Source organism: Streptomyces macrosporus, from assembly GCF_039533145.1.
Taxonomy (GTDB): Bacteria; Actinomycetota; Actinomycetes; order Streptomycetales; family Streptomycetaceae; genus Streptomyces; species Streptomyces macrosporus.
Genome location: NZ_BAAASZ010000034.1, coordinates 1 through 56945 on the forward strand (window position 1 = coordinate 1; position 56945 = coordinate 56945).

General features: G+C 73.3%; 53 protein-coding genes and 3 tRNA genes. 37 read left to right on the plus strand and 19 right to left on the minus strand.

The window, feature by feature from the left end; all coding sequences use genetic code 11:
* Positions 1-65: 65 nt before the first annotated feature.
* The 4 genes from grpE to ABD335_RS24195 all read left to right on the plus strand — a co-directional run bounded on the left by grpE (position 66) and on the right by ABD335_RS24195 (position 3471).
* Positions 66-794 carry a nucleotide exchange factor GrpE gene (gene grpE / locus ABD335_RS24180; RefSeq protein WP_344327189.1) on the plus strand — a complete coding sequence of 243 codons (729 nt, stop codon included), beginning with the start codon at positions 66-68 and terminating at the stop codon, positions 792-794.
* Positions 795-827: 33 nt separating this feature from the next.
* Positions 828-1997, plus strand: a complete 1170-nt coding sequence (gene dnaJ / locus ABD335_RS24185; protein WP_344327191.1) for a molecular chaperone DnaJ — start codon at positions 828-830, stop codon at positions 1995-1997.
* Between the two features lie 6 nt (positions 1998-2003).
* A complete protein-coding gene (locus ABD335_RS24190; protein WP_344327193.1) occupies positions 2004-2480 on the plus strand; it encodes a heat shock protein transcriptional repressor HspR in 477 nt (158 codons plus the stop codon).
* A 151-nt stretch (positions 2481-2631) separates the two neighbouring features.
* Positions 2632-3471 (plus strand): trypsin-like serine peptidase, encoded by an 840-nt coding sequence (locus ABD335_RS24195; RefSeq protein WP_344327195.1) that lies wholly within the window; start codon positions 2632-2634, stop codon positions 3469-3471.
* A gap of 131 nt (positions 3472-3602) precedes the next feature.
* Here the strand turns inward: ABD335_RS24195 and ABD335_RS24200 are convergent, their stop codons facing one another.
* Positions 3603-4025, minus strand: coding sequence for a pyridoxamine 5'-phosphate oxidase family protein (locus ABD335_RS24200; protein ID WP_344327198.1), 423 nt, complete (start codon positions 4023-4025; stop codon positions 3603-3605).
* A 115-nt stretch (positions 4026-4140) separates the two neighbouring features.
* Between ABD335_RS24200 and clpB the strand changes: the two genes are divergently transcribed.
* Positions 4141-6735 (plus strand): ATP-dependent chaperone ClpB, encoded by a 2595-nt coding sequence (gene clpB / locus ABD335_RS24205; protein WP_344327200.1) that lies wholly within the window; start codon positions 4141-4143, stop codon positions 6733-6735.
* 188 nt (positions 6736-6923) lie between these two features.
* Positions 6924-7448 (plus strand): type III secretion system chaperone family protein, encoded by a 525-nt coding sequence (locus ABD335_RS24210; protein ID WP_344327202.1) that lies wholly within the window; start codon positions 6924-6926, stop codon positions 7446-7448.
* 128 nt (positions 7449-7576) lie between these two features.
* Here the strand turns inward: ABD335_RS24210 and ABD335_RS24215 are convergent, their stop codons facing one another.
* Positions 7577-8764, minus strand: a complete 1188-nt coding sequence (locus ABD335_RS24215) for a pyridoxal phosphate-dependent aminotransferase (RefSeq protein WP_344327205.1) — start codon at positions 8762-8764, stop codon at positions 7577-7579.
* A 531-nt stretch (positions 8765-9295) separates the two neighbouring features.
* Between ABD335_RS24215 and ABD335_RS24220 the strand changes: the two genes are divergently transcribed.
* The 14 genes from ABD335_RS24220 to ABD335_RS24285 all read left to right on the plus strand — a co-directional run bounded on the left by ABD335_RS24220 (position 9296) and on the right by ABD335_RS24285 (position 23649).
* Positions 9296-9517: a hypothetical protein gene (locus ABD335_RS24220; protein ID WP_344327207.1), complete on the plus strand. Its 222-nt coding sequence runs from the start codon at positions 9296-9298 to the stop codon at positions 9515-9517.
* Positions 9518-9770: 253 nt separating this feature from the next.
* Positions 9771-10304, plus strand: coding sequence for a DUF2617 family protein (locus ABD335_RS24225; RefSeq protein WP_344327210.1), 534 nt, complete (start codon positions 9771-9773; stop codon positions 10302-10304).
* A 126-nt stretch (positions 10305-10430) separates the two neighbouring features.
* Positions 10431-12086 carry a polyamine aminopropyltransferase gene (locus tag ABD335_RS24230; RefSeq protein ID WP_344327212.1) on the plus strand — a complete coding sequence of 552 codons (1656 nt, stop codon included), beginning with the start codon at positions 10431-10433 and terminating at the stop codon, positions 12084-12086.
* A gap of 126 nt (positions 12087-12212) precedes the next feature.
* Positions 12213-13319: an SRPBCC family protein gene (locus ABD335_RS24235; protein ID WP_344327214.1), complete on the plus strand. Its 1107-nt coding sequence runs from the start codon at positions 12213-12215 to the stop codon at positions 13317-13319.
* A gap of 30 nt (positions 13320-13349) precedes the next feature.
* Complete coding sequence (locus ABD335_RS24240) at positions 13350-14159, plus strand: aldose epimerase family protein (RefSeq protein ID WP_425583731.1); 810 nt, start codon at positions 13350-13352, stop codon at positions 14157-14159.
* Between the two features lie 32 nt (positions 14160-14191).
* Positions 14192-14731 (plus strand): orotate phosphoribosyltransferase, encoded by a 540-nt coding sequence (gene pyrE, locus ABD335_RS24245; RefSeq protein ID WP_344327218.1) that lies wholly within the window; start codon positions 14192-14194, stop codon positions 14729-14731.
* A 267-nt stretch (positions 14732-14998) separates the two neighbouring features.
* Positions 14999-16021 (plus strand): class II fructose-bisphosphate aldolase, encoded by a 1023-nt coding sequence (gene fbaA, locus ABD335_RS24250; protein ID WP_344327220.1) that lies wholly within the window; start codon positions 14999-15001, stop codon positions 16019-16021.
* 103 nt (positions 16022-16124) lie between these two features.
* Positions 16125-16538 (plus strand): DUF3151 domain-containing protein, encoded by a 414-nt coding sequence (locus ABD335_RS24255; RefSeq protein WP_344327223.1) that lies wholly within the window; start codon positions 16125-16127, stop codon positions 16536-16538.
* 138 nt (positions 16539-16676) lie between these two features.
* Positions 16677-17525, plus strand: a complete 849-nt coding sequence (locus tag ABD335_RS24260; protein WP_344327225.1) for a tryptophan 2,3-dioxygenase family protein — start codon at positions 16677-16679, stop codon at positions 17523-17525.
* Positions 17518-18756, plus strand: coding sequence for a kynureninase (gene kynU, locus ABD335_RS24265; RefSeq protein WP_344327227.1), 1239 nt, complete (start codon positions 17518-17520; stop codon positions 18754-18756). Before ABD335_RS24260 ends, kynU begins: the two co-directional genes overlap by 8 nt.
* Positions 18757-18758: 2 nt before the next feature.
* Entirely contained in the window at positions 18759-19529 is a 771-nt protein-coding gene (locus tag ABD335_RS24270; protein WP_344327229.1) for an alpha/beta hydrolase family protein, read from the plus strand.
* Positions 19530-19603: 74 nt separating this feature from the next.
* The gene (locus tag ABD335_RS24275; RefSeq protein ID WP_344327231.1) at positions 19604-20971 is read left to right on the plus strand and encodes a sensor histidine kinase; all 1368 of its coding nucleotides are present in this window, start codon (positions 19604-19606) and stop codon (positions 20969-20971) included.
* A gap of 56 nt (positions 20972-21027) precedes the next feature.
* Positions 21028-21663, plus strand: a complete 636-nt coding sequence (locus tag ABD335_RS24280) for a response regulator (protein WP_425583732.1) — start codon at positions 21028-21030, stop codon at positions 21661-21663.
* Positions 21664-21804: 141 nt separating this feature from the next.
* Complete coding sequence (locus ABD335_RS24285) at positions 21805-23649, plus strand: protein kinase domain-containing protein (protein WP_344327236.1); 1845 nt, start codon at positions 21805-21807, stop codon at positions 23647-23649.
* A gap of 63 nt (positions 23650-23712) precedes the next feature.
* On the opposite strand, the gene ABD335_RS24290 is transcribed toward ABD335_RS24285, so the two are convergent.
* The 3 genes from ABD335_RS24290 to ABD335_RS24300 all read right to left on the minus strand — a co-directional run bounded on the left by ABD335_RS24290 (position 23713) and on the right by ABD335_RS24300 (position 27032).
* Positions 23713-24285: a hypothetical protein gene (locus tag ABD335_RS24290; protein ID WP_344327238.1), complete on the minus strand. Its 573-nt coding sequence runs from the start codon at positions 24283-24285 to the stop codon at positions 23713-23715.
* Positions 24286-24459: 174 nt separating this feature from the next.
* Entirely contained in the window at positions 24460-26097 is a 1638-nt protein-coding gene (locus ABD335_RS24295) for an ABC transporter permease (RefSeq protein ID WP_344327240.1), read from the minus strand.
* Positions 26094-27032, minus strand: a complete 939-nt coding sequence (locus tag ABD335_RS24300) for an ABC transporter ATP-binding protein (RefSeq protein WP_344327242.1) — start codon at positions 27030-27032, stop codon at positions 26094-26096. The genes ABD335_RS24295 and ABD335_RS24300 overlap by 4 nt, the downstream gene beginning before the upstream one ends.
* Positions 27033-27128: 96 nt before the next feature.
* Between ABD335_RS24300 and ABD335_RS24305 the strand changes: the two genes are divergently transcribed.
* Positions 27129-27671, plus strand: coding sequence for a GbsR/MarR family transcriptional regulator (locus ABD335_RS24305; RefSeq protein WP_425583727.1), 543 nt, complete (start codon positions 27129-27131; stop codon positions 27669-27671).
* Positions 27672-27689: 18 nt separating this feature from the next.
* Here ABD335_RS24305 and ABD335_RS24310 read toward each other — a convergent pair whose 3' ends face one another.
* Positions 27690-28517 (minus strand): diacylglycerol kinase family protein, encoded by an 828-nt coding sequence (locus ABD335_RS24310; protein WP_344327244.1) that lies wholly within the window; start codon positions 28515-28517, stop codon positions 27690-27692.
* A gap of 308 nt (positions 28518-28825) precedes the next feature.
* On the opposite strand from ABD335_RS24310, the gene ABD335_RS24315 reads away from it, so the two are divergent.
* Positions 28826-30109 carry an adenylosuccinate synthase gene (locus ABD335_RS24315; RefSeq protein WP_344327247.1) on the plus strand — a complete coding sequence of 428 codons (1284 nt, stop codon included), beginning with the start codon at positions 28826-28828 and terminating at the stop codon, positions 30107-30109.
* 101 nt (positions 30110-30210) lie between these two features.
* On the opposite strand, the gene ABD335_RS24320 is transcribed toward ABD335_RS24315, so the two are convergent.
* Positions 30211-30669, minus strand: a complete 459-nt coding sequence (locus ABD335_RS24320) for a MarR family winged helix-turn-helix transcriptional regulator (protein ID WP_344327250.1) — start codon at positions 30667-30669, stop codon at positions 30211-30213.
* Complete coding sequence (locus ABD335_RS24325) at positions 30666-31325, minus strand: DJ-1/PfpI family protein (RefSeq protein ID WP_344327254.1); 660 nt, start codon at positions 31323-31325, stop codon at positions 30666-30668. Before ABD335_RS24325 ends, ABD335_RS24320 begins: the two co-directional genes overlap by 4 nt.
* 161 nt (positions 31326-31486) lie before the next feature.
* Here ABD335_RS24325 and ABD335_RS24330 point away from each other — a divergent pair, with 161 nt between their 5' ends.
* Positions 31487-32140 (plus strand): GntR family transcriptional regulator, encoded by a 654-nt coding sequence (locus tag ABD335_RS24330; protein WP_344327257.1) that lies wholly within the window; start codon positions 31487-31489, stop codon positions 32138-32140.
* A 61-nt stretch (positions 32141-32201) separates the two neighbouring features.
* Positions 32202-32852: a hypothetical protein gene (locus ABD335_RS24335; protein WP_344327259.1), complete on the plus strand. Its 651-nt coding sequence runs from the start codon at positions 32202-32204 to the stop codon at positions 32850-32852.
* A 27-nt stretch (positions 32853-32879) separates the two neighbouring features.
* Here ABD335_RS24335 and ABD335_RS24340 read toward each other — a convergent pair whose 3' ends face one another.
* Positions 32880-33626 carry an SLATT domain-containing protein gene (locus ABD335_RS24340; protein ID WP_425583728.1) on the minus strand — a complete coding sequence of 249 codons (747 nt, stop codon included), beginning with the start codon at positions 33624-33626 and terminating at the stop codon, positions 32880-32882.
* Positions 33627-33860: 234 nt separating this feature from the next.
* Between ABD335_RS24340 and purD the strand changes: the two genes are divergently transcribed.
* The 4 genes from purD (at position 33861) to ABD335_RS24360 (ending at position 39852) form a co-directional block, all read left to right on the plus strand.
* Positions 33861-35135, plus strand: coding sequence for a phosphoribosylamine--glycine ligase (gene purD, locus ABD335_RS24345; protein ID WP_344327261.1), 1275 nt, complete (start codon positions 33861-33863; stop codon positions 35133-35135).
* A 206-nt stretch (positions 35136-35341) separates the two neighbouring features.
* Complete coding sequence (locus ABD335_RS24350) at positions 35342-36997, plus strand: M48 family metalloprotease (protein WP_425583729.1); 1656 nt, start codon at positions 35342-35344, stop codon at positions 36995-36997.
* Between the two features lie 299 nt (positions 36998-37296).
* Positions 37297-38775 (plus strand): N,N-dimethylformamidase beta subunit family domain-containing protein, encoded by a 1479-nt coding sequence (locus ABD335_RS24355; RefSeq protein ID WP_344327266.1) that lies wholly within the window; start codon positions 37297-37299, stop codon positions 38773-38775.
* 162 nt (positions 38776-38937) lie between these two features.
* Positions 38938-39852, plus strand: coding sequence for a phosphoribosylaminoimidazolesuccinocarboxamide synthase (locus tag ABD335_RS24360; RefSeq protein WP_344327268.1), 915 nt, complete (start codon positions 38938-38940; stop codon positions 39850-39852).
* Between the two features lie 156 nt (positions 39853-40008).
* On the opposite strand, the gene ABD335_RS24365 is transcribed toward ABD335_RS24360, so the two are convergent.
* The 8 genes from ABD335_RS24365 to ABD335_RS24400 all read right to left on the minus strand — a co-directional run bounded on the left by ABD335_RS24365 (position 40009) and on the right by ABD335_RS24400 (position 44705).
* A tRNA-Gly gene (locus ABD335_RS24365) sits at positions 40009-40081 on the minus strand.
* Positions 40082-40138: 57 nt separating this feature from the next.
* Positions 40139-40780, minus strand: coding sequence for a response regulator (locus ABD335_RS24370; RefSeq protein WP_344327270.1), 642 nt, complete (start codon positions 40778-40780; stop codon positions 40139-40141).
* Positions 40777-42078 (minus strand): sensor histidine kinase, encoded by a 1302-nt coding sequence (locus ABD335_RS24375; protein ID WP_344327272.1) that lies wholly within the window; start codon positions 42076-42078, stop codon positions 40777-40779. Before ABD335_RS24375 ends, ABD335_RS24370 begins: the two co-directional genes overlap by 4 nt.
* Positions 42079-42096: 18 nt before the next feature.
* On the minus strand, positions 42097-42933 hold the full coding sequence (locus ABD335_RS24380) for an ABC transporter permease (RefSeq protein WP_425583730.1): 837 nt from the start codon (positions 42931-42933) through the stop codon (positions 42097-42099).
* Positions 42930-43922, minus strand: a complete 993-nt coding sequence (locus tag ABD335_RS24385) for an ABC transporter ATP-binding protein (RefSeq protein ID WP_344327274.1) — start codon at positions 43920-43922, stop codon at positions 42930-42932. The genes ABD335_RS24380 and ABD335_RS24385 overlap by 4 nt, the downstream gene beginning before the upstream one ends.
* Before the next feature lie 147 nt (positions 43923-44069).
* Positions 44070-44142 (minus strand) — tRNA-Gly (locus ABD335_RS24390).
* A gap of 71 nt (positions 44143-44213) precedes the next feature.
* Positions 44214-44288: transfer RNA gene (locus ABD335_RS24395), tRNA-Gly, on the minus strand.
* 99 nt (positions 44289-44387) lie between these two features.
* Positions 44388-44705: a histone-like nucleoid-structuring protein Lsr2 gene (locus tag ABD335_RS24400; protein ID WP_344327276.1), complete on the minus strand. Its 318-nt coding sequence runs from the start codon at positions 44703-44705 to the stop codon at positions 44388-44390.
* 332 nt (positions 44706-45037) lie between these two features.
* On the opposite strand from ABD335_RS24400, the gene purS reads away from it, so the two are divergent.
* The 7 genes from purS to purM all read left to right on the plus strand — a co-directional run bounded on the left by purS (position 45038) and on the right by purM (position 53289).
* Entirely contained in the window at positions 45038-45322 is a 285-nt protein-coding gene (gene purS, locus ABD335_RS24405; protein WP_344327278.1) for a phosphoribosylformylglycinamidine synthase subunit PurS, read from the plus strand.
* The gene (purQ, locus tag ABD335_RS24410; protein ID WP_344327281.1) at positions 45319-45996 is read left to right on the plus strand and encodes a phosphoribosylformylglycinamidine synthase subunit PurQ; all 678 of its coding nucleotides are present in this window, start codon (positions 45319-45321) and stop codon (positions 45994-45996) included. The genes purS and purQ overlap by 4 nt, the downstream gene beginning before the upstream one ends.
* A 1-nt stretch (position 45997) precedes the next feature.
* Positions 45998-48259: a phosphoribosylformylglycinamidine synthase subunit PurL gene (gene purL / locus ABD335_RS24415; protein WP_344327283.1), complete on the plus strand. Its 2262-nt coding sequence runs from the start codon at positions 45998-46000 to the stop codon at positions 48257-48259.
* Positions 48260-48377: 118 nt separating this feature from the next.
* On the plus strand, positions 48378-49646 hold the full coding sequence (locus tag ABD335_RS24420; protein ID WP_344327285.1) for a hypothetical protein: 1269 nt from the start codon (positions 48378-48380) through the stop codon (positions 49644-49646).
* 59 nt (positions 49647-49705) lie between these two features.
* Positions 49706-50509: a maleylpyruvate isomerase family mycothiol-dependent enzyme gene (locus ABD335_RS24425; RefSeq protein WP_344327287.1), complete on the plus strand. Its 804-nt coding sequence runs from the start codon at positions 49706-49708 to the stop codon at positions 50507-50509.
* 74 nt (positions 50510-50583) lie between these two features.
* On the plus strand, positions 50584-52143 hold the full coding sequence (gene purF, locus ABD335_RS24430; RefSeq protein WP_344327289.1) for an amidophosphoribosyltransferase: 1560 nt from the start codon (positions 50584-50586) through the stop codon (positions 52141-52143).
* Positions 52144-52203: 60 nt separating this feature from the next.
* Positions 52204-53289: a phosphoribosylformylglycinamidine cyclo-ligase gene (purM, locus tag ABD335_RS24435; RefSeq protein ID WP_344327291.1), complete on the plus strand. Its 1086-nt coding sequence runs from the start codon at positions 52204-52206 to the stop codon at positions 53287-53289.
* A 103-nt stretch (positions 53290-53392) separates the two neighbouring features.
* Here the strand turns inward: purM and ABD335_RS24440 are convergent, their stop codons facing one another.
* On the minus strand, positions 53393-53671 hold the full coding sequence (locus ABD335_RS24440) for a DUF3073 domain-containing protein (protein ID WP_344327294.1): 279 nt from the start codon (positions 53669-53671) through the stop codon (positions 53393-53395).
* Between the two features lie 322 nt (positions 53672-53993).
* Positions 53994-55127, minus strand: coding sequence for a Leu/Phe/Val dehydrogenase (locus ABD335_RS24445; protein ID WP_344327297.1), 1134 nt, complete (start codon positions 55125-55127; stop codon positions 53994-53996).
* A 200-nt stretch (positions 55128-55327) separates the two neighbouring features.
* Between ABD335_RS24445 and ABD335_RS24450 the strand changes: the two genes are divergently transcribed.
* Positions 55328-56191 (plus strand): DUF8083 family protein, encoded by an 864-nt coding sequence (locus ABD335_RS24450; RefSeq protein WP_344327299.1) that lies wholly within the window; start codon positions 55328-55330, stop codon positions 56189-56191.
* Positions 56192-56691: 500 nt separating this feature from the next.
* Positions 56692-56898, plus strand: coding sequence for a developmental transcriptional regulator BldC (gene bldC, locus ABD335_RS24455; protein WP_020869672.1), 207 nt, complete (start codon positions 56692-56694; stop codon positions 56896-56898).
* Positions 56899-56945 lie beyond the last annotated feature (47 nt).

A 56945-nucleotide genomic window follows, 5' to 3' on the forward strand; every position in this document is an offset into this window, starting at 1 on the left:
GGCGACGACGACGTGGTGGACGCCGAGATCGTCGACGACGACAAGTCGAACAAGGGTGATGCAGCGTGACGGAGGAGACCCCGGGTTTCGAGCAGGAACCCGACGTCCCCACCGACCCGGCCGCCCGCCCCCAGGGGCAGCACGACCCGAGCGGTCAGGGCGAGCAGCAGCCCGCCGACGCCGCGGCGCAGCCCTCCGGACCCGCCGAGGAGGCGGGTCCGGAGGACCAGCCCGGTGACGGCGGCGCGGTGGCGGCCCTGACGGCCCAGCTCGACCAGGCCCGCAGCGCCCTCAACGAGCGCACCCAGGACCTCCAGCGGCTCCAGGCGGAGTTCTCCAACTACCGCCGTCGGGTCGAACGGGACCGGGTGGCGGTCAAGGAGGTCGCGGTCGCCAACGTGCTGACCGAGTTGCTGCCGGTGCTCGACGACATCGGCCGCGCCCGGGACCACGGCGAACTGGTCGGCGGCTTCAAGTCGGTGGCCGAGTCGCTGGAGATGGTGGTGGCGAAGATGGGCCTGCAGCAGTTCGGCAAGGAGGGCGAGCCCTTCGACCCGACGGTGCACGAGGCCCTGATGCACTCGTATTCTCCGGATGTCACCGAGACGACGTGCGTGCAGATCCTCCAGCCCGGGTATCGCATCGGCGAACGCACCATCCGCCCGGCGCGGGTGGGCGTCGCCGAGCCGCAGCCGGGCGCACAGCCGTCGTCCCAGTCGTCGGCGGCGCCGGTCGAGTCACAGCAGGCGGAAGCGGCACCTGATGAGGAGAGCGGTGGCCCCGAGCAGGGCTGACGCGAGGAGAGACCGAGAGGAGGGACGCCGGGGATGAGTACCAAGGACTTCGTGGAGAAGGACTACTACAAGGTCCTCGGCGTCCCGAAGGACGCCACCGAGGCGGAGATCAAGAAGGCGTACCGGAAGCTCGCCCGCGAGTACCACCCGGACGCCAACAAGGGCGACCGCCAGGCGGAGGAGCGCTTCAAGGAGATCTCCGAGGCGCACGACGTCCTGGGCGACCCCAAGCGTCGCAAGGAGTACGACGAGGCACGCGCGCTCTTCGGCGCCGGTGGGTTCCGCACCGGCCCGGGAGCGGCCGGCGGCTTCAACTTCGACCTGGGCGACCTCTTCGGGGGCGCCCCGGGCGGCGCCGGGGCCGGCGGCTTCGGCGGCGGCCTGGGGGACGTCTTCGGCGGTCTGTTCGGGCGGGGCGGCGCCGGAACGCGCACGCAGCCGCGCCGCGGCCAGGACATCGAGTCCGAGGTGACGCTCAGCTTCACCGAGGCGGTGGACGGGGCCACGGTGCCGTTGCGGATGTCCAGCTCCGCGGCGTGCAAGGCCTGTTCGGGCACCGGCGACAGGAACGGCACCCCCCGGGTGTGCCCGACCTGCGTCGGCACCGGGCAGGTCAGCCGCGGCGGCGGGGGCGGCTTCTCGCTCACCGACCCGTGCATGGACTGCAAGGGCCGCGGGCTGATCGCCGAGAACCCGTGCGAGGTCTGCAAGGGCAGCGGCCGGGCGACCAGCTCGCGCACGATGCAGGTCCGCATCCCCGCCGGGGTCTCGGACGGCCAGCGGATCAGGCTGCGGGGCAAGGGAGCGCCGGGCGAGCGCGGCGGACCGAACGGAGACCTCTACGTCGTGGTGCACGTCGAACCGCACCCGGTGTTCGGCCGCAAGGGCGACAACCTGACGGTCACCGTGCCCGTCACCTTCCCGGAGGCGGCGCTCGGCGGCGAGATCAAGGTGCCCACCCTGGGCGGCCCGCCGGTCACCCTGCGGCTGCCGCCCGGTACGCCGAGCGGCCGGACCATGCGCGCCCGCGGCAAGGGAGCGGTGCGCAAGGATGGAACTCGGGGCGACCTGTTGGTCACCATAGAAGTGACGGTTCCGAAGGACCTGAGCGACAAGGCACGGGACCTGCTGGAGTCCTACCGTGACGCGACCGCGGGCGAGGACCCGCGGGCGGCGCTGTTCAAGGCCGCGAAGGGAGACTGACGAAAGATGGACGGGCACGGCCGCGGACGACAGGGTCAGGGACGGGCACGCAACAACCCTTACGAGCTGACGGACGACTCGCCGGTCTACGTCATCTCGGTCGCGGCCCAGCTCTCCGGGCTCCACCCGCAGACGCTGCGCCAGTACGACCGTCTCGGGCTCGTCTCCCCCGACCGCACCGCCGGGCGCGGTCGGCGCTACTCGGCCCGCGACATCCAGCTGCTGCGGCAGGTGCAGCGGCTGTCGCAGGACGAGGGCATCAACCTCGCGGGCATCAAGCGCATCATCGAACTGGAGAACCAGGTCGCCGCCCTCCAGGCCCAGGTGGCCGAGCTCCAGCAGGCCCTGGAGGGCGCGGCACTGGCCATGCGCCAGCGCGAGGCGCAGGTGCACGCGTCCTACCGCCGCGACCTGGTCCCCTACCAGGACGTGCAGCAGTCCAGCGCGCTGGTGGTCTGGCGCCCCCAGCGGGCCGTGGACTGACCGGAGGCCGTCGGAGCGGCACGACCGCCGGCCCGTCCGGGTCGGGTCGTCCGGCGGCGGCCGTCCGAATCGCCCGGACGGCCGCCTCCCGGTCACCCGACCGGCGGTGTGCGGATGGCCATATGGCCCAATCGGGGCGCAGCGTGAAGGCATGGACAAGATACGCGCCGTCATCGCCGCAGTCGTCACCGTCGCCACCTCCGCCGCGCTCCTGGGAGCCGCGCCCCTCACCCCGCCCGCGCCCGCCCCCACGGCGGAGCGCACGGCCGGCACGGTGCAGGCGCCCTGGCCCCACGGCACCGTCAGGACCGTCGGAAAGCTCGTGGGGACCTACGCGGACGGGCAGCTGCTCACCTGCTCCGGAGCCGTCGTGGACGCCCCCAACGGAAGCGTCGTCGTCACCGCCGCGCACTGTGTCCACAACCCCGGCGAGCCCCGCTGGGAAGAAGCCTGGTTCGTCCCCGGATACGACCACCACGGCACCGCGAACGTCGCGCGGGTCGGCTGGCGGGTGACGTCCGCGCACGTCGAGTCCGCCTGGAAGCGCGGTCGTCTCCCCGAGGCCCTGCCGTACGACTACGCGTTCCTGACCGTCGAGGAGAAGAACGGCCGGACGATCGAGGAGCAGGTGGGGGGCAACCGGATCGACTTCGAGCCCGTCGACCCCGCCAAGCGGACCGTCGCCCTCGGCTACCCGGCCGCGGCGCCGTACGACGGCGAGGCGCTCGGCCACTGCGCGGGCACGCCCACCCTGCTGACCGACCGGGACACCCAGAAGCCCAACGTGGGCGGGCTGCTGCTGGAGTCCTGCGACCTCACCCAGGGGTCCAGCGGCGGTCCGTGGCTCCAGGACTACGACGCGAAGAGCCAGTCCGGGACGATCGTGGCCGTGATGTCCGTCGGTGACGACCGGGGCCGGGTGCTCGGCCGTCCCCTCCCCGAGGAGGCGCGGAAGCTGCTCCAGGCCGCGGGCGGGACCGCCGTCCGCTGAGGCCCCGCCCCCGGGCCCGCGCGCCCGTCGGGCCGCTCGCGCAGCCGCACCGCCGGTGTCGAACGCCGGCGGTGCGGTGGTGTGTCGGGGGCGTGTGCGGTGGTGTGTCGGGGCGGAGCCCGCCGTACGGGTCAGACGGTGCCCATCGCCCGGTCCACGGCGATCTCGATCAGCACCCGCTCCGGGTTGGGGCGCGGGGTGCGCTGGTAGCGCTCGGCGTACCGGGCGACCGCGTCGGCGATCGCGTCGGGGTCGGTGCGCACGGTCGCGGTGCCCTCCAGGGTGGCCCAGCGTCCCCGGTCCACCTGACAGACGGCGACCCGGGCGCCCTCCGGGCGCTCGGACGCGGCCAGGACGTTGGCGACCTTGGCGCTGCCGCGCCGGGTGATGACCCGGGCCAGGCCCGCCTCGGGGTCGTAGGTGACGCCGACCGGGACCACGTGGGGCGTCCCGTCGGGCCGCAGGGTGGTCAGGGTGCACAGGTGGCGTTCGCGCCAGAAGGCGAGGTAGGCGTCCTCCGGGTGTCGGGGGTCCCGCCGTGATTCGGTGGCCATGATCCGGAAACTATCCCGTTTTCCCCTCCCACCCGCGCCTTGAGTGGAATAGACTCAACTTACTGCATGCTCTTGAGTGCAGAGTTGGCGACAGCAGGAGGAGGAGCACGCACCCGTGGACGCCGAGCTGACGAACAGGAGCCGGGACGCGATCAGCGCGGCCGACAACCGCGCCCTCACCGGGGGCCACCCGGACATCACCCCGGCGCATCTGCTGCTGGCCCTTCTGGAGGGCCGGGACAACGAGAACATCCAGGACCTGCTCGCGGCCGTCGACGCCGACCAGGCCGCCCTGCGGTCCGGCGCCGAACGCCTGCTGGCCGCACTGCCCAGCGTGCAGGGCTCCACCGTGGCCCGGCCGCAGCCCGACCGCGAGCTGCTGTCGGTCATCGCCGACGCCACCCAGCGCGCCAAGGAACTGGGCGACGCCTACGTCTCCACCGAGCACCTGCTCATCGGCCTGGCCGCCAAGGGCGGACAGGCCGCCACGCTCCTGGAGCGGCAGGGCGCCACCGCCGCCAGGCTGCTCGACGCCTTCGAGCGCGGCCGCGGCGGGCAGCGCGTCACCACGCCCGACCCCGAGGGCACCTACAAGGCCCTGGAGAAGTTCGGCACCGACCTCACCGCCGCCGCGCGCGAGGGCCGGCTCGACCCCGTCATCGGCCGCGACCAGGAGATCCGCCGCGTGGTGCAGGTCCTCTCGCGGCGCACCAAGAACAACCCGGTGCTCATCGGCGAGCCCGGCGTCGGCAAGACCGCCGTCGTGGAGGGCCTGGCGCAGCGCATCGTCAAGGGCGACGTCCCCGAGTCGTTGAAGAACAAGCGCCTGGTCGCCCTCGACCTGGGCGCGATGGTCGCCGGCGCGAAGTACCGCGGCGAGTTCGAGGAGCGGCTCAAGGCCGTCCTGGCGGAGATCAAGTCCAGCGAGGGGCGGATCATCACCTTCATCGACGAGCTGCACACGGTCGTCGGCGCGGGCGCCGGCGGCGACTCGGCGATGGACGCGGGCAACATGCTCAAGCCGATGCTGGCCCGCGGCGAGCTGCGCATGGTCGGCGCCACCACGCTGGACGAGTACCGCGAGCGGATCGAGAAGGACCCGGCCCTGGAGCGCCGCTTCCAGCAGGTGCTGGTCGCCGAGCCCACCGTCGAGGACACCGTCGCGATCCTGCGCGGTCTCAAGGGGCGCTACGAGGCGCACCACAAGGTGCAGATCTCCGACGGCGCGCTGGTGGCCGCCGCCGCCCTCTCCGACCGCTACATCACCTCCCGCTTCCTGCCGGACAAGGCCATCGACCTGGTGGACGAGGCCGCCTCCCGGCTGCGGATGGAGATCGACTCCTCGCCCGTGGAGATCGACGAGCTCCAGCGCGCCGTGGACCGGCTGAAGATGGAGGAGCTGGCCCTGGCCAACGAGAGCGACGCCGCCTCCCGCGAGCGGCTGGAGCGGCTGCGCCGGGAGCTGGCCGACCGCGAGGAGGAGCTGCGCGGCCTCACCGCCCGCTGGGAGAAGGAGAAGCGGGGCCTCAACCGCGTCGGCGAGCTGAAGGAGAAGCTCGACGAGCTGCACGGCCAGGCCGAGCGCGCCCAGCGCGACGGCGACTTCGAGACCGCCTCGAAGCTGCTGTACGGCGAGATCCCGGCCCTGGAGCGCGAGCTGGAGGAGGCGTCCGTCGCCGAGCAGGAGGCCAGCGGCAAGGACACCATGGTCAAGGAGGAGGTCGGCTCGGACGACATCGCCGACGTCGTCGCCTCCTGGACCGGCATCCCCGCCGGGCGGCTGCTGGAGGGCGAGACGAGGAAGCTGCTGCGGATGGAGGAGGAGCTGGGCAAGCGGCTGATCGGCCAGACCGAGGCCGTCCGCGCCGTCTCCGACGCCGTCCGCCGCTCCCGCGCGGGCGTCTCCGACCCCGACCGGCCGACGGGATCGTTCCTGTTCCTCGGCCCCACCGGCGTCGGAAAGACGGAGCTGGCCAAGGCGCTCGCCGACTTCCTCTTCGACGACGAGCGGGCCATGGTCCGCATCGACATGAGCGAGTACGGCGAGAAGCACTCGGTCGCCCGACTGGTCGGCGCGCCCCCCGGCTACGTCGGCTACGAGGAGGGCGGCCAGCTCACCGAGGCGGTGCGGCGACGCCCGTACAGCGTGGTGCTGCTGGACGAGGTGGAGAAGGCCCACCACGAGGTCTTCGACATCCTGCTCCAGGTGCTCGACGACGGGCGGCTGACCGACGGCCAGGGCCGGACGGTGGACTTCCGCAACACCATCCTCATCCTGACCTCCAACCTCGGCAGCCAGTTCCTGATGGACCCCCTCGCCAAGGAGGAGGAGAAGCGGGAGAAGGTCATGGCGACCGTCCGCTCCGCCTTCCGCCCGGAGTTCCTCAACCGGCTGGACGACCTGGTGATCTTCTCCGCGCTCAGCGGCGAGGAGCTGCGCCGCATCGCCCGGCTCCAGATCGACGCCCTCGCCCGACGCCTGGCCGACCGGCGGCTCACCCTCGACGTCTCCGAGGCCGCGCTGGACTGGCTGGCGGTGGAGGGCAACGACCCGGCCTACGGCGCCCGGCCGCTGCGCCGCCTGGTCCAGACGGCGATCGGCGACCAGCTCGCCCGGGAGATCCTGGCGGGCGAGGTCCGCGACGGCGACACCGTCCGCGTCGACGTGGACCTGGAGAAGGAGGGCCTGGCCATCGGCGCGGTGCGCTGACGGCGCGGCGCCGCCGCACGCGCCCGGGGCCACGGGGGCGGTCCGCCCCCGTGGCCCCTTCGCGTCTCCGCACCCTCCCCGCATCGGACGATCCCGCCAGTCCGATGGACGAGGCCGGAAGGCCGGGCTTGCCATCACCGGGCCGGGGTAGGGGAGGATGACAGGAATCGTATGAAGGGAAATCCACGGTGAGCATCGACCCGTCCTCGATTCCGAACTTCGGGGGCCAAGAGCCCGAGAAGCAGCCGACGGGGCCTGCCGGTCCCATCGTCCCCGACCAGGACCTGGTCAAGCAGCTCCTCGACCAGATGGAGCTGAAGTACGTCGTCGACGACGAGGGTGACCTCGCGGCGCCGTGGGAGGAGTTCCGCACCTACTTCATGTTCCGGGGGGAGAACGAGCAGCAGATCTTCTCCGTCCGGACGTTCTACGACCGCCCGCACTCCATCGAGGACAAGCCCCGTCTGCTGGAGCTGATCGACGACTGGAACCGCCGCACGCTCTGGCCGAAGGTCTACAGCCACACGCACGACGACGGCACGGTCCGCCTGATCGGCGAGGCCCAGATGCTGATCGGCATCGGCGTCTCGCTGGAGCACTTCGTGTCCAGCACGGTGAGCTGGGTGCGCGCGTCGGTCGAGTTCGACCGGTGGCTCGTGGAGCAGCTCGGCCTGGCCAAGGACGTGGAGTCCGGCGACGACGACGAGGACTGACCCGGCCCCCCACGGGGTTCCGAGGCTTCCACACGGCCCCGGACGCGCTGCCCGTGCGTCCGGGGCCCCGTCGTGTCCGGAGGTGTCCGGAGGGCCCCGCTCACCTCCGCCCGCTCACCTTCGCCCGCTCACGGGCGGGCGGCCGGGCGCCGCAGCCGGGACACCGCCTCGCGCAGGACGTCCTCGCGCTTGCAGAACGCGAAGCGGACCTGGGTGCGGCCGGCGTCCGGGTCGTCGTAGAAGACCGCGTTGGGGACGGCGACCACGCCGCACCGCTCCGGCAGGCTCCGGCAGAAGGCGAGGCCGTCCTTCTCGCCGAGCGGGGCGATGTCGGTGGTGACGAAGTACGTGCCCTGCGGCCGGAAGACCTCGAAGCCCGCCTCGGCGAGCCCGTCGGCGAGGAGGTCGCGCTTGGCGCGCAGGTCCTCGCGGAAGGCGGTGAAGTACGCGTCCGGCAGGCGCAGCGCCTCGGCGACGGCGTACTGGAACGGGCCCGCGCTCACGTAGGTGAGGTACTGCTTCGCCGTCCGCACGGCCGTGACCAGGGGGGCGGAGGCCGTGACCCAGCCGACCTTCCAGCCCGTGAAGGAGAAGGTCTTCCCGGCGGAGGAGATGGAGACCGTGCGGTCGCGCATGCCGGGCAGGGAGATCAGCGGCACGTGCTCGCCGTCGAAGACCAGGTGCTCGTAGACCTCGTCGGTCACCACCAGCAGGTCGCGCTCCACCGCCAGTTCGGCGATCGCGGCCAGCTCCTCGCGGGTGAGGACCGTGCCGGTCGGATTGTGCGGGGAGTTCAGCAGGAGCAGCCGGGTGCGGGGCGTGATCGCGTCCCGCAGGGCGTCGAGGTCGGGGCGGAAGTCGGGCGCGCGGAGGGTGAGGGGGACGCGCACGGCGCCGGCCATGGCGACGCAGGCGGCGTAGGAGTCGTAGTACGGCTCGAACGCGATCACCTCGTCGCCCGGCTCCAGGAGGGCCAGCAGCGTGGCGGCGATGGCCTCGGTGGCGCCGGCGGTGACCAGGACCTCGGTGTCGGGGTCGAAGGTCAGGCCGTGGAAGCGCCGCTGGTGGTCGGCGATCGCGGCGCGCAGTTCGGGGACGCCGGGGCCGGGCGGGTACTGGTTGCCGCGGCCGTCGCGCAGGGCGCGGACGGCGGCCTCCCGCACCTCCTCCGGGCCGTCGGTGTCGGGGAAGCCCTGGCCCAGGTTGATCGCCCCCGTGCGGACGGCCAGCGCCGACATCTCGGCGAAGACCGTCGTGCCGAATGCGGCCAGGCGGCGGTTGAGCAGTGGTCGTCCGGAGGCGGTCATGCCGGACATCCTCCGCCGAACCTCCGGTCTTCCTCAACCCCGCCGCGCCCGGACGGCCGGCGCGCCGACCGGCGGCCGCCGCGGGCGTTCCCGGCGAACCTCTGGACTTCCTCAACTCCGTTTCCCGCAGGTCGGCGCCGGGGCATCGTGTCCGCAAGCCCCGCACGGGGGACGTGCGGAAGGAAGGGGGGCACCGTGGAGATGGTGATTCTGTGCCTGGTCGTCGGAGTGGGCGCCCTGGCCGCGGTGGGAGGCAGGCGGAAGCGGCGGCGTCGCCGCGGCGGCGGTGGCGGTGCGTCCGACAGCGGCTCCGTCGGCACGTGGTGGGGAGGCGACGACGGCGGTGGTTCGTCCCACGGCTGCGGCGGCGGGGGCGGTGGCTGTGGTGGCGGAGGTGGCGGCTGCGGCGGAAGCTGACGGTCGTTCCGGACGCCCTCGGTCCGTTCCTCTGGAGTTCCTCAACTCCGCTTTGCCGCGGCCGACCGCGGGGCATCGTGTCCCCAGGTCCCACCCGGGGGACGTGTGGACAAGGGGGGCGTCATGAGGATCTTCCTGCTCGGTCTCGCGCTGGTGCTCGTGGCCGGCGGGCTCGCGCTCGCGCGGCGCGGCCGCCGCCGCGTGGCCGCCGGCGGTTCTTCCGACACCTGGTGGCTCCGGTCCGGTGCGTCGGGGAGGAACGGCTCGACGCACCGCGGCGGTTGTGGCGGTGGCGGTGGCGGTTGTGGTGGTGGCGGCTGCGGCGGCGGTTGCGGCGGTGGCTGATGTTCGTTCACCCGTACGGCGGTTGCGGAACGGCGGGGAGAACATCTGACCTGGCAGACCCCCGCTGGTATGGAAAACCGACGAAACTGTGTGAAAAGTCTGTGGGAGTCGCGCGTTCCGTGATTCGGTGACTGCTGTAGCCCCGGACTGAACGTGGGCACGGACCGGCGGACAGATGCCCCCTCGGGCTCCTTCCGGGCCTCCGCGGGGGGCGGGCCGGCCCACTCTCACTGCGTGCTTGCGGAGCCGTTCCATGCTCACCACCCTCAAGACCCCGTACACCGACACCCGCGCCGGTGACCTCGCCTGGGCGCTCGGCCGCGAGCCCCTGCCCGCGCTGGCGAAGCTGGACCTCGAACTGTCCGGCGCCCGCGTGCAGTTGAGGCTGCTCGGCGCCTCCCACCAAGTGCTGCTCCAAGAGGCGGACGGCACCTCCTGCTCGGAGACCGTGGCCTGCATACCCGGGAGCAGGACACCGTTGCCGCTGGGCGTGTCCAAGCGGATCGACGACTGGGAGTACGCGTTCGCGGCGCGTGTCGAGAAGCTCTCCGGCGGCTCCTTCGCGGGGCGCGCGCAGGAACTCCTCGCGCTCGTCGCGGACCACCCGCACGGTCTGGCCGGCACCTTCCCCGGCAGTCCCCACGCCTTCACCGCCCTGCTGGCGCAGCGCCTCGGCGGCCAGGTGCACTGGCGGACCTGGCACGCCTACCCGCAGGAGAGCAGGCTCGTCGTGACGCACACCCGCGTGGGGATGCGGGTGCGGGAGCCGGAGCCGGTGGGCCTGTGAGTCCGGCGCGTGTCGGACGGACGGGACGCGGAGCCGATCGCGAGACGCCGGCGCGGTCATCTGTACGAGCCATTGCACCCTTGTGGGTGACAGGTTGCGCGTTTGGGGTCACGTAGCGTTCCCGACATGATCGAAACGCCCGCTTCCGCACCGGCGGGGTCGACCGAGCCCGCGCCGCGCCGCGCCCCGGTCCGGCTGCCCGTGCCGGCCGGGGTCGGCCGCTTCCTCGTCCTCACCGCGGTCTTCGTCTGCGCCGCCTGCGGGCTGGTCTACGAACTCGTCCTCGTCGCCATGGGCTCCTACCTGACCGGCGGCTCCGTCACCAACACCTCCGTCGTGCTGTCGGTGATGGTCTTCGCCATGGGCCTGGGGTCGCTGTTCGCCAAGCGGCTGCGCACCCGCGCGGCGGCCGGCTTCGGGGCGGTCGAGGCGCTGCTGGCGCTGGTCGGGGGCTGCTCGGCGATGGTGCTGTACGGGTACTTCGCCTGGTTCGGCGGGTCCCGGCTGCTGCTGATCGGCTTCTCGCTGGTCATCGGGGTGCTCATCGGCGCCGAGATGCCGCTGTTGATGACGCTCATCCAGCGGATCCGGAAGCAGGACCCGGGCGGGGCGGTCGCGGACCTGTTCGCCGCGGACTACGTGGGGGCCCTCGTCGGCGGGCTCGCCTTCCCCTTCCTGCTGCTGCCGCTGCTGGGCCAGCTCTCGGGAGCCCTGGTGGTCGGGGCGGTCAACGCCGCCGTGGGCTGCGCGATGGTGCTGGGGCTGTTCCGGCAGGACCTGTCCCGGCGCGCACGCCGCGTCCTGCTCGCGACCAACGCCCTGATCACCGCGCTGCTGATCGCCGGCACCACCGTCGTCGGTCCCTTCGAGAACGCCACGCGCCGGGCGGTGTACGACGGCGAGGTGCGGGCGGCGGTGACCACCGGCGCCCGGCGGATCGTGCTCGTCGAAGGCGGGCCCCACACCGACCGGGCCGGACGGCGGGGGATCGGCCTGTTCCTCGACGGCCGGCTGTGGGTGAGCTCCCTGGACGAGCGGCGCTACCACGAGGCGCTGGTCCACCCGGCGATGGCGGCGGGTCCGCGGGGCAGGGTGCTGGTCCTGGGCGACGGCGACGGGCTCGCGCTCCGCGAGGTGCTGCGCTACCCCGACGTCCACGCGGTGACCCTGGTGGAACCCGACTCCGGGATGGTGGAGTTGGCCCGCACCGACCCCCTCCTCGAAGACCTCAACCACCGGTCGTTCGACGACCCCCGGGTGCGGGTCGAGACCGACGACGTCTTCGACTGGCTGCGCGCCTGGCCGGGCTCCGGGCGCCCGCCGTACGACGTGGTCGTCGCCGACCTGCCCGGCCCCGCCTTCTCGGCGGACGCCCGGCCGTACTCCCAGGAGTTCTTCGGCCTGGCGGGCCGGTCCCTCGCCGAACGGGGACGTCTGGTGGTGCACGCCGGACCGCCCGAACTCCCGCGCGCGTACTGGACGGTGGAGGCCACGGTGCGGTCCGCGGGCCTGGGCACGACCCCCTACGCGGTGGACGGACGGCGCTTCGGCTTCCGGACCGGGCCCGGGTGCGTGCGGCTGTCGGAGTCCGAGCGGCCCGCCCACTGGGGGTTCGTCCTGGCGGCCCGCGGCACCGGCCCGCCCCTCGCCCTCGCCCCGGACGGCCCGCGCCCGCGCGCCGTCGACCGGGCGGACCTGCGCCGCGCCGCCGCGCGCGCGGAGGACGGCCGCGTCACCGGGCTGCCCGCCTCCACCCTGATGCACCCGCGCTACCAGGGGTGAGCCCCGGAGACGGGACGGCGGCGGGAGCGGCGGCGGGGGTCGCGATGGGGCGGTGGTGGGACGTGCGGCGTGCCGGTGTCCGCGGACCGGGCACTGGGCGGGGAGGTACTGGGTAGGCTCCGCGGCATGGAGCATGAGGTGTACGTTCCGTTCACTGTCGGGGCCGTACGGACGGCGCTCGCCGACCCCGAGCGCGTCGCGCGCTGTGTCCCGGGACTCCGGCCCGACGCGGCGGAGGCGGTGGCCGGGGACGGCGTGTCCCTGCGAGGGCGGCTGCGGGTGCGGATCGGCGGCTCCAGCATCACCTACCGCGGCGGCCTGCGCCTGACGCACGGCCTGACGCGCGCGGCACACGAGACGTCCGGGACCGACGGGTCGGACGGGCCGGCCGGGTCGGACGGTGGGAGCGGGGACGAGCGGTACACGGTCGACGGCGAGGGCACCGAGGCGCGGGGCGCCGGCGCGGTGGAGCTGACCCTGACGGTCGTGCCGCGCCCGACCGACGACGGCGAGGGCACGACGCTCGCCTGCACCGCCGAACTGCGCGGCACGGGTCGGATCACGGAGTTCGAGGAGAAGCAGCGGGAGGCCGCCGGCCGCCGGCTGCTGGACCGTTTCGGCGGTGAGCTGGCCGCGAGCCTGGCGGCCGACCCGGTCGCCCCGGTGGACGCCTCCGGCACGGTCGCCGCCTCCGGCGGCATCGGCGAACCCGACGACAACGAACCGGTGATCCCCGGCATCCCCGCGCCCGAGACCCCCGACGCGGCGGACGCCCGGGAGCGGGACGCCGCCCGCGCCGAGAACACCGGGGAGGAGGACACCGGGGAGGCCGGAGAGCCGGAGGCGCCGGAGGCTCCGCGGGAGGCGCCGGTCGAGGGGATCTTCGAGGTCGAGATCCCGCCGTCGTCGCTCGATCCGACGAGCGACGACGCGTTCGCCGACGACCTCGCCGACGAGGGGTTCGGCGACGACCTCGACGGGATCGACGATCTCGACGACCTCGGCGGGGAGGTGTCGCCCGTCACCGCCGAGGCGGCCCACGCCCGCCGGACGATGATCGGGCGCAGCGCCGAGGAGGTGGACCACGCCCCGCCGCGCGGCCGCTACGCCCCCGTCCCCCCGCCCGAGACCACCTCCCCCGCCCTGACCGCGCTGCGCTGGGCCGCCCCGGCGGCGGCGCTGGTGGTGGCCTCCGCGGTCGTCGTCGGACGCGTGCTCAGGCGACGCCGCTGACCCCGGCGGTTTAGGGTCGGGAACGTGACGGTGCATAAGACAGAGAGCGGAGTGCGTCTGCGGGCCGGCGACGCCGAGGTGACCGTCGAGCCGAAGCACGGCTGCCGGATCGCCTCGCTGCGCATCGGCGGTACGGAGGTGCTGCGGCAGGGCGAACGGTACGGCTCGTTCGTGATGGTGCCCTGGTGCGGCCGGACCCGGGGCGGACGGTTCCGCAACGGCGGCGAACTCCACCAACTGCCCGTGAACGCCGGAGAGCACGCCATCCACGGCCTCGTGCGCGGACGCCCCTGGCGCACGGCCTGTCGCGACGAACGGTCCGCGGCCTTCTACCACGACCTCACCGACCCCTGGCCCTGGCCGAGCCGGGTGACCCAGGTGGTGGAGCTGGCCGAGGACGGCAGCGGGCTCACCCTCACCCTGGGCGTGGAGACGATCGGGAACTCCTTCCCGGCCCAGGCGGGCTGGCACCCCTGGTTCCTGCGCAACCTCGGCCGGGGCGGGCAGGACGTCACCCTGGACTTCGCCCCCGCCTGGCAGGAGGAGCGCGGCGAGGACCACCTCCCCACCGGCCGCCGCGTCGAGCCGCGGCCCGGCCCCTGGGACGACTGCTTCGGCATGCCGGACGGAGTGGACGTGACGCTGACCTGGCCCGGCGAGCTGGAGTTGAAGGTCGCCAGCCGTGCCGAGTGGGTGGTGATCTACGACCAGCAGGACGAGGCCGTCTGCGTCGAACCGCAGACCGGCCCGCCCAACGGGCTCAACACCCACCCCCGCCTGGTCACGCCCATCGATCCGCTGGAGGTCACCACGGTCTGGACCTGGCGTTCCCTGGTCTGAGCGGCGCGAGGGGCCGGCTTAGGCTCGTCGGCATGAGCGACGCGCGCGAGAAGCTGCTTCGGCAGATCAAGGACAAGGCCGTGGTCCACGGCAGGGTGACCCTCTCCTCCGGCAAGGAGGCCGACTACTACGTCGACCTGCGCCGGGTCACCCTGGACGGGGAGGCCGCGCCGCTGGTCGGCCAGGTCATGCTCGACCTGACCGCCGACCTGGAGTACGACGCGGTGGGCGGCCTGACCCTCGGCGCCGACCCGGTGGCCGGCGCGATGCTCCACGCCGCCACCGCGCGCGGACGGAAGCTGGACGCCTTCGTCGTCCGCAAGCAGGGCAAGGCCCACGGCCTCCAGCGTCGGATCGAGGGCCCGGACGTGGCGGGCCGCCGCGTGCTGGCGGTCGAGGACACCTCCACCACGGGGGGCTCGGTGCTCACGGCGGTCGAGGCGCTGCGGGAGGCCGGGGCGGAGGTCGTGGGCGTGGCCGTGATCGTCGAGCGCGGCGCGGCCCCGGCGATCGAGAAGGCGGGCCTGCCGTACTACCAGGCGTACGGACTGGAGGACCTGGGCCTGGAGTGACCCGGTCCCGGCAACTCGGAGAGGGCCGGGAGGGTCACCGTTTCACGTGAAACGGTGACCCCGGGTGGTCCGGCCGGCGGTGCGGGGGCCGTCCCCGCGGGGAAGCCGCACGTGAGAACGGCGAATCACGCGGCGCCTTCCACCGCTCCCGGGGACGCAGGGGTGGATCGTTCGCCCCCGTCTGGGAGGATGGGGGCGACGATGACGTCGATCCGTTGACCCACGCCAGAGCCGAACACTTTTCGCACACCATCAAGGAGCGGACAGATGCCCATCGCAACCCCCGAGGTCTACAACGAGATGCTCGACCGGGCGAAGGCCGGCAAGTTCGCCTACCCCGCCATCAACGTGACCTCGTCGCAGACGCTCCACGCCGCGCTGCGCGGTTTCGCCGAGGCGGAGAGCGACGGCATCATCCAGATCTCCACGGGCGGCGCGGAGTTCCTGGGCGGCCAGTACAACAAGGACATGGTGACCGGCGCGGTCGCGCTGGCGGAGTTCGCGCACGTGGTCGCCGAGAAGTACCCGATCAACGTCGCCCTCCACACCGACCACTGCCCCAAGGACAAGCTGGACGGCTACGTCCGCCCGCTGCTGGAGATCTCCCGCAAGCGCGTGGAGGAGGGCCGCAACCCGCTCTTCCAGTCCCACATGTGGGACGGCTCGGCCGAGACCCTGGCCGACAACCTGGAGATCGCCCAGGAGCTGCTGGCCGCCGCGCAGGCCGCGAAGATCATCCTCGAGGTCGAGATCACCCCGACCGGCGGCGAGGAGGACGGCGTCAGCCACGAGATCAACGACGAGCTGTACACCACCGTCGAGGACGCGATCCGCACCGCCGAGGCGCTGGGCCTGGGCGAGAAGGGCCGCTACCTGCTGGCCGCCTCCTTCGGCAACGTCCACGGCGTCTACAAGCCGGGCAACGTCGTGCTCCGCCCCGAGCTGCTGAAGGACCTCCAGGAGGGCGTGGCCGCCAAGTTCGGCAAGCAGAACCCGTTCGACTTCGTCTTCCACGGCGGCTCCGGCTCCACCGAGCAGGAGATCGCCACCGCCCTGGACAACGGCGTGGTCAAGATGAACATCGACACCGACACCCAGTACGCGTTCTCCCGTCCGGTCGCGGACCACATGTTCCGCAACTACGACGGCGTGCTGAAGGTGGACGGCGAGGTCGGCAACAAGAAGACCTACGACCCGCGCAGCTGGGGCAAGCTCGCCGAGGCGGGCATGGCCGCGCGCGTCGTCACGGCCTGCGAGAACCTGCGCTCCACCGGCACCCGGCTGAAGTAACGGGGACCCGGCGCACGGCGCCGCGCCCCCGACGGCGGACGAGCCCGGCACCCGACGGTGTCGGGCTCGTCGCACATCGGCGGCGACCGTGCAGACTGGGGCCATGGCCATTCACGAGAACCTCCTCGGGGGACCGCCCCCGACCCACCTTCCCGACGACCCCGAGCCGCGCGAGCTGCTCGCCGCGGGCACCCCGCCCGCCGAGGTCGCCGCGGAGCACCCGACCTCCTCCCTGGCCTGGGCGCAGCTCGCGGACGACGCCTACGCCGCCGGGCGCATGGTGGAGTCCTACGCCTACGCCCGCACCGGCTACCACCGCGGCCTCGACGCCCTGCGCCGCAACGGCTGGAAGGGGCACGGCCCGATCCCGTTCGAGCACGAGCCGAACCGGGGCTTCCTGCGCGCCCTGCACGCCCTCGCCCGCGCCGCCAAGGCCATCGGCGAGCAGGACGAGTACGAGCGCTGCACCACCTTCCTGAAGGAGAGCTCGCCCACCGCGGCGGCCACGCTCTCCTGACGACCCCCTGGGCCTCGGCCGGTTCCGGGGGCCGCCGCGAAACGGCCCCCGACCGGCCCTTGCCGTCTCCGGTCCGCGCCCCGATGATCTGCGGGTAAGGCCCGGCGACCCCGGGCGAGCGCGCAAGGAGATCCACGCATGCCGTCACAACCGCCCGAGGCCGCCGCCGAATTCGGCCCGGAGGCCCCGAACCTCGACTTCGCGGGGACCACACCGTACGAGGACTACGTCAAGGCGGACGTCCTCACCCACCTCCAGCACCCGCTCTCCGACGACCCCGGGGAGATGGCGTTCCTGGTGACCACCCAGGTCATGGAGTTGTGGTTCACCGTCATCGTCCACGAGTGGCAGACCGCCGCCCGGGCGCTGCGCGAGGACGACCTGAGGACCGCGCTGGCCGCGCTGAAGCGCTCCACCTACGAGCTGACCTCGCTCAACGCGTCCTGGGAGCCACTGGCCCACCTCACCCCGGCGCAGTTCAACTCCTACCGCGGCGCCCTCGGCGAGGGCTCCGGCTTCCAGTCCGCGATGTACCGGCGGATGGAGTTCCTGCTCGGCGAGAAGTCCGCGTCCATGCTCGTCCCGCACCGCGGCGCCCCCCGCGCCCACGCCGAGCTGGAGAAGGCGCTCCACGAGCCGAGCCTGTACGACGAGGTGCTGCGCTACCTCGCCCGCCGCGGCGAGGCCGTCCCCGAGTCCGTCCTGACGCGGGACGTCTCCCAGCGGTACGAACCCGACCCGCGGGTGGAGGAGGTCTGGGCGCGGATCTACGCCGGCGACCCCGACGGCGACCTGGTGCGCCTGGGCGAGGCACTGACCGAGGTCGCCGAGCTGGTCTGGCGCTGGCGCAACGACCATCTGGTGGCCACCCGCCGGGCCATGGGCGCCAAGCAGGGCACCGGCGGCTCCGCGGGCGTGGCGTGGCTGGAGAAGCGCGCCCGCAAGAACGTCTTCCCCGAGCTGTGGACGGCCCGTAGCCATGTCTGACGCCCCCCGGACCCCCCGACCGCGCGAGGAGGCGGCCAAGCTGGACGCCGCCGACGAACTGAGCGGAAAGCGCGAGGACTTCGTCCTGGCCGACGAGAACGGCGAGCGCGTCGTCTACCTCGACGGGAACTCCCTGGGCGCACTGCCCCGGACCGTGCCCGCCCGCCTCGCCGAGGTGGTGGAGCACGAGTGGGGGCGGCTGCGCATCCGCTCCTGGACCGAGTCCGGCTGGTGGACCGCGCCCGAGCGGGTCGGCGACCGGATCGCCCCGATCGTCGGCGCCGCGCCGGGCCAGGTCGTGGTCGGCGACTCCACCAGCGTCAACGTGCTCAAGGCGGTGGTCGCCGCGATCCGGATGGCCCGGGAGGACAACCCGGCCCGCACCGACCTGCTGGTGGACGAGACGACCTTCCCCACCGACGGCTACATCGCCGCCTCCGCCGCCCGCCTGACCGGCGCGGCGATCCGCGCGCTGCCCGCCGACGGCATACCCGGCTCCGTCGGGCCGCGCACCGCCGCCGTCCTGGTCAACCACGTGGACTACCGCACCGGCGAACTCCACGACCTGCCCGGTATCACCGCCGCCGTCCACGAGGCCGGGGCCTACGCCGTGTGGGACCTGTGCCACAGCGCGGGCGCCCTCCCGGTCGGGCTCGACGAGCACGGAGTGGACCTCGCGGTCGGCTGCACGTACAAGTACCTCAACGGCGGCCCCGGCGCCCCCGCGTACCTCTACGTCCGCCGCGACCTCCAGCCGCGCTTCGACTCGCCGCTGCCCGGCTGGAACTCCCACGCCGACCCGTTCGGCATGAGCCCCGCGTACGAGCCCGCCGACGGCGCGGTGCGCGGCCGGGTCGGGACGCCGGACATCCTGTCCATGCTGGCGCTGGAGGAGGCGCTGACGGTCTGGGACGGCGTGGACATCGAGGCGGTGCGCGCCAAGAGCCTGGCGCTGACGGACTTCTTCCTGCGCTGTGTGGAGACCCATGTCCCCGCCGGGCGCGTGGAGTGCGTCACCCCGGTCGACCACGCCCGGCGCGGCAGCCAGATCGCGCTGCGCTGCCCGGACGCCGGCGAGGTGATGGAGGAGCTGATCCGGCGCGGGGTGGTGGGCGACTTCCGCCGCCCGGACGTGCTGCGCTTCGGCTTCACCCCGCTGTACACGTCCTTCGCCGACGTCGAGCACGCCGCCCGCGTCCTCGGCGAGGTGCTGGCGGAACGCGCCGCCTGACCATGGCGATCGTCGACGGGTCCGTCAACGAGGCGGAGGAGGCGGCGCTGCTGGGCCTGGCCCCGGTCGCGCCGTCCTCCTCCGAGCGGTACGGCCCCCACCCCTCGCAGGTGATCGACCTGTACGGCCCGCCCGGCGCCCCCCTGGCGGTCGTCCTGCACGGCGGCTTCTGGCGCGAGGCGTACGACCGGGTCCACCTCTCCCCGCTCGCCGCCGCCCTGGCGGACGGGCACGGGGTGCGGGTGGCGCTGGTGGAGTACCGGCGCGTCGGCGGGGACGGCGGATGGCCGCACACCTTCACCGACGTCGAGCGCGCCCTGGCGCACCTCGCCGGGCTCGGGGAGGTGCGGGCGCTGGTCGGCCACTCGGCGGGCGGCCACCTCGCGCTGTGGGCGGCGGCCCGCGGGCCGGTCACCGGGACGGTCGTCGCCGTCGCCCCGGTCGCGGACCTCGCCCGCGCCCACGAGCTGGGCCTGAGCGGGGGCGCGGTCGCCGAACTGCTGGGCGGGGCGGAGCACGTGGCCGCCCGGCTGCCCGAGGCCGACCCGATGCGGCTGCCGCCGCCGGACCCGGACGCGGTGGCCGTGACGCTGCTCCACGGCACCGAGGACGCGGACGTGCCGGTGGACCTCTCCCGCCGCTACGCCGCCGCCCGTGGCGCCCGGCTGGTCGAGCTGCCCGGCACCGGTCACTACGCGCCCGTCACCCCCGGTACGGCCGCCTTCGAACGGCTGGCGGCGGAGGCCGTGTCCGCCCGGCGGTCCCTCGCGTAGTACCCGAGGAGGACGCGGGAGGATGCGACCACGGACGGACGACCGGGACGTCCGCGGTCCCTAGGCTCGTCGCCGTGACCGAGACGACGACGAAGACGATCCCGCGGGCCGCCCCCGCCGCCGGGCCGCGCACCGAGCTGCGGATGGTCCGCGACACCCTGCGCGGTCTGCGCGAGGACCTGCTGACCGGGGCCTTCGCGTTCCGTCCGCTGCCGCCGCCGTCCGAGGACCACCGGCTGCTGCGCCGGCTGCCCGAGGCCGCGCGGGGCCGCGTCCGCCGGCTGCCGCACCTGGCCGTCGTCGGTCTGGCGCTGCTGCTGATGGCGGTGGAGATCGGCAAGTCCTACGACGGCGACGCGGCCTACGCCCGCGCGATGCTCCTCGGCGCGCCGCTCGTCCTGGTGCTCTTCCGGCCCGTGGGCGCCTTCTGGCTGTCGCTGGTCGGGGCCGTCCCGGCGGCGATGCTGTTCGGGCCCTTCCACGGCGCATGGCCCTTGACGGGACCCGGCCTCGTCTCGCACCTGGTGGTGATGTTGGTCGTCGCCGCCCGCACCCGTCCCCGGGCCTCGGCCTGGATGTGGGCGCTGACCGTCGTGGCCGGTTGGATCCTCCAGGTCGACGAACCCTGGGGGGAGTCGGACGTCGGCATCATGGCCTTCCTCTCCGGGATCGCCCTCGTCCTCCTGCTCTCCGTGCGCGGGTGGCGCGAGTCGCGGCAGCAGGTCGTCGAGCAGGTCGCGGTGGTGGAGGAGGAGCGTTCCCGCCGCACGCTCCTGGAGGAGCGCACCACCATCGCCCGCGAGCTGCACGACGTGGTCGCCCACCACATGTCCGTCGTCGCCATCCAGGCGGAGGCGGCCCCCTACCGGGTGGAGAACCCGCCCGAGGAGCTGGTGACGGCCCTGGCCGGCATCCGGGAGAACGCCGTCACCGCCCTGACCGAACTCCGCCGCGTCCTGGGCGTCGTCCGCGCCGACCTCCCCGCCGACCTGGACGAGTGGGGCCCGGAGGCTCCGCAGCCCACCCTCGCCGACCTGGACGACCTGGTGGCCAACGTGCGCCGCGCCGGGCTGGAGGTGGAGGCGGTCACCACCGGGAGCGCGCGGACGCTGCCGCAGGGCGTGGAGCTGTCCGCGTACCGCATCGTGCAGGAGGCGCTGAGCAACACCCTGCGCCACGCGCCCGGCGCGAGCGCCCGCGTCGAACTGAGCCACGTGCCGGTCGGGTTGGGACTGCGGATCGTCAACGGCCCGCCCACCGAGGGCGTGCGGAAGTCGGCGGGCGCCGGGCACGGCCTGCTGGGGATGCGGGAGCGGGTGGCGATGCTCGGCGGCGAGCTGACCGCGGAGGCGACGGACGACGGCGGTTTCGCGGTGGAGGCGTTCCTGCCGGTGGAGCCGGCGGCACCGGCACCGGCGGCGGACGGGGGGAGGACGTGCTGAACTCCCCGGCGGAAGGCCCCGGTACGCCCGTGCGGGTGCTGATCGCCGACGACCAGATGATGGTCCGCGAGGGCTTCTCCGTCCTGCTGAACGCCCAGCCGGACATCGAGGTCGTCGGGGAGGCGGTGGACGGGCGCGAGGCCGTGGCGAAGGTCGCCGAACTCGCCCCGGACGTCGTGCTGATGGACGTCCGGATGCCCCGGCTCAACGGTCTGGAGGCCACGCGCGAGATCCGCGCCTCCGGCGCCCCCGCCCGGGTGCTGATCCTGACCACCTACGACCTGGACGAGTACGTCTACCAGGCGCTGCGCGCGGGGGCGAGCGGCTTCCTCCTCAAGGACGCCTCCGCACGCCAACTCGCCGACGGCGTGCGGACGGTGGCGGGCGGCGACGCGCTGCTCGCGCCGACGGTCACCCGGCGGCTGATCGAGGAGTTCTCCCGGCTGGCCTCGGCCGGCGGGCGGAGCGCCCCGCTCGTGGAGCGCGTCGGGGACCTGACCGAACGGGAGACGCAGGTCCTGGCACTGGTCGCCCGGGGCCTGTCCAACAGCGAGATCGCCGACCGGCTCGTCGTCGCCGAGTCCACGGTGAAGACCCATGTCAGCCGCGTGCTGGTGAAGTTGGGGCTGCGCGACCGCACCCAGGCGGCCGTCTTCGCGTACGAGTCGGGGCTCGTCACGCCGGGCGGCTGAGCCGTCGCCCGCGGTCGCGGGAAGCCGGGGCAAAGCGGTGGAAGACGAGGGAACCGGTCACGGATCGGTTGCCGTCGTCAACAACGCACGCGCACACCTCTATTCTCGACGCACGAGGTGAACGGGGAGGAGCCGCGCGCGATGGAACCACTGGGGGACGGGGATCCGCGCTGGGTGGGCGCGTACCGACTGTTGGGCAGGCTGGGGGCCGGCGGCATGGGCCGGGTCTACCTGGCCCGCTCCGAACGCGGCCGCACGGTCGCGGTGAAGGTCGTTCAGGAGGAGCTGGCCCGGCAGCCCGCCTTCCGGGAGCGCTTCGCCAAGGAGGTCGCCGCCGCCCGGCGGGTCGGCGGCGAGTGGACGGCGCCGGTGCTCGACGCCGACACCGAGGCCGAGACGCCGTGGGTGGCCACCGGCTACATCGCCGGTCCGTCGCTCCAGGCGGTGGTGGACGACGACTACGGCCCGCTGCCGGAGCACTCGGTGTACGCGCTGGCCGCCGGGCTGGTCGAGGCGCTGCGGGCGATCCACGGCGCCGGGCTGGTCCACCGCGACCTGAAGCCGTCGAACGTGCTGGTCACCATCGACGGGCCGAAGGTGATCGACTTCGGCATCGCCCGCGCCCTGGACTCGGTCACCTCCGGCGGGCTGACGCAGACCGGCGCGGTCATCGGCTCGCCGGGCTTCATGTCGCCCGAGCAGGTGCGCGGCGAGCGCGTCGGCCCGGCCGGCGACGTCTTCTGCCTGGGCTCGGTGCTCGCCTACGCCGCGACCGGGCGGATGCCGTTCGGCACGGCCGACAGCGGCTTCCACGCGCTGCTGTTCCGCATCGCCGAGGAGGAACCCGACCTGAGCGGCATGTCCGGGCCGCTGCGCGAGCTGGTGGGGAGCTGTCTGGTCAAGGCCGCCGCCGCCCGGCCCTCGCTGGACGACCTCGCGGCCCGGGTCCGGGCGCACGCCCCCCAGGGCGGGACGTGGCTGCCCGGCGAGGTGCTGGCCCAGCTCGGCCGCCACGCCGTCCGGCTCCTCGACAGCGAGGACCCGGAGGCCACCTCGGCCGGCGCGTTCGCGCCCCCCGCCGCGGTGGGCACGGCCACGCCGCCGCCCGCGCCGGTGGGCGCCCCTCAGGGGTTCACCGGGATGGGCGTGCCGTCCACACCGCCCCCGCCCTCGTACCCGTCGCAGGTCCCGGTCACCGGCCCGATGAACGGCCCGATGAGCGGCCCCGTCGCGGGTCCGTACGGGGGGAACGGCCGGCCGTGGCACTCCACGCCCCCGCCCGGGGTCACCGCCCCCTACCAGGTCGGGGCCGGGACCCGGCCCGGGACCGCGCGGTCGGCGCGCGGGCTCTCCCTCGCGCTGTGCGCGGCGCTGAGCGCGATGCTGCTGTGCGCGCTGGTCCAGTTCTTCATCGACTACACCCTCTACGACGATCTGGAGGCGCTGACGGGGGACAGCCTCCACAGCCCCGACCTCGACTACGAGTCGCTGGTGATGACGACCGACCTGATGGCGGCCCTGACCGCGCTGTTCGGCCTCCCGACGATCGTGCTGTGGCTGGTGTGGTTCTGGCGGATCAGGATGAACGCCGAGGCGTTCGCCCCCGGGCAGATCCGGTACGCCTCGGGCTGGGCGATCGGCTCCTGGTTCGTGCCGGTGGTCTGGTTCTTCATGCCCAAGCAGATCATCAACGACATCTGCGACCACAGCGATCCCACCTCCTCCCGGGCCCGCTGGTACGGCCCCCGCCAGAGCAGCAACCGCGGCCTGCTCAACGGCTGGTGGACGCTGTGGCTGATCGGCCTGGTCGGCGGGTTCGTCAACTACGAGGTCTGGTACGACGCCGCCACCGTCGAGGACGCCGAGGGCACGGTGGCCCTCTCGATCCTGCTCGACCTCCTGGCGGTCCCCTCCACGATCCTGGCGATCCTGGTGGTGCTGCGCCTGACGGCCCTCCAGGAGGACCGCATCGCCTCGGGCCGCTGACCGGGCCGGGCGCCCCGGTCGCCGGGCGGGCTCGGCGCGGGGCGTCGCCCGAGGCGCGGGGCGTCACCCGAGGCGTACGCGGGCCCGCGCCGGACGGGGCCGCCGCCGGCGCAGGACCAGCAGACCGCAGGCCAGGCCCGCGAGCGCGATCCCGCCGACGGTCGGCCCCGGGGGGAGCCCGTCCGGCGGGGGCCGGTCCGCGGCTCGCGCCCCGGTGTGGACGAAGGACGTGGAGAGCGGTTCCCCGGTGCCGCAGACGGCGACCACGGGGTAGCTGTGGCCCACGGGCAGTCCCGGACGCAGGGTGGCGACGGCCCGTCTCTCCCCGTCCGGCCCGCCCTCGCCGGCGCGTTCGAGGCCGACGGTCCGCTCGAAGGCGGGCGAGGAGACGATCCCGCCGGAGCCGCCGTCCTCGCAGACGGCGCGCACGCCGACGGCGGGGGCGCCGTCGGCGTGGTGGGGGTCGAGGGTGAGTTCCGAGGCGGGGTCCGGGCCGGCCGGCGTACCGACCGCGGCGGCCGGTACGCCGGGTGTCAGGGCCAGGGCCGCGGCGGTCGCGACGGCGGCGACGGCGGGGAGCGGGCGACCGCGGCGGCACGGGAACCGCGCCGACCGCCGGGAGTGCGGAGTCTGCATGGAAGGGCGACCTCCTGCGACGTTCCGGTCCGACGTCCACGGCCGCCGTCCGTGACGCCGTCCGCGACGCCGTGTGTGTCGCCCCCATGCGAGCAGTGTTCCCGCCGCCGCGCACCTCCGGCGGGCGCGGGGGGTGACGCGGTTGCGCCGTACGGCGCAACCGCCGCCGGTCCGTCAGCCGATGTCGCGGCGGCGGAACGCGGCGAGCCCGGCCGCCGTCAGTCCGGCCCCGAGCGCCAACAGCCACAGGTACGGCGCCGCGGTCGGATCCCCGCCCGGCAGTTTGGGCAGGTGGGTGAACGGGGTGAGGTTCATGACCGACTGCGGCAGGTCCAGCGTCGGGCCGATCCAGCCGATGACGAGCACACCGATGACCAGCCCCCACGCCACCGTGCTCAGCCGGGGGAGGGCGCCGAAGAGCAGCACCGTCGCCCCGGCGAGCAGCCACACCGCGGGCGTCTGGGCGAGGCCCGCGACGGTCACCCGCCACACCGCGTCCGGTTCGCCGGAGACCAGGCCGTGGCTCACCCCCATGCCCAGTCCGGCGAGGACGAGCAGGGCGACGGACCCGGCGTAGGCGACGAGCAGGTGGCCGGCGGCCCAGCGCAGCCGGGGCAGCGCCCCGGCGAGGACGGGCTCGGCGCGCCCGGACGTCTCCTCGCCGCGCATCCGCAGCACCGCGCTCGCCGCGTAGATCGCCGCGATCATGCCGAACAGCCCGATCAGAGCGGCGAGGAAGGCGTCGGTGATGCCCTCCGCGCCGCCCATCTGCTCGATGATCCGGCGGCTCTGCTCGTTGTCGCCGAGCAGGTCGTCCGCGCCGTCGGCCATGCCGCCGAAGATCAGCCCCGCCAGCGCGAAGCCGGTGCCCCAGCCCAGCAGCGAGCCGCGCTGGAGCCGCCAGGCCAGCCCGTACGGACCCCCGAGCCGGCCCTCCGCGGGGCCGGGGCGGGTGGCCAGGAAGCCGGCGCCGATGTCGCGCCGCCCGGCCAGGTCGTACGCCACGGCCGTCACCACCGCGGCCAGGGCCGCCATCAGCAGCAGGACGGGGAAGCGCTCGTCGGCGAACGGCCGGACGTTGCGCGCCCAGCCCAGCGGGGAGAGCCAGGCGAGCGTCGAGGAGCCGTCCGCCGTGCCGGAGTCGCCGGCCGCGCGCAGCACGAAGGCGGCGCCGAGCGCGGCGCCGGTCAGCCCCTTGGCGAGCCGGGCGCTCTCGGTGAGCTGGGCGGCCAGGGCGGCGAACGCGGCGAAGACGAGCCCCGTGCCGCCGATCGCGAGCCCGGTGGCCAGCGAGCCCGTGGCGGGCAGCCCGGTGCCGATCAGGCCGAGGGCGACGAGGACGGCGATGGCCGCGTCGGTGAGCGCGGCGGCCAGCAGCGCGGCGGTGAGCGGGGCGCGGCGGCCGACCATCGCCGAGGAGAGCATCTCCTGGCGACCGGTCTCCTCCTCCTCGCGGGTGTGCCGGACCACGACGACCGTGCTCACGATGGCGGTGAGCACGCTCCCCAGGGTGAGCAGCTCCCAGACGGAGATCGCGCCGAGGGAGTGGCCGAAGACCGGGCCGTACAGGGCGCGGATCGAGCTGTTGGCGTTCGACGACGCGGCCACCTGGGCGCGTTCGGCGGCGGTGGGGTAGAACTCGGCGACGGCGGCGGAGCTCTGCGCGGCGAGGACGGCGAGCAGGACCACCCACACCGGGATCAGCACGCGGTCGCGGCGCAGCGCGAGCCGCAGCAGCGTCCCGGTGCCGGCCAGGTCGCGGCGGGTGCCGCCGCGGAGGGTGGCGGCCGACGGGTGCGTGACGGCGGTCATGACGCCATGACCCTCTCGTCCTCGCCGGTGCCCGCGGCGACCGTCTCGTCCTGGTAGTGCCGCAGGAACAGCTCCTCCAGGGTGGGCGGGGTGCTGGTCAGGCTGCGGACGCCGGCCTCGCCGAGCCGGCGCAGCACGCCGTCCAGCTTGTCGGTGTCCACCTGGAGCCGCACCCGCCTGCCCTGGACGGACAGGTCGTGCACGCCGGGCAGGTCGGCGAGCCCGTTGGGCTCGCCCGCCAGTTCCGCGCTGACGGACGTGCGGGTCAGGTGCCGCAGGTCGGCGAGGGAGCCGCTCTCGACGGTGACGCCCCGGCGGATGATGCTCACCCGGTCGCACAGCGCCTCGACCTCGCTCAGGATGTGGCTGGAGAGCAGCACCGTCCGTCCGCGCTCGCGCTCCTCGGCGACGCAGTCCCGGAAGACGCCCTCCATCAGCGGGTCGAGGCCGGAGGTCGGCTCGTCCAGGATCAGCAGTTCGACGTCGGAGGCGAGGGCGGCGACCAGGGCGACCTTCTGGCGGTTTCCCTTGGAGTACGTCCGCCCCTTCTTGGTGGGGTCCAGCTCGAAGCGCTCCAGCAGTTCGTCGCGGCGTTTCCGGTCGAGTCCGCCGCGCAGCCGCCCGTAGAGGTCGATCACCTCGCCGCCGGAGAGGTTCCGCCACAGGGTGACGTCACCGGGCACGTACGCCAGGCGCCGGTGGAGTTCGACGGCGTCGCGCCAGGGGTCGCCGCCCAGGAGCCGGGCGGTGCCGGCGTCGGGGCGCAGCAGTCCGAGCAGGACGCGGATGGTGGTGGACTTCCCCGCCCCGTTGGGCCCGAGGAACCCGTGCACCTCGCCGGTCTCGACCTGTAGGTCGAGGCCGTCGAGCGCACGGGTCCGGCCGAAGGTCTTGACGAGGCCGGACACCGAGATGGCTGTGGTTGCCGTGGTCATGGTTTCGAAACTACGCTTTCTTCATAATTTTGTGAAGTTAGAAAACGGCCGAGGCGTTCCGTCTCCCCCGCGACCTGGGAGGATGGACATGTGGTGGTGAACGGACAGTCGAACAAGCCGGAAGAAGCGGACGAAAAAGGCATAAAGCCCTATTACCCAGAGGTCGCCGAGTTCGTCGAGCGCTTCGCCGCGGAGTTGACCGAGGCGGGCATGCAGCGGATGGCCGCACGGGTCTTCGCCTGCCTGCTGGCGGAGGACTCCGGCGCGCTCGGCTCCGTCGAACTCGCCGAACGCCTCCGGGTCAGCCCGGCCGCGATCTCCGGCGCCGTCCGCTACCTCTCCCAGATGCACCTGGTCACCCGGGAGCGCGAGCCCGGTTCGCGCCGGGAGCGCTACCGCGTGCACGCGGACACCTGGTACGGGGCGGTCGCCGACCGCGACAGGGTGCTGGGACGCTGGATCGCCACCTTCGAGCGCGGCGTCAAGGCCGTCGGCCCCGACACCTCGGCGGGCCGGCGGCTCGCCGAGACGGCGGAGTTCTTCGGCTTCATGCGGGGCGAGCTCTCCCGGATGATGGAGCGCTGGTACGCCCACCGCGACGCCCTCCGCGCCGCGGACGACGGTCCGGCGTCCTCCTGACCCGGCGGCCCGGGGCCCTCAGGACGAGGCCGGGGCGGACCGCTGCGGCGGGACGGACGAGTCGGCCGGCACGGTCAGCCGCAGGGCCGAGGGGTGCGCCGTCCAGGTGCGGGTGTGGACCGGCCCGGAGACCACCGCGTCGGCCCGGTAGTGGAAGTGCGTTCCGGAGACCGTGACCGTCCGGGCCCGCGCCCGCACCGGGTCGGGCGCCGACCGCTGCCGGACCACCACGTCCGCGAGACCGCCGCCCGGCGCGACGGAGACCCCCTCCACCGGGCGGTCGAGGTCGGCCAGGAGCACCCCGTCCGCCTCCACGCGCAGCCGCGGCGCCTGCGGATCCGGCGCGGGCCGGGTCAGGGTGCGGACCAGGGAGCGGCAGCGGTCCAGCGGCCCGCGCTCCGTCCGCTCGCGCACCGGCGGTATGCGCAGGCCCCCCAGCACCACCCCGCCGCTGTCGTCGATCAGCAGGTCGAACCGCCGCTCCACGCCGTCCAGCACCGCCCGCGCCGCCCGGACCGCGTCCAGCGGCACGCCCAGCGACCCGGCCAGCGCGACCGATCTCGGCCGCCCCACCGGGACCACCGACAGCGCGCACTCCGGCAGTTCGCGCTCCATGTGCAGCAGCCGCACCGCGCGCAGCAGCGCCCGGTCGTCGCCGACGACCACCGGGTGCCTGCGGCCCCGGCGGGCGAGAGCGCGCGCCGCCTCCTCGGGACTGTCCGGCAGGGACACCTTCATCCCCGGCGCGCCCGCGCGCAGCACGTCCTTGGCGATCCGTACGGACTCCCCGTCCGTACGTCGGGCGAGGGGGTCTATGAGCACGAGCAGCGGATGCGGAACCGGCACCTCGGTTCGGTCCTTCCTCGGGGGCGCCCACGGCGGGGCCGATGAACTGGCTGGATGTCGACGGGAGTTCGGGAGGGGTTCGGGAGAGGTTGGGGGGAGGGTCGGTCGGGGCCGTCAGGGGCGGGGGCGCGTCCGGGGTCGTCGCGTTCGCCTCCCGTCGGAGGAGTCCGGTAATCTCTCGGTGCAAGAGCCCCTGTCGCTGTTGCGCCAGGGGCTTCGTCGATTCGGGGCACCGGTCCGACGGCTCTTGGACGGCGCGTGGCCGACACGCACGTTGGACATGCCCCGACGGGAAGGGGTGTACGCCTGTGCCCGCACTTGTGCTGCTCGGCGCTCAGTGGGGTGATGAGGGCAAGGGAAAAGCCACCGATCTGCTCGGTGGCTCGGTGGACTACGTGGTGCGCTACCAGGGCGGCAACAACGCCGGCCACACCGTCGTCGTCGGTGACCAGAAGTACGCGCTGCACCTTCTCCCCTCCGGCATCCTCTCCCCCGGGTGCACGCCGGTCATCGGCAACGGCGTCGTCGTGGACCCGGCGGTCCTGCTCTCCGAACTGAGCGGGCTCGCCGAGCGCGGTGTCGACACCTCCAAGCTGCTCATCAGCGGCAACGCGCACCTGATCACGCCGTATCACACCACCATCGACAAGGTGACCGAGCGGTTCCTGGGCAAGCGCCGGATCGGGACCACCGGCCGGGGCATCGGCCCGACGTACGCGGACAAGATCAACCGGGTCGGCATCCGCGTCCAGGACCTGTTCGACGAGTCGATCCTGAGGCAGAAGGTCGAGGCGGCCCTCGACCAGAAGAACCAGATCCTCGCCAAGCTCTACAACCGCCGGGCCATCATGGCCGACCAGGTCGTCGAGGAGCTGCTCGGCTACGCGGAGCGGATCGGGGACTACGTCTGCGACACCACGCTGATCCTCAACAACGCCCTCGACGAGGGCAAGGTCGTCCTCTTCGAGGGCGGCCAGGGCACGCTGCTCGACGTGGACCACGGCACCTATCCGTTCGTGACCTCCTCCAACCCCACCGCGGGCGGTGCCTGCACCGGCTCGGGCGTCGGCCCGACGAGGATCAACCGGGTGATCGGCATCCTCAAGGCGTACACCACCCGGGTGGGCGCCGGTCCCTTCCCGACCGAGCTGTTCGACGAGGACGGGGAGAAGCTGCGCAGGATCGGCGGCGAGCGTGGTGTGACCACGGGCCGCGACCGGCGCTGCGGCTGGTTCGACGCGGTGATCGCCCGGTACGCCACCCGCGTCAACGGGCTCACCGACTTCTTCCTCACCAAGCTGGACGTGCTCACCGGCTGGGAGCGGATCCCGGTGTGCGTCGCGTACGAGATCGACGGCCGGCGGGTGGAGGAGCTGCCCTACAACCAGAGCGATTTCCACCACGCCAAGCCGATCTACGAGATGCTGCCGGGCTGGTCGGAGGACATCTCCAAGGCCAAGTCCTTCGAGGACCTGCCGAAGAACGCGCAGGCCTACGTCAAGGCGCTGGAGGAGATGTCGGGCGCGCCGATCTCCGCCATCGGCGTCGGTCCGGGCCGGGACGAGACCATCCAGATCAACCCGTTCCTCTGAGTCCGTCGACCGACCTCCGCCGACCGACCTCCGGCGATCGACGGAGAGGGGCCGCGCCGTCGTGCACGGCGCGGCCCCTCTCCGTGTCGGGCCGGGGCGCCTCACGCGGTCGGCGGCTCCACCGGCTCCACCGCCTCCAGCGCCTTCGACAGCCGTTCCAGCGCGTCGCGCACCGCGGCGAAACCCTCCTCGCCGCCCAGCGCCTCGCTCAGCCGCGCGGCGAACTCCGCGTGGCCCGGGGTGATGCGCTCGATCGCCGCGCGTCCCTCCTCGGTGGGGGCGAGCAGCTTGGCGCGGCGGTGCGCGGGGTTGGGCTCGTACACCGCGAGGCCGCGCTCGACCAGCAGGTCGGCCACCCGCTGCACGCTCTGCCGGGTGATGCCCATGGCGCGGGCTATCCCGGCCACGGGCAGCGGCTCGCGGAGCACCGCGCCGAGCACCTGCCACCAGGTGGCGGTCAGCCCGGCGGGCCGGGCCAGCCGTTCGGCGACGGCCAGGAACCGGCCGTTGAGCCGGAAGACGGCCAGCGCCGTGTCCGACAGCAGTTCGGGAGCGCTCACGCGGCCCCGCCTCCGGGGTGCGCGCCGTGGGCCTCGGCCACGGGACCTCCGCCGCCCCCGGCGCTCTCGTGGGCCGCCAGCACCCGGTGGGCGTCCGCGTCGGAGTGCCGGAACAGCCGGAACCAGGCGTCGCGCACCTCGGGCGGGTACACGTCCAGGCGGGCGAGGATCTCGCGGGCGAACGCCACCGGCTCGGTGGGGCCGGCGGTGATCAGGTCGCCGTCGGTCACCGCGTCGGCCTCGCGGTAGTGCGCGCCGCCCCGGTAGCCGGTCGCGGCCAGCACCTCGGCCGCCGCGCCCGTGTGGGGCCGGTCGTCGAGCAGGCCCTCCCTGGCCAGCCCCGTCACCGCTCCGCAGATCGCCGCGACGGGCACGCCCGCGTCGAGGAAGCCGCGGGCCGCGGAGGCGAAGGGCGGCAGGACCTTCTCCCAGGCGTCCGCCCCGGGCAGGATCAGCAGCGCGCTGTCGTCGGGACGCAGGTCGGCGATGGACAGGGTGGGCGTCACCCGCATCCCGCCCATGGAGATCACCGTTTCGCCGCTCTCGCCGACGTACACGATCTGGTATCCGGCGCCGCTCAGGGCGGTGGTCGCGTAGGGGAACTCCCAGTCGGCGAACGTGTCGTAGACGGCGACGTGCACGGTCTTGCGTTCCATGGTTCCTCCTCGGGTCGGTCACCCGATCGGTTATGACAACATCCTGTCACTTGGACAGAATGCTGTCAATTGGAGGAGGCTAGTCTTGGCTCCCTGAGATTGGGGGTGCGGATGAAGGACGGCGTCGGCGCTCGAACGCCCGGGACCGTGGAGAGACGCCCGTGATCCAGCGCAGCACGCTACGCGCGCAGATCGCGGACGCGCTGCGCGACGAGGTGCTCGCCGGACGGCTCCCGGCGGGCAAGGGCTTCACCGTCAAGGAGATCGCCGAGCAGTACGGGGTCTCCGCGACCCCCGTGCGCGAGGCGCTCGTCGACCTCTCCGCGCAGGGCCTGCTGGACGTGGAGCAGCACCGCGGCTTCCGCGTCCGCGTGTTCACGCGCGACGACTACCGCGCCATGGTGGAGGCGCGCGCCCTGGTCACCGAGGGGGTCTTCCGCAGGCCCTCGGCCTTCGTGCCGCCCGACCCCGGCGACGAACGGCTCGCCTCCGTGCGCCGCCGCGCCGCGTCCGCCGAGCGGGCCGTGCTCGCGGGCGACCTGGACGTGCTCATCGGCTACGACCTGCGCTTCTGGCGGGAGTTGGGCGATCTGGTCGGCAACCCCTACATATCCGAGTTCCTCGACCGGCTGCGGGTGCAGTGCTGGGTCTTCGCCGTGCCGTACCTGCGCGAACAGCCCGGCCTGCGCGGCTCGCTGTGGGCGGACTACCGCGAACTGGTCGACGCGGTGGAACGCCGGGACGCCGCCGCGGTCGAGCGGATCGTCGCCGCGTACGACGAGCACGCCCTCGGGCTCGTCGAAAAGCTCGGCTGAACGGCACTACGCTGTTCCGGCCGGTGTACCGACCGCCGTAACCGCCGTAGAGGAGCGTTCCTTGGCCTGTGACCTCTGGCTGGTGCCACTCGTCGACGTGCTCTGCCACAGCCCCGACAACCCCTTCGCCGAGGAACTCGCGGCGTACGACAAGGCACTGAACGCCGCCGGTCTGCCGCCCGTCCCCGTCTACGGCTACATGCCCGGCCTCTCGGGCGACGTGGCCCCCGTCGCGGGCTTCGACTACGAGGCGCTGCACTTCCTGCGCCGCGCCCACCTGCTCCAGCTCTGCGGGCTGGAGGTCACCCCGGTCGACGAACTCGGCGGCGACTACCAGCAGTTGCTGGAGATGTTCGCCCCCACGGCCCAGCAGTCCCACCTGGTCTGGCACTACGACCACGCGGGCGCGTACGTCCCGGTCGACTTCGCCCACCCGCTCTCCGACGACGAACTCCTCGCCGGGGGCGGCCCGTTGGGCTCCAGCCACGGGCTGCTGCGCGAACTGGAGGCGGTGGCCCCCTACCTGGGCATCGACCCCGCCAACCCACCGCCCGCCCCGACGCCGCCGGTCCGCCCCACGGAGCTGGAGGAGCCCGCGGCCCCGATCGCGTACGACGGCGGGCCCTTCGCGCGGGAGCGCCACGTCTGGCTGGGGCTGCACGCCGCGGCGACCCGGAGCCTGGCGCAGGGCTCCATGATCGTCTTCAGCTAGCGGACCCGACGGACCCGCACCGGGACCTCAGCGCGGCCCCTCCGGGGGCCGCTGCCGCGGCATGCTCGGACGCACGCCCGGCGGAAGCGGGAAGCGGGTCGGCTGCGCGGCGGTGTTCCCGGCCCGCGAACCCCAGGCGGACGCGGTCAGCGACTGGGTGTGCAGCGGCGCCGGACCGGAGCGGAAGTCCACCATCCAGGAGGCGGTCTCGCCCCGCACCAGCTCGGTCACGTCCTCCGTGAACCGCCGCAGCACCCCCAGGCACCGCTCGGCGGCCTCGCTCGCCGTGCCCTCGGTGGGCCCCAGCACCTCCCGCACGCACTCCGACGCCCAGTCGTACTGGAGCACCTCCAGCCGCCGCTGCACGGCCTGCGCGGTGGCGACGTCCCGCATCCAGCCGGCGGTCAGGCCGAACCAGCGGTCGCACCCCGCGCACACGGCGGCCCCCAGCAGCGCCAGGAAGGACCACACGGCCGCCCCCGGCACCGTGCCCGTCAGCTCCAGCAGCGGCAGGGCGGCCCCGACGGCCACCCCCAGGGCCGTCCCCGTCCGCAGGATCCGGGCGCCCCGGCGCTTCCACACCCGGTCGGCCAGGTACCACTCCGCGATCTCCAGGGCCCCCTCCTCGGCCCAGCGGTACAGCTCGTCCAGTCGCTCGGCGGGCTCGCCCCAGTCCCCCAGGGGGAAAGGCCGCCCGAGGAGGTCCCTCCGCAGGTACCTCCGCCCGCCCCGCCCCGTGCCGCCTGTCTCGGGCCGCATCTCCGGCTGACTCACCCGCCACTCCCATACAAAGCCCTCACTCGGCGGACCGTTCACGGACCGCTCGAAGCCCCTTCCTACCCCCAAAGGTGGGAGTTGCCGCCGCCTTCGCGGTATTTCCGCCCATACGTGGCTCCCGGCTGGGTATACAAGGCCGGCACCACTACCCCGAACGGGTGAGTGCCGCCGCCGGTGCCTCCGCGACGAGGGCCGGGGAAGGGCCTCCGGCGGGCGGATAGGGTGCAAGACGTGAAGGTCCTCGTCATCGGCAGCGGCGCCCGCGAACACGCCCTGTGCCGCTCTCTGTCCCTCGATCCCGACGTCACCTCGCTGCACTGCGCGCCCGGCAACGCCGGCATCGCGGACGTGGCGACCCTGCACGCCGTCGACGCGCTCGACGGCGCGGCCGTCGCCGACCTGGCGGCCGAGCTGCGAGTCGACCTCGTCGTCGTGGGGCCCGAGGCCCCGCTCGTCGCCGGGGTGGCCGACGCCGTGCGCGAGCGCGGCATCGCCGTCTTCGGCCCGTCGGCCGAGGCCGCCCGGCTGGAGGGCTCCAAGGCGTTCGCCAAGGAGGTCATGGCCGCCGCCGGGGTGCCCACGGCGCGGTCGTACGTGTGCACCACCCCCGAGGAGGTCGAGGCCGCCCTCGACGCCTTCGGCCCCCCGTACGTCGTCAAGGACGACGGCCTGGCCGCGGGCAAGGGCGTCGTCGTCACCTCCGACCTCGACGCCGCCCGCGCGCACGCCCTGGCCTGCGGCGTGGACGAGAGCGAGGGCCGCGTGGTGATCGAGGAGTTCCTCGACGGCCCCGAGGTCTCCCTCTTCGCCGTGACCGACGGCGAGTGCGTCGTGCCGCTGCGCCCCGCCCAGGACTTCAAGCGCGCCCACGACGACGACGAGGGGCCCAACACCGGCGGCATGGGCGCCTACTCGCCGCTGCCCTGGGCCGACCCCGGACTGGTCGACGAGGTGCTGGCCACCGTCCTGCAGCCCACCGTGGACGAGATGCGCCGGCGCGGCACCCCCTTCTCCGGACTGCTCTACGCCGGGCTCGCGATCACCTCCCGCGGGGTGCGCGTGGTGGAGTTCAACGCCCGCTTCGGCGACCCGGAGACCCAGGTCGTCCTGGCCCGGCTGAAGACCCCGCTGTCGGGGCTGCTGTACGCGGCCGCCACCGGACGGCTGGCCGAGTTCCCGCCGCTGCGCTGGAGCGACGACGCGGCCGTCACCGTCGTCGTCGCCTCCGAGGGCTACCCCGCCTCGCCCCGCACGGGTGACCCGATCGAGGGCCTGGAGGAGGTCGCCGAGAAGGACGCCCCCACCGCGTACGTCCTGCACGCCGGCACGCGGCGCGACGAGGAGGGCCGGGTGCTCAGCGCGGGCGGGCGGGTCCTGTCCGTCACGGCCACCGGCGCCGACCTGGCCCGGGCGCGCGAGCGGGCCTACCGCGCGGTGTCCCGCATCCGGCTGGCCGGTTCGCACCACCGGAGCGACATCGCCGCCAAGGCCGCCAAGGAGGCGTAACCGGGCACCTCCGACGCGCGCGTCCGCGCACCCGGCTTTACCCAAAGCCATTCCATCGAGTGACCGCCCTCTTATCCGGCTGACGCCCGTGCGGGGTCCAACTAGGGTTCCCGCGGACGGCTCCGGCAAGTGGCCCACCGCACATTGCGATGTCGGTTGCCGGTGCCACAGTGGGGGAGTGACAGGCGCGGGGGATCGGCAAGGGGGTGAGCGGACTCGTGGCAGTACCGGAGACGGGCACACACTCGGCACGCGACCACGCGCTGGCGGTCCTGCGGGTGCGCGGCATCGCGCTGGGCGCCGCGCTGCTGCCCGCCGCGGTGGCCGTCGTCCTGCTCGTGGGAGGGATCACCGGCCGGCTCGGCGACGGGTGGGACGCGGCCCGCTGGGCGGCCGTCGCCGTCGCCGTGCCGGTGCTCGCGGCGGCGGCCGGGGTCGCGGCCGTGATCGCGCGGGCACGACCGGCGGTCAGCCCCACGGTGCAGATCGAGGAGAGCGCCGCCCCCGACCTGTACCGCCTCATACGCGACCTCGCCGACCGGCTGGACGTGCCCCCGCCCTCGGCGATAGCCCTGACGCCCGACTGCGACAGCTGGCTGGAGGACCGGGCGCACACCACCCGCTCCCGGGGCCTCCCGCGGCCTCCGCGGTTCCCGCGGCTCCTCCGCTCCGGTCGCCTCGGCGGGACGCGCGACGGCGACGCCCCGGTGCTCGTCATCGGCTCCCCCTTCCTGTGGTGGATGCGCGTCGCCGAACTGCGCGCGCTGCTCGCCCCGGTCGTCGCCGGAACCGGGCCGTCCGCGCACCCGGACATCGCCGCCGCGCGGCGCTTCGTCCGCGGCCTCGACGCCGCCGCCGCGATCGCCGCGACGACCGGCGGCCCGCTCCCGCGGCGCCTCGCGTACGACTTCGTCGGCTGGGTGGCCCGACTGCTGCTGCGGGCGGGCGCCTCCCACGCCGCCGAGATGGAGCGCATGGTCGCCACGGCCGCCGCCGCGCGGGCCCAGCGGGTCGACTACGGCCTGCGGGTCGTCGCCCAGGAGCAGGTGGGCCTGGCGTACGCCGGCTGGGACCGGCTGCTGACCCGGGTCGCGCTGCCCGCCTGGCGCACCGGGCGCTGGCCCGAGCGGCTGGACGCCGGCGTGGTCGCCGCCCTCACCGAGCTGTCCCGGCGCGACCGCCTGGCCGAGGGCTTCGCCACGCGACTGGGCGAGCGTCCCGCCTGCGACCTGCTGGAGGAGCCCGGCGCCGTGGACCGCGCGGTCTCCCTGCTGGCCGCGCGCCTCTTCCACGACGGCCCCGCCGAGCCCGGCCCCGACTGGGCGCCGGTGGACTGGCCGCAGTACCCCGACGAGGTCGTGGACCGCATCTGGCGCACCGAGGCCGCCCGTCTCTTCACGGTGCTGCGGGCCACCGAGAACCCGACGCTGGCCGAGCTGATCGACCGGCTGGTGGGGGAGGCCGCCACGGCCGGCGGCGGCACCGAGGAGCTCGCGGCCCGGATCGGCGCCGTGGTGGCCCGGGAGGACGCGGCCCGAGAGAGCGCCACTCGCACCGGGGTGCTGTCCGGGGACATCGGACTGCTCCCGCCGGGCGGATTCCCGCTGCAACCGCCGCGCAGCGGACGCGAACTGCTGGCCGAGCACATCACGGCCGCCGTGTGCTGCGCGGCCGTGGACACCGCCGGAGCCGCCCCCGGGCTCGACTGGCTGGACGGCCCCGCCCTGCTGGTGGACGGCGAGCGCCGCGCCGATCTGGCCAGGCCGGTCCTCGCCCTCGCCGAGGAGGCCGACCCCCGGCCGCTGCGCGACTGGCTGGCGGCCGTGGGCGTACGGCACGACAAGCCCATACGCCTGGTCTGACCTTCCCGGAGCCCGCCCCTCCGAAGCCGGGCCTCCCGAAGCCCGCTCCCCGCGCGGCCGGCGTTCCCGAGGACCGCCGTCCCGTCTTCCGGCGTTTCCCGGCATCACCCTTCATTTCTCTCATTTAGGACGGCTCTTCCGGGTGTTTCCCGTGCCCCGGGCCGTTTCCCCGACCCGTCCGGGCGAGTGGGCGCGCGCGCCGGCCATTTCGCGACAAGGGGTGACCGGACGTTCGCTTTATGTGATGTGCTGGTGTCCGACGACGCGGGACGGAGCGCGGGAACAGGGAGGGGAGACGAGTGGGCACGGAGCAGGTCCGGCGCTGGGAGTCGGGGGCTCTCGCACACGCGGTCACCGATCCGTTCGGCCAGGGCCCCCTGCCCTGGCTGCGGTGCACCGAGCACTACTTCGACGACACCGGACACGTCGTCCCCTGGTACCTCGACCACAGCAGCCTGGACGGGTCCGAGGCCCCGTCCCGCACCGGCGGGGGCCCGCGCGCCGCCGACGACGTGCACTGCCAGATCAAGGGCTTCACCTCGGAGAGCGCGGTCTCCCCCGGCCGGTCCATCGACTTCCGGATCACGGTCAACCCGCCCCAGCCCTTCGGCGTGGACGTCTACCGCATCGGCCACTACGGCGGCGAGGGCGCCACCAAGATCACCACCAGCCCCCGGCTGTCCGGCATCGTCCAGCCCCCGCCGCTCACCGCCGACCGCACCGTCTCCTGCCACCACTGGTGGCTCTCCTGGCGCCTCCAGATCCCGGAGTACTGGAGCACCGGCGCCTACGTCGCCGTGCTCACCACCGCCGACGGCCACCGCTCGCACATCCCGTTCACCGTCCGCGACGAGCGCCCCGGCGACCTGCTGCTGGTGCTCCCGGACGTCACCTGGCAGGCGTACAACCTCTTCCCCGAGGACGGCCGCACCGGCGCCAGCCTGTACCACGCCTGGGACGAGCGGGGCAGGCTGCTGGGGGAGGAGGACGCGGCCGTCACGGTCTCCTTCGACCGGCCGTACGCGGGCGCGGGCCTGCCGCTGCACGTGGGCCACGCCTACGACTTCATCCGCTGGGCCGAGCGCTACGGCTACGACCTGGCCTACGCCGACACCCGCGACCTCCACGCGGGCCGCGTCGACCCCTCCCGCTACCGCGGACTGATCTTCCCCGGCCACGACGAGTACTGGTCGGTGCCGATGCGCCGCGCCGTGGAGAAGGCCCGCGACAGCGGCACCTCGCTGGTCTTCCTCTCCGCCAACACCATGTACTGGCAGGTGGAGCTGAGCCCCTCGCCCTCCGGCGTCCCCGACCGGCTGATGAGCTGCCGCAAGGCCCGCGGCCCCGGCCGCTCCCTGCGCTGGCGCGACCAGGGCGAGCCCGAGCAGCAGGTGCTGGGCATCCAGTACGCGGGCCAGGTGCCCCGGCCGCACCCGCTGATCGTGCGGAACGCCGACCACTGGCTGTGGGAGGCCACCGGGGCGGCGGAGGGCGACGAACTGCCCGGTCTGGTGGCGGGCGAGGCCGACCGCTACTTCCCGCGCACCGCCCTGCCCCTGCACACCGACCGCGTGCTGCTCGCCCACTCGCCCTACGAGGACGCCTCCGGGGTCCGCCGCCACCAGGAGACCTCCCTGTACCGGGCGCCCAGCGGCGCCCTGGTCTTCGCCTCCGGCACCTTCGCCTGGTCCCCGGCCCTGGACCGTCCCGGCCACGTGGACCCCCGGGTCCAGCGCGCCACGGCCAACCTCCTGGACCGCATCTGCAAGCACGACTGAGGCCCCGCACGGCCCGTCCCCGGGCCCGCCGGCCGGCCGTTCTCCCGGTCGGGACGGGGCCGTTCGCGTCGCGGCCCGCCACCCGTCCGCCCGACCCCGTCCGGTGCGGACCCGGGTCGTGCGGGAGAATCGAAAGTCCTGGACCAAGCCACAGGAGGAGCCGTGACCGGATTTGTCGACAAGCCCGAACCCGTGCAGGTGCCGGGCCTGGTCCACGTGCACACGGGCAAGGTGCGGGACCTGTACCGGAACGAGGCCGGGGACCTGGTGGTGGTCGCCAGCGACCGGCTCTCCGCCTACGACTGGGTGCTGCCCACCGAGATCCCCGACAAGGGTCGCGTCCTCACCCAACTGTCCCTGTGGTGGTTCGACCAGCTCGCCGACCTGGTGCCGAACCACGTGATCGCCGGCGAACCGCCGCCCGGCGCCCCGGCGGAGTGGGAGGGGCGCACGATGATCTGCCGCTCCCTGCGCATGGTCCCGGTGGAGTGCGTGGCCCGCGGCTACCTGACCGGCTCGGGGCTGGCCGAGTACGAGGCCTCCCGGACGGTCTGCGGGCTCGCTCTGCCCGAGGGCCTGGTGGACGGCTCGGAGCTGCCCGCCCCGATCTTCACCCCGGCCACCAAGGCGGAGGTCGGCGAGCACGACGAGAACGTTCCCTACGAGGAGGTCGCCCGCCGGGTCGGCGCCGACACCGCCGCGGAACTGCGCCAGCTGACCCTGGCCGTCTACTCCCGCGGCCGGGACATCGCCCGGGAGCGGGGGATCATCCTGGCCGACACCAAGTTCGAGTTCGGCCACGAGACCGCGGACGACGGCGAGGAGCGGCTGCTCCTCGCCGACGAGGTGCTCACCCCCGACTCCTCGCGCTTCTGGCCCGCCGACCAGTGGGAGCCGGGCCGGCCGCAGCCCTCGTTCGACAAGCAGATCGTCCGCGACTGGCTGACCTCCCCGGCCTCCGGCTGGGACCGCCACGGCGAGCAGCCGCCGCCCGAGCTGCCCGCCGAGGTGGTGGAGCGGACCCGCGCCCGCTACATCGAGGCGTACGAGATGCTGACCGGCGTCCGCTGGAGCTGACCCGTCGCGGCCGGCGTTCCGCGGGGGCACGGCGGCACGTGCCCCCGCGGAACACCGGCCGCACGGGACGCCGGCCGCGGGGAGGAGCGCCGCGGGCAGAAGAGGGGAGACCACGCGGAAGGCCCCGGTCCTGATCAGGACCGGGGCCTTCTCCCGAGCGGACGACGAGGCTCGAACTCGCGACCTCAACCTTGGCAAGGTTGCGCTCTACCAACTGAGCTACGTCCGCATGCGCCGTGCGCGGACCCACCCTCGCCGGGGTGTGTTCCGTGCGGTGCGGTGACCACTATAGCCAACCTCGCTCGCGCGCGATGCGCACGGCCGCGTGACGGTTCTCCGCCGAGAGCTTCGCGGCGGCCGACGAGAGGTAGTTGCGGACCGTCCCCGGGGCCAGCGCGGCCCGCTCGGCGATCTCCGCTATCGGCGCCCCGTCCGCCGCCAGCTCCAGCAGCTCGGCCTCGCGGGCGGTCAGCGGGGAGTCCCCTGCGCTGATCGCGTCGGCCGCCAACTCCGGGTCCACGTAACGGTTCCCGGCGTGCACCGTGCGGATGATCTCGGCCAGCCGCTGCGCCGAGACCGTCTTGGGCACGAAGCCGCGCACGCCCGCCGCCAGCGCCCGCTTCAGGTGCCCCGGGCGGCCGTGCCCGGTGACGATCATGGTGCGGCAGTCGGGGAGCTCGGTGCGCAGCGCCGTGGCGACCGCCACACCGTCCTTGCCCGGCATCTGGAGGTCCAGCACCGCCACGTCGGGCCGGTGCGCCCGGGCCATCGCCAGCGCCTCCGGGCCGGACGCCGCCTCCGCGACCACCAGCAGGTCGTCCTCCAGCGCCAGCAGCGCGGCCAGCGCGCCCCGGATCAGGTGCTCGTCGTCGGCGAGCAGCACCCGTACGGGACGCTCCCCGCCGGTGGCGCTCCGGTCGTCCGTCATCGTTCTCCCTCCCCCGCGACCTCCACGGTGGCGCTCCTTCCTCCGCTCCTCCCGGCCGGCTCGTCGCCGGCCGCCGGACGCCTCGGCACCCTGGCCGTCAGCCGGAAGGTGCCGCCGTCGCACCGCTCGTCGACCAGGGTGCCGCCGAGTTCGGCCAGGCGTTCGCGGAGTCCGGCGAGCCCCGAGCCGCCCCCCGTGGAGGCTCGGGACGGCGACACCCCGTCGTTCTCCATGACCAGTTCGGCCGGTCCGTCACCCGGGCCGATCCGCAGCCGGACCACGCACCACCGGGCGTCGGCGTGCCGCAGCACGTTGGTGGTGCCCTCGCGGACCACCCACCCCAGGGCCGACTGGAGCGGCTCGGGCAGCTTCCCGCTGCCGCTGTCCTCGATCCGGCAGTCGATCCCGGCGGCCCCCAACACCCCCCGCGCGCCGACCAGTTCCGTGTGCAGGTCGGCCTCCCGGTAGCCGCGCACGACCTCCCGCATCTCCCGCTGGGACTCCCGGGCGATGCGCTGCACCTCGACCATCTGGTCCACGGCCGAGGGCGAACCGCGCTGCGCGAGCTGGACGGCCAGCTCGCTCTTGAGGGCGATCACCGACAGGTTGCGGCCCAGCACGTCGTGCAGGTCCCGGCCGAACCGCAGCCGCTCCTCGGCCACGGCCAGCCGGGCCTGGGTCTCCCGGGCGGCCTCCAGCTCGTTGACGACCCGCAGCGTCCAGCCCGAACAGCGGTAGGTGAAGCCGAAGAGGGTCGCGCCGAAGAGGGAGGCGCCCACGTGGTACCCCACCTGCTCGCCGGGCAGCCCCAGCGCCGCCACGGCCAGCGCCGAGGCCGCGATGACCAGCGCCACCAGAGCGGTGCCGAGCCGGACGGACAGGACCAGCAGCAGCGGCCCGGGCAGGAACATCAGCAGCCAGGTGCCGGCGGCCACCGCCCCGGCGTCCAGGACGTCGAGGCCGATCGAGGCGTGGAGGCAGGCGACCCCGACGACCGTGACCGCGATGTACGTTGCCGTCAACCGGCCCGGCCGCTCGGCCGTGCCCAGGTAGTACCGCAGCCCGGCCCGGCACAGCAGCAGGTGGCAGACGGTGTGGGCCGCGAACAGCGCCGACAGCGGGACGAGGACCCGCCAGGTGAGGCCCCCGCGCTGGGCCACGCACCAGAAGACCAGCAGGGCGGCCTCGCAGGCGGCGAAGCTGTAGAGCGTGTACCGGGTGTACTGGTGGAAGCGGACCGGCCCACTGGCCCGCCGCACCCGTTCCAGCCAACCCGGCGCACCGATTCCCGCCGCCACCGTCACGTCACCCCTCGCTCACCGACGCGGTTCCCAGCGGAACCACCGGCGTACAGCAAACACCGACGCCACCGACCAGGCCACCGCGACCCCGACGGCCCGCAGCACCTCGCCCGGCTCCCCGCCGCCGAACCAGCCGTACCGCACCAGCTCGATCACCGGCGTCATGGGCAGCAGCCGCAGCACGTCGGCCATCCGGTCCGGCACGACCTCCAGCGGGACGAACACCCCGGAGCCGACGAACGAGACCATCACCATCGGCAGCGCGGTGATCTGCGAACTCTCCGCGGTCTTGGTGAAGACGGCCGTCACGGCCGCCGTCGTCACCATCAGGACGAGGCCCAGCAGTACGCCCAGGAGCAGCAGGTCGAGCCGCTCGGGCGGGACCACCTCCAGCAGGGTCGCGCCCGCCGTGACCAGCACCGCGCACTGGAGCAGGGCCAGCACGGTCACCGGCAGCGCGGTACCGGCCAGGATCTCGCCGTCGCGGACCTCGCCGGTCCGCAGCCGCTTGAGCACCAGCTCCTCGCGGCGGGCGACGTAGGTGGGGATCAGGTTGGCGTAGACGACGAAGATCAGCACCATGGCGATGCCGCCCGTCATCACCACGTCGGTGGCGCTCAGACCGCTGTCCTCCAACGGGATCTGCTCGACCGTGGAGCGCATGAACAGCACCATGAGGAACGGCATCAGCAGGGCCGTGAACAGCGCGGTGCGGTTGCGGACGAGCAGCGTCAGCTCGGCCCGGGCGAGCGCCCGCATCCGCCGCAGGGCGGCCGTGGCCCCGCCGGGTTCCGCGTTCTTCGCGGGTGCGGTGCCGGGTGTGGTGTCGGGTGTGGTGTCCGTCGTGCTCATCGTCTTCCCGCCTCCACCGGCCGCGCGGTGTCCGTGGTGTCCATGGTGTCCGTGGTCTCTCCGAGGTCCGCCGGGTCCGCGTGGGCGATCTCCAGGAACGCCTCCTCCAGGGACGCCGAGCGGGCGTCCAGGCCCTCCAGCTCCACGTCCTCCCGCCGGGCCCACAGCAGCAGTTCGGTCAGCGTCTCCTGGAGGCGCTCGGCGCGTATCTCCACCCGCCGCCCCTCGGCGGCGGCCCGCAGCGACAGCGGGAGCCGCGCCGGCGGCACCTCCTCGGGCAGCGTGAAGCGGATCCGGGACGGGCGCGTGGCGGTGACCTCGGCGGGGGTGCCGGAGACGACGATCCGCCCCGCCCGCATGATCGCGAGCCGGTCGGCCAACTCCTCGGCCTCCTCCAGGTAATGCGTGGTCAGCACCACGGTCGTGCCCGCCGCGCGCAGCTCCCGCACCAGCCGCCAGGTGTCGCGCCGGCCCTCGGCGTCCAGCCCGGTCGTCGGCTCGTCCAGGAAGAGCACCTCGGGCCGGCCCAGCAGGGCCATCGCCAGGTCCAGCCGGCGTCGCTCGCCACCGGAGAGCTGCTTGACGCGGACGTTCGCGCGCGGGCCGAGGCCCACCATCTCCAGCGCCTCCGCCGTCGGACGCGCCCCGGTGGTGCATCCGGCCCACATCCTGGCGGTCTCGGCGACGGTCAGCTCGGACGGGAAGCCGCCCTCCTGGAGCATCACCCCGATGCGCGACCGCACCCGGGCGCGTTCGCGGTACGGGTCGTGCCCGAGCACGCGCACCCGGCCGCCGCTGGGCTCGGCCAGTCCCTCCAACAGCTCGACGGTGGAGGTCTTGCCCGCCCCGTTCGTCCCGAGCAGCGCGAACAGCTCGCCGCGCGCCACGGTGAACGAGATTCCCCTCACAGCCTCGAAGCCGTCCCCCTTCGCCGGGCCGTAGCGCCGGCGCAACCCGCTCACCTCGATGACCTGTTTCCCGGTGTTCATGCTCACAGCGTTCCGCGGGATCCGGCGCCGGGGCAGTGCGGGCTGTCACGACTGCGTGTGACAAATGTCAGGGGGATGTCGGGGGAGCGGTGGCCGTGGGGACACGAACAAGGCCCCGATCCCTGGGGATCGGGGCCTTGGCCACCGAGCGGACGACGAGGCTCGAACTCGCGACCTCAACCTTGGCAAGGTTGCGCTCTACCAACTGAGCTACGTCCGCGTGCAACCACCCGGCTCTCACCGAGGGGCGCGCTATCACTCTACCCGATCCTCGGGGACCGGTGGAGCGAATGGAGCGGGTGACAGGAATCGCACACTGCGCCTCCCTCTTGGAAAGAGGGCGCTCTACTACTGAGCTACACCCGCGTGACCACCGGCTTCGGCCGTTTCCGGCCGCGCCCTGCGGTGTGCTCCAGACTTTAGCCGATCACCCGGGGTGGATGGCAAGTCGGGCCAACGGGCCGCTCAGTGGGCCTCGTTGAAGGCGTCGTAGACCTTCTTGGGGATCCGCCCGCGCGGCGGCACCTCGAAGCCGTGGGACCGGGCCCAGGCGCGCACCGTGGCCGGGTTCGGGGCCACGGAGGTGTGCCGGAACGTCCGGCCCGACCGGGACTGCTTGCGGCCGGCCCGCACATACGGGGCGAGGCTCATGCGCAGTTTCTTTGCGTTCTCTCGGTTGAGATCGATCTCGTACAACTTGCCGTCCAGGCCGAAGGAGACCGTTTCCGACGCTTCCCCGCCGTCGATGTCGTCGGAGAGTGTGACCACGACGCGCTGTGCCACGGATATCGGTCCTTTCGGGAGGATCGCCGTCCAAAACACTGTGGAATCACCGCTTGACATGCGGTGATGTCAGTGTCCCGACCGGTTGGTGTCAATGCCTTTCCTTTGTACAGCGACAGGCATTGTCTGGTGAAGCGAGTGAATTATCACCCGCGTGTCATGCCGCGAACCGGACCCTACTTTTTTCCGCCCTTTCCCGCAGGGCTTCTCGGTGGTTTTCGGGACGCTGATACCTGACCGTGACCGAACCCGCCCTTATCTACGCGAGTAGAATTTTCCGCCCGGTAGGCTGAAGCGGCAGCCTCCAGCACCAACACCCACCGGGAGTACCTGTGGCTCGCGTCGTAGTCGACGTCATGCTCAAGCCGGAGATCCTCGACCCCCAGGGCCAGGCGGTTCAGCGGGCTCTGCCCCGGCTGGGCTACCAGGGGATCACCGACGTCCGCCAGGGCAAGCGCTTCGAACTCGAACTGGAAGGGCCCGTCGACGACGCCGCCCTCGCCCGCGTTCGCCAACTCGCCGAGACGTTCCTCGCCAACACCGTGATCGAGGACTTCACGGTCCGCGTCGAGGAGAACGCCGGGGAGAACGCCGAGAACGAGGTGGTCACGGCATGACGACCCGCATCGGAGTCGTCACCTTCCCCGGCTCCCTCGACGACGCGGACGCCCGCCGCGCCATCCGCCTCGCGGGCGGCGAACCGGTCGCCCTGTGGCACCGGGACAAGGACCTCCACCAGGTGGACGCGGTCGTCCTCCCGGGCGGGTTCTCCTACGGCGACTACCTGCGCTGCGGCGCCATCGCCCGGTTCTCCCCCGTGATGGAGACGATCATCGAGCAGGCCCGGGCCGGCCTGCCGGTGCTGGGCATCTGCAACGGCTTCCAGGTGCTGTGCGAATCGCACCTGCTGCCCGGCGCGCTCACCCGCAACGACCACCTCCACTTCGTCTGCCGCGACCAGAAGCTGCGCGTGGAGAACGCGAACACCGCCTGGACCTCCGACTACGCCGAGGGCGAGGAGATCACCGTCCCGCTCAAGAACGGCGAGGGCGGCTACGTCGCCGACGAGCGCACGCTCGACGAACTGGAGGCGGAGGGGCGGGTCGTCTTCCGCTACGTGGACGTCAACCCCAACGGCTCCCGCCGCGACATCGCGGGCATCTGCAACGAGGCCGGCAACGTCGTCGGACTCATGCCGCACCCCGAGCACGCCGTCGAGGCCCTGACCGGGCCCACCACCGACGGCCTGGGGTTCTTCACCTCGGTCCTCAAGAAGCTGGTCACCACCTGAGATGACTCTCGACACCGTCAAGCACGCGAGCGACACCCCCGAGGTCGAGCAGCCCTGGGCCGAGCTCGGCCTCAAGCGGGACGAGTACGACCGCATCCGCGAGATCCTCGGCCGCCGTCCGACCGGCGCCGAGCTGGCCATGTACTCCGTGATGTGGTCCGAGCACTGCTCCTACAAGTCCAGCAAGGTGCACCTGAAGCAGTTCGGGGAGAAGGCACCGGAGTCCGACGCCCTGCTGGTGGGCATCGGCGAGAACGCCGGCGTCGTGGACGTCGGCCAGGGTTACGCCGTCACCTTCAAGGTCGAGTCGCACAACCACCCCTCGTACATCGAGCCCTACCAGGGCGCGGCCACCGGCGTCGGCGGCATCGTCCGCGACATCCTCGCCATGGGCGCCCGCCCGGTCGCCGTGATGGACCCGCTGCGCTTCGGCGCGCCGGACCACCCCGACACCAAGCGCGTCCTGCCCGGCGTCGTCGCCGGCATCGGCGGCTACGGCAACTGCCTGGGCCTGCCCAACATCGGCGGCGAGGTCGTCTTCGACCCCTGCTACCAGGGGAACCCGCTGGTCAACGCCCTGTGCGTGGGGGTGATGCGGCACGAGGACATCCACCTGGCCAAGGCGTCCGGCACCGGCAACAAGGTCATCCTCTACGGCGCCCGCACCGGCGGCGACGGCATCGGCGGCGTCTCCGTCCTGGCGTCGGAGACCTTCGACGAGACGGGCCCGGCCAAGCGCCCGGCCGTCCAGGTCGGCGACCCCTTCCAGGAGAAGCTCCTCATCGAGTGCACCCTGGAGGTCTTCAAGGAGAACCTCGTCGTCGGCATCCAGGACCTCGGCGGCGCCGGCCTCTCCTGCGCCACCTCCGAGCTGGCCAGCGCCGGCTCCGGCGGCATGCGCATCGACCTGGACACCGTGCCGCTGCGCGACTCCACGCTCTCGCCCGAGGAGATCCTCATGAGCGAGTCGCAGGAGCGCATGTGCGCCATCGTCGAGCCCGACAAGGTCGACCGCTTCCTCGAGATCTGCGAGAAGTGGGACGTCATCGCCACCGTCATCGGCGAGGTGACCGACGGCGACCGGCTGGAGATCTACTGGCACGGCGAGCAGATCGTGGACGTCCCCCCGCGCACGGTCGCCCACGAGGGCCCGGTCTACCACCGTCCCTACGCCCGCCCCGAGTGGCAGGACGCCCTCCAGGCCGACGACGCGAACAGGTTGCCCCGCCCGTCGAGCGGCGCGGAGCTGCGCGAGCAGGTCCTGAGGCTGGTCTCCTCCCCGAACCAGGCGTCCAAGGCGTGGATCACCGACCAGTACGACCGCTACGTGCTGGGCAACACCGTCCTCGCCCAGCCCGAGGACAGCGGCATGATCCGCATCGACGAGGAGACGGGCCTGGGCGTCGCGGTCGCCACGGACGGCAACGGCCGCTACGCCAAGCTCGACCCGTACACCGGCGCGCAGCTCGCGCTGGCCGAGTCGTACCGGAACGTCGCCACCACCGGTGCCAAGCCGCTGGCCGTCACCGACTGCCTGAACTTCGGCTCGCCGGAGGACCCGGGCGCGATGTGGCAGTTCGCCGAGGCGTGCCGCGGCCTGGCCGACGCCTGCCAGGTGCTGGGCACCCCGGTGACCGGCGGCAACGTCTCCCTGTACAACCAGACCGGCGACACCGCCATCCACCCGACCCCGGTGGTCGGCGTGCTCGGCGTGATCGACGACGTCTCCCGCCGCACCCCGATGGCGTTCTCCGAGGAGGGCCAGCTCATCTACCTCCTCGGCGACACCCGCGAGGAGCTGGGCGGCTCGGCCTGGTCCCAGGTGATCCACGACCACCTGGGCGGCATGCCGCCGAAGGTGGACCTGGAGCGGGAGAGGCTGCTCGCCGAGATCCTGATCTCCGCCTCCCGCGACGGCATGATCGACGCCGCGCACGACCTGAGCGACGGCGGGCTGATCCAGGCGCTGACCGAGTCCTGCCTCAAGGGCGGCAAGGGCGCCCGGCTGATCGTCCCCGAGGAGCTGGACGCGTTCGTGTTCCTCTTCTCCGAGTCGGCCGGCCGTGCGATCGTCTCGGTCCCGCGCAGCGAGGAGCTGCGGTTCACCGACATGTGCGGTGTCCGGGGCCTGCCCGCCACCCGCATCGGCGTGGTGGACGGGGACGCGATCGAGGTCCAGGGGCAGTTCTCCATCCCGCTGGCGGAGCTGCGCGAGGCCCACGAGACCACGATCCCGGCCCTGCTCTCCGACGGGCTCGCCTGACGGCCGCACCCGCGCGTCCCGCGCCCCGCTCCCGGGAAGGGAGCGGGGCGCGGTGCCGTACGGGGGCTGGTAGGTTCGCCGCCGGGCGCGTGGACCGCAGGACACCGAGGGGGCGGAGATGGACCGCGAACGGCGGCGGACGGTCTTCAACCGGGTCGTGTGCGGCACGGCGGTCTTCGCCATCGGCCTGAGCGGCTGGACGCTGTGGGACCTGTGGGACCGCCGCCACACCGTGGACGAGGCGTGCGGCGGCCTGGTCCCGGCGGGCGAGGTGCTGGCCCTGTCCGGGAGCGGGGGAGAGATCACTCCCGCCCGGAACGTCTCGGACGGAATCCGGCCGGACGACGCCCCGCTGCCGCAGAATTGCGTCCTGCGCAGCGAGGAGGTCGCCGGGAAGCGCCGCCTGGGGGAGGGCGGTTTCTTCTTCTCCGCGCAGGTCGCCACCGAGCCCACCGGATGGACGTCCGAACCGGTCGACGACGCCTTCGAGGACGCGCTCGACCCCGGCAACCCGTACATCGACGTCCCCCGGGTGTACCAGCCGATCGGCGGGGACGTCCCCGGACACGTCACCGACACCGGCGTCTTCGTCCGGCTGCCCTGCCCCGGCGTCGAGCACGGGGGCGAGGAGATCACCGCGGTACGGGCCTCCGCCGAGCTGGACGCGGCCACGCGGCCGGAGTTCTCCGCGGACGGCCAGCTCACCCAGGACGACCGCGACCGGCTGGCCGACATCGCGGTCGCCACCGCCAACAACCTCGCCGACGAGCTGGAGTGCCCCGACCGCCTCCCCGAGCCGCCGAACGGCATACCGGCGCTGAACACCGAGACCGTCGCCCCCGACGAGGCCGAGGGCACCTGCGCCTGGTACGGCCGGGCGAGGCTGGACGAGAAGCCGGCGAACGCCTCCGGCTGGCTGCCGGACCGGGTGCTGGAGGCCCGCACCGGCGACCACGTGTGGGAGGAGCGCTGCCTGCTGAGCGTCACCGGGGAGGCCCGGGGCGCGGTGTACCGGCGGTACGCGGACGATCCGGCGTACCGGCGGTTCGCGGAGAACTCCTCCATGGACGACAAGACCTGGTGGACGAGCGCCGAGAGCTTCTTCGGGGACGCCGCCGAGCACGTCTCGACCGATCCCGTCGGCGACGACCGGGCGGCCGTCGCCGGCCGGGGCGGATACGACCCCGAAGGGAACGTCCTGTGGGCCACCTCCGTGTGCGGCGGGAAACCGGCCGTGCACACCCTCACCGTCTCCCGGCCGTACGTCCACGGAGCCGCCCGCCACCTGGAGCCGGTCTTCCGCGCCTACGTCGAGGACGTCGCCGAACGGCGCGGCTGCACCGACACCGTCCTCCCGCCCGAGGACGCCTACACAGAAGAGGACTGATCCGTACCGACCGGCGGGTAACCGTCTGTTTCCGCCATGTGGCGTTCTACGCTGACGCCATGCCTCCGGTGAAGCGCAAGCCCAGGACGTACGACCCGGCCCTGGTGCGGGCCGGACTCATCGGGCAGGTGGAGTCGGTACGCAACGCCGTGCACAGGCTCACGCCCGACCAGATGACCAGGCCCTCCGGACTGCCGGGCTGGGACGTCCACCATCTCGTGATCCACATCGCCGGACAGATCGAGGCGCTGCCCCGGCTGCTCGCCGAGCCTCCGCCCCGGGCCACCACGCCGGAGACGGACCTCGACACCTGGGCGGTGTCGACCGCCGGCGCCGCCCACGAACTGGACGAGGCGACCCGCCGGCACGCCAAGGCGTACGCGGACGCGGCACAGGCCGTGGACGACGCCGTCGAGGAGCTGGAGCCGGTGCTGGAGCAGGCCGTGCGGACCGACGTCCTGCTGCCGCACGGCTTCGGCGCCATGCGCGCCCTGGACTTCACCGTGACGCGCCTGGTGGAACTGGTCGTGCACGGCGACGACCTCACCCGCGCCACCGGCGTCCGCGTCCCGCCGGCCCGCCAGGCGCTGGCCGCCACGGTGCGGCTGCTGGCCGACGCCCTGGCCGCCAAGGCGCCCGGAGGCGCGGTGGAGGTGCGGATTCCGCCCTTCGCGGTCGTCCAGTGCGTCGAGGGGCCCCGGCACACCCGCGGCACTCCGCCCAACGTCGTGGAGACCGATCCGCTCACCTGGATCCGCCTCGCCACCGGCCGCACGAGCTGGGAGAAGGAGCTGGATGCGGCGCATCTCACAGCGAGCGGCGAGCGCGCCGATCTGCGTGAACACCTTCCTGTACTGGGCTGATGCCGTACGGCGGGACGGTCTCGCGGTGCGCTCCCGGGTTCGGACCACCGCGGGACCTGTCCTAGACTCGAGGCGTGCCACGTGGTGACGGACGACTCAACCACGACCTGCTCCCCGGTGAGAAGGGCCCCCAGGACGCCTGCGGCGTCTTCGGTGTCTGGGCTCCGGGGGAAGAGGTCGCCAAGCTCACCTATTTCGGGCTGTACGCGTTGCAGCACCGAGGACAGGAGTCCGCGGGCATCGCGGTGAGCAACGGCTCCCAGATCCTCGTCTTCAAGGACATGGGCCTGGTCTCCCAGGTCTTCGACGAAACCTCCCTCGGCTCCCTCAAGGGCCACATCGCGGTCGGTCACGCGCGCTACTCGACGACCGGCGCCTCGGTGTGGGAGAACGCCCAGCCGACCTTCCGGGCCACCGCGCGGGGCTCGATAGCGCTCGGCCACAACGGCAACCTGGTCAACACCGCCGAGCTGGCCGAGATGGTCGCCGCCCTGCCCAGCACGGGCGGCCGGGCCACCAAGGTCGCCGCCACCAACGACACCGACCTGGTCACGGCGCTGCTGGCGGGCCAGGCCGACGACCAGGGCAGGCCGCTCACCGTGGAGCAGGCGGCTCCCGAGGTGCTGCCGAAGGTCAAGGGCGCGTTCAGCCTGGTCTTCATGGACGAGCACACCCTCTACGCCGCCCGCGACCCCCAGGGGATACGGCCGCTGGTGCTGGGCCGGCTGGAGCGCGGCTGGGTGGTGGCCTCCGAGACCGCGGCGCTCGACATCGTCGGCGCCTCCTTCATCCGGGAGATCGAGCCGGGCGAGCTGGTCGCCATCGACGAGGACGGACTCCGCTCCCAGCGCTTCGCGGAAGCGAAGCCGAAGGGCTGTGTCTTCGAGTACGTCTACCTGGCGCGTCCCGACACCGACATCGCCGGCCGCAACGTCTACCTCTCCCGCGTGGAGATGGGCCGCCGGCTGGCCGCCGAGGCGCCGGTGGAGGCGGACCTGGTCATCGCGACCCCCGAGTCCGGCACCCCCGCCGCCATCGGCTACGCGGAGGCCAGCGGCATCCCGTACGGCAGCGGCCTGGTCAAGAACTCCTACGTGGGCCGGACGTTCATCCAGCCCTCGCAGACCATCCGCCAGCTCGGCATCCGCCTCAAGCTCAACCCGCTCAAGGAGGTCATCCGCGGCAAGCGCCTGGTGGTCGTCGACGACTCGATCGTCCGCGGCAACACCCAGCGCGCCCTGGTGCGGATGCTCCGCGAGGCGGGCGCGGCGGAGGTGCACGTGCGGATCAGCTCCCCGCCCATCAAGTGGCCGTGCTTCTTCGGCATCGACTTCGCCACCCGTGCCGAACTGATCGCCAACGGGCTGTCGGTCGAGGAGATCGGCACCTCGCTGGGCGCGGACTCCCTGGCCTACATCTCCCTGGAGGGGATGGTCGAGGCCACCACCATCGCCAAGCCGAACCTGTGCCGGGCCTGCTTCGACGGGGAGTACCCGATGGAGCTGCCGGATCCGCAGCTGCTGGGCAAGCACCTGCTGGAGACCGAGACGGCCGCGGCGGCGAGCGCCGACCCCGACGGCGTGCAGACCATGTCGGCGAGCGCGGGCGCGGCCGACGCGCTGCGCAGGCCCTGATCCCGCGACCGACCTCGCGATGAGCCACGCGAGCCACACCGTCCGTCACAGAGGAAGACCATGACCTCCACCAACCCCGCCGCGGCCGGCCAGGGCGCGAGCTACGCCGCCGCCGGAGTGGACATCGAGGCGGGCGACCGCGCCGTCGAGCTGATGAAGGAGTGGGTGAGGAAGGCCCGCCGGCCCGAGAGCATCGGCGCCCTCGGCGGCTTCGCCGGCCTCTTCGACGCCTCCGCCCTCAAGCGCTACGAGCGCCCCCTGCTGGCCTCCGCCACCGACGGCGTGGGCACCAAGGTCGCCATCGCGCAGAAGATGGACGTCCACGACACGATTGGCCACGACCTGGTGGCGATGGTCGTGGACGACCTGGTGGTCTGCGGCGCCGAGCCGCTGTTCATGACCGACTACATCTGCGTGGGCAAGGTCGTCCCCGAGCGGGTCGCGGCGATCGTCAAGGGCATCGCCGAGGGCTGTGTGCTGGCCGGCTGCGCGCTGGTCGGCGGCGAGACGGCCGAGCACCCGGGACTGCTGGGCCCCGACGAGTACGACGTGGCCGGCGCGGGCACGGGCGTCGTCGAGGCCGACGAGGTCCTGGGCGCGGATCGCATCCGCAAGGGTGACGCGGTCATCGCGATGGGCTCCTCCGGTCTTCACTCCAACGGGTACTCGCTGGTCCGGCACGTGTTCTTCGACCGGGCGGGCTGGACGCTGGACCGCCACGTCGAGGAGTTCGGCCGCACCCTGGGCGAGGAGCTGCTGGAGCCCACCAAGATCTACTCGCTGGACTGCCTGGCGCTGATCCGCGCCACCGAGGTGCACGCCTTCTCGCACGTCACCGGCGGTGGGCTCGCCAACAACCTGGCCCGGGTCGTCCCCGAGGGCCTGCACGCCACCGTGGACCGCTCCACCTGGACCCCGGGCGCGGTCTTCGAGACCGTCGGCGCCCTCGGCCGGGTCGAGCGGGCGGAACTGGAGAAGACCCTCAACATGGGCGTCGGCATGGTCGCCGTCGTGCCGCGGGAGTCGGTCGGGACGTCCCTGGCCCTCCTGGAGGAGCGGGGCGTGGACGCCTGGGTGGCCGGCGAGATCACCGAGCGCGGCGACCGCGCCGACGCGGTGACGCTCACGGGGGACTACGCGGCCTGACCGGGTGGCATGACCGGAACGAGAGTGCACCAAAACCCGGTCCGGCGGTGACCGGACCGGGTGGTGATCAGTATGAGACCGCTGTGTTCAGTGGACGACGGCGTCAGGCGCGGCGTCGGTGGTTCGACGGAGAGGAGGAGTGGCGTGCGTCGGGCGACTGGTCGTCGTCCTCGGCATCCTCATCGTCGTCGTTGTACAGATCCGCGTACCGTGCGTACGGGTCGTCCAGCTCATCGTCCTCGAACCGTTCGCCGTTCGGCGGCTGACTCGACGTCGATGCGCCCAGCTCCTCAGCCAGGCGTGCAAGATCAGTCCCACCGCTGTTGTACTTCAGCTGGCGGGCGACCTTTGTCTGCTTGGCCTTGGCCCGGCCGCGCCCCATGGCTCGACCCCCTCAACGACGGGGCTCAACGGCCCCAGAGTCTTGACACGCGTTCACGATGCGGAGCGGACCCTCGATGCATTCGAGAGACCGTCCGTCGAGCTTCAACGGTACCTGCTTCCGTGGCCGTACGGTACGCCGCCCACACGACACGACAGGTGCCCGCCTCGCCTGGTGACCATTTCTTTGCTGGTCAGTGACGATTTTACCTTCTGTCCGTCCGGTCACCCGCCCAGGGGTGGTGAGGGATGTCTCCCCCACCACCCGTCACGCTGAGTGACTCCTCGGGAGACGGCGGGTCAGCGAACGCCGGCGGGACCGGTCAGGACCGGCCGGCCCGGCGGGCGTCGGCCATCCGCTGTTCGGCGATGCGGTCCGCCGCCACCGCCGGCGGCACCCCGTCGGCCGCCGCGCGCTCGAAGATCGAGAGCGTGGTGTCGTAGATCTTCTCGGCCTTTGCCTTCGCACGAGCGAAGTCGAAACCGTGGAGCTCCTCCGCCACCTGGATCACGCCGCCGGAGTTCACCACGTAGTCCGGCGCGTAGAGGACGCCCCGGTCGGAGAGGTCCTTCTCGACCCCGGGGTGGGCGAGCTGGTTGTTGGCCGCGCCGCAGACCACCTTGGCGGTGAGGACCGGGACGGTCTCGTCGTTCAGGGCGCCGCCGAGCGCGCAGGGGGCGTACACGTCGAGCCCCTCGGTGCGGATCAGCGCGTCGGTGTCGGCGACCGCGGTCACCTCCGGGTGCGCGGCGCGGACGCGGTCCACCGCCTCGGCGCGCACGTCCGTGATCACGACCTCGGCGCCGTCCTCCAGGAGGTGCCCCACCAGGTGGTGACCGACCTTGCCGACGCCGGCGATGCCGACCTTGCGGCCGCGCAGCGTGGGCTCGCCCCACAGGTGCTTCGCGCTGGCCCGCATGCCCTGGAAGACGCCGAAGGCGGTGAGCACCGAGGAGTCGCCCGCGCCGCCGTTCTCGGGGGAGCGGCCGGTGACCCAGCGGCAGGTGCGCGAGACCACGTCCATGTCCCGCACGTAGGTGCCCACGTCGCACGCGGTGACGTAGCGGCCACCGAGGGAGGCGACGAAGCGCCCGTAGGCCTCCAGCAGGGCCTCGCTCTTGAGCTGCTCGGGGTCGCCGATGATGACCGCCTTGCCGCCGCCGTGTTCCAGCCCGGCGAGGGCGTTCTTGTAGGACATGCCGCGGGCGAGGTTGAGCGCGTCCAGGACCGCGGCCTCCTCGGGGTCCTTCTCGGAGGCGTACGCGTGGAATCGAGTGCCGCCGAGGGCCGGGCCCAGGGCGGTGGAGTGGATGGCGATGACGGCCTTCAGGCCGGTCTCGCGGTCCTGGCACAGCACGACCTGCTCATGGCCGCCCTGCTCGGAGCGGAACAGGGCGTGCAGGGCCGTGGTCTCGACCGGTCCGTCGGCGCTGACGGCGGGACGTACGTCAGTCACGGTGGTGACTCCTGTATGTCGCGGAAGGGATGCCCTCCCGAGTCTCCCCGCTTGTGGCGGGGGCCACGGGGGCGGGCCGGATGGCACGAGGGTACGGCTTGCCGGCCCCCGGGGGTACAGCGATGCGGGATCGGTGCCACGATCGGGGTATCGAACTGCCGTCGCCGCCTTCGGTCCATCGCTCCGGGAGGAAGAGACCCGTGGCCCTCACTACTCCGGTGGTCGTCCCGTACGCGTCCTACCTACGGGTCTACGAGCCGCTGGCCGCCTTCCCCGAGCCGGAGCGCTCGCACTGGGCCCGTTACGCCAGGCGCGAGCACCTGCCCAGTGCCCAGGAGGAGCTGCGCCGGTCCCTGGCCGACCTGGTGCCGGTGCCGCCGGTGGTGGTGCCGGTGCGCGAGAGCGCGGACGCCTTCGTCGCCGAGGTGGACGGGGTCGTCTGCGTCTGCCCCTGGCGGACCCGGCTGCGCGGCTGGCAGGCGCTGTCCCGGATCGGCGGCGAGCTGCCGGCGCCGGTGCTGGACGCGGCGGTGCCGCCGGTGGTGCGGCGCGAGGCGGCGGCGGACTACGACCGCTGGCGCGAGCGCAACCCCGACGCCCGGCCGTGGATCCGCTCGGCGGCGTGGCACGTCCCGATCCGCTGGTTCGTGCTGTTCGCGGACGAGGAGCGCGAGTACGGCAAGGGGACGGGCGGGGGCGTCGGGAGCGGCACGGAGGAGTCGCTCGTCCTGCGCTACCGCACCCCGATGGTGCAGGCCCGCCGGCGGGTGGCCCGGGCGCTGAAGGTGCTGCGCGAGAAACTGGAGGACAATCCGCTGGTCGACGGGTTGGTGGACGTGGGACGTTGGCTGGAGGAGTTCCACCCCCGCTCGCTGGTGGAGCTGGACTACGGCGGACTGGTGTATACCATCTCCGAGGACCAATTGGCCGCGGATCACTCCGCGGCCGACGCCGCGGAGGGCCTGGCGGCGCTGCGCGAGGGGGACGGAGAGCGGGCGAGCGCCGCGTACGAGCGGCTGACCGAGCGTTGGCGGGCCGTACGGCAACGGGGGCTGGCCAGTTGAGGCTCGCCGTGTGACCGTGCCCCCGGGCGTGTGCGCTCCGCGCGCCGCGAGTCTCCCCGATCCGTCCGAACCGGGTTATCGACTCAAGCGTGATGGAAAGCACTTACCGGGGTCTTGTTCTTAAGGGCACCTCTCGTGTCAAAATAGGACAAGGAGTCCGGAGAGGGGCTTCATCCGGCCAACCAAGGTCGGAACCATCGGTATTGCACTTCTCCTCGGAGGACTGAGGGGCTCTGCTCACGTTGTAACCGATCGTCACAAGGGCGTGACTGTCCGTTATGGCATGGTCCATCGGCTTCCGTCGAGGTTGGACACCTGCGAGGGCAATTCCGTCGGTTTGGCCGACGTGGCTGGACAGATGGTGTAGTTGTAGTGCCGAGGACAAGCCGTTCGTCCTATAACCGACTCGGCCCGCGTCCGCCATTTCGGGCAACGTGGGTCAAGGTGCAGAATTTAGAGGAAAGAACCGTGATGGTTCGGTTCTCCCGAGGAGGCCGCTCATGACCGCTCGCACCCCTGATGCCGAGCCGCTGCTGACCCCGGCTGAGGTTGCCACCATGTTCCGCGTGGACCCGAAGACGGTCACGCGCTGGGCCAAGGCCGGCAAGCTCACGTCCATCCGCACGCTCGGAGGGCACCGCCGCTACCGCGAGGCGGAGGTGCGTGCTCTGCTGGCGGGCATCCCGCAGCAGCGCAGCGAGGGCTGAACAACCCCGTAGAAAACGGGCGTACAGGGACCCCCATCCCGCTTCGT

Bases quoted from the DNA above. Each gene is read 5' to 3' on its own strand.
- ABD335_RS24215 (WP_344327205.1), bottom strand. From the start codon at position 8,764: ATGTCCGGCATGACCGCCTCCGGACGACCACTGCTCAACCGCCGCCTG.
- ABD335_RS24425 (WP_344327287.1), top strand. From the start codon at position 49,706: ATGCCTCCGGTGAAGCGCAAGCCCAGGACGTACGACCCGGCCCTGGTG.
- ABD335_RS24420 (WP_344327285.1), top strand. From the start codon at position 48,378: ATGGACCGCGAACGGCGGCGGACGGTCTTCAACCGGGTCGTGTGCGGC.
- dnaJ (WP_344327191.1), top strand. From the start codon at position 828: ATGAGTACCAAGGACTTCGTGGAGAAGGACTACTACAAGGTCCTCGGC.
- ABD335_RS24260 (WP_344327225.1), top strand. From the start codon at position 16,677: ATGCCGTCACAACCGCCCGAGGCCGCCGCCGAATTCGGCCCGGAGGCC.
- ABD335_RS24300 (WP_344327242.1), bottom strand. From the start codon at position 27,032: ATGACCACGGCAACCACAGCCATCTCGGTGTCCGGCCTCGTCAAGACC.
- ABD335_RS24380 (WP_425583730.1), bottom strand. From the start codon at position 42,933: ATGAGCACGACGGACACCACACCCGACACCACACCCGGCACCGCACCC.
- ABD335_RS24190 (WP_344327193.1), top strand. From the start codon at position 2,004: ATGGACGGGCACGGCCGCGGACGACAGGGTCAGGGACGGGCACGCAAC.
- ABD335_RS24385 (WP_344327274.1), bottom strand. From the start codon at position 43,922: ATGAACACCGGGAAACAGGTCATCGAGGTGAGCGGGTTGCGCCGGCGC.
- ABD335_RS24325 (WP_344327254.1), bottom strand. From the start codon at position 31,325: ATGGAACGCAAGACCGTGCACGTCGCCGTCTACGACACGTTCGCCGAC.
- ABD335_RS24220 (WP_344327207.1), top strand. From the start codon at position 9,296: ATGAGGATCTTCCTGCTCGGTCTCGCGCTGGTGCTCGTGGCCGGCGGG.
- pyrE (WP_344327218.1), top strand. From the start codon at position 14,192: ATGAGCGACGCGCGCGAGAAGCTGCTTCGGCAGATCAAGGACAAGGCC.
- ABD335_RS24290 (WP_344327238.1), bottom strand. From the start codon at position 24,285: ATGCAGACTCCGCACTCCCGGCGGTCGGCGCGGTTCCCGTGCCGCCGC.
- fbaA (WP_344327220.1), top strand. From the start codon at position 14,999: ATGCCCATCGCAACCCCCGAGGTCTACAACGAGATGCTCGACCGGGCG.
- bldC (WP_020869672.1), top strand. From the start codon at position 56,692: ATGACCGCTCGCACCCCTGATGCCGAGCCGCTGCTGACCCCGGCTGAG.
- ABD335_RS24195 (WP_344327195.1), top strand. From the start codon at position 2,632: ATGGACAAGATACGCGCCGTCATCGCCGCAGTCGTCACCGTCGCCACC.
- ABD335_RS24370 (WP_344327270.1), bottom strand. From the start codon at position 40,780: ATGACGGACGACCGGAGCGCCACCGGCGGGGAGCGTCCCGTACGGGTG.
- purM (WP_344327291.1), top strand. From the start codon at position 52,204: ATGACCTCCACCAACCCCGCCGCGGCCGGCCAGGGCGCGAGCTACGCC.
- ABD335_RS24225 (WP_344327210.1), top strand. From the start codon at position 9,771: ATGCTCACCACCCTCAAGACCCCGTACACCGACACCCGCGCCGGTGAC.
- ABD335_RS24270 (WP_344327229.1), top strand. From the start codon at position 18,759: ATGGCGATCGTCGACGGGTCCGTCAACGAGGCGGAGGAGGCGGCGCTG.
- ABD335_RS24255 (WP_344327223.1), top strand. From the start codon at position 16,125: ATGGCCATTCACGAGAACCTCCTCGGGGGACCGCCCCCGACCCACCTT.
- ABD335_RS24285 (WP_344327236.1), top strand. From the start codon at position 21,805: ATGGAACCACTGGGGGACGGGGATCCGCGCTGGGTGGGCGCGTACCGA.
- ABD335_RS24440 (WP_344327294.1), bottom strand. From the start codon at position 53,671: ATGGGGCGCGGCCGGGCCAAGGCCAAGCAGACAAAGGTCGCCCGCCAG.
- ABD335_RS24235 (WP_344327214.1), top strand. From the start codon at position 12,213: ATGGAGCATGAGGTGTACGTTCCGTTCACTGTCGGGGCCGTACGGACG.
- ABD335_RS24200 (WP_344327198.1), bottom strand. From the start codon at position 4,025: ATGGCCACCGAATCACGGCGGGACCCCCGACACCCGGAGGACGCCTAC.
- ABD335_RS24230 (WP_344327212.1), top strand. From the start codon at position 10,431: ATGATCGAAACGCCCGCTTCCGCACCGGCGGGGTCGACCGAGCCCGCG.
- ABD335_RS24295 (WP_344327240.1), bottom strand. From the start codon at position 26,097: ATGACCGCCGTCACGCACCCGTCGGCCGCCACCCTCCGCGGCGGCACC.
- kynU (WP_344327227.1), top strand. From the start codon at position 17,518: ATGTCTGACGCCCCCCGGACCCCCCGACCGCGCGAGGAGGCGGCCAAG.
- purQ (WP_344327281.1), top strand. From the start codon at position 45,319: ATGACGACCCGCATCGGAGTCGTCACCTTCCCCGGCTCCCTCGACGAC.
- purL (WP_344327283.1), top strand. From the start codon at position 45,998: ATGACTCTCGACACCGTCAAGCACGCGAGCGACACCCCCGAGGTCGAG.
- ABD335_RS24280 (WP_425583732.1), top strand. From the start codon at position 21,028: ATGATGGTCCGCGAGGGCTTCTCCGTCCTGCTGAACGCCCAGCCGGAC.